General features: G+C 50.9%; 30 protein-coding genes and 1 pseudogene (2 of these 31 cut by a window edge). 28 read left to right on the top strand and 3 right to left on the bottom strand.

What is annotated here, in order from left to right; translation table 11 throughout:
* The 3 genes from HH215_RS16365 to HH215_RS16355 all read left to right on the top strand — a co-directional run.
* Positions 1-2,811, top strand: the 3' portion of a protein-coding gene (locus tag HH215_RS16365) for a DUF5011/hyalin repeat domain-containing protein (RefSeq protein WP_169280878.1). The gene continues 2,526 nt to the left of window position 1, outside the view; the window shows 2,811 of its 5,337 coding nt (coding positions 2,527-5,337); the start codon falls outside the window, past its left edge; the stop codon is at positions 2,809-2,811.
* Between the two features lie 88 nt (positions 2,812-2,899).
* Positions 2,900-10,417, top strand: coding sequence for an S-layer homology domain-containing protein (locus HH215_RS16360; protein ID WP_169280877.1), 7,518 nt, complete (start codon positions 2,900-2,902; stop codon positions 10,415-10,417).
* A gap of 33 nt (positions 10,418-10,450) precedes the next feature.
* Positions 10,451-19,591 carry an S-layer homology domain-containing protein gene (locus HH215_RS16355; RefSeq protein ID WP_169280876.1) on the top strand — a complete coding sequence of 3,047 codons (9,141 nt, stop codon included), beginning with the start codon at positions 10,451-10,453 and terminating at the stop codon, positions 19,589-19,591.
* 60 nt (positions 19,592-19,651) lie between these two features.
* Here HH215_RS16355 and HH215_RS16350 read toward each other — a convergent pair whose 3' ends face one another.
* Positions 19,652-20,512, bottom strand: a complete 861-nt coding sequence (locus HH215_RS16350; RefSeq protein ID WP_169280875.1) for a helix-turn-helix domain-containing protein — start codon at positions 20,510-20,512, stop codon at positions 19,652-19,654.
* Between the two features lie 174 nt (positions 20,513-20,686).
* On the opposite strand from HH215_RS16350, the gene HH215_RS16345 reads away from it, so the two are divergent.
* The 17 genes and pseudogenes from HH215_RS16345 to xylF all read left to right on the top strand — a co-directional run bounded on the left by HH215_RS16345 (position 20,687) and on the right by xylF (position 39,632).
* Positions 20,687-21,550, top strand: coding sequence for a phytanoyl-CoA dioxygenase family protein (locus HH215_RS16345; RefSeq protein ID WP_169280874.1), 864 nt, complete (start codon positions 20,687-20,689; stop codon positions 21,548-21,550).
* Positions 21,551-21,698: 148 nt separating this feature from the next.
* Entirely contained in the window at positions 21,699-22,265 is a 567-nt protein-coding gene (locus tag HH215_RS16340; RefSeq protein ID WP_169280873.1) for a bifunctional transcriptional activator/DNA repair enzyme AdaA, read from the top strand.
* A gap of 1 nt (position 22,266) precedes the next feature.
* Complete coding sequence (locus tag HH215_RS16335; RefSeq protein WP_169280872.1) at positions 22,267-22,809, top strand: methylated-DNA--[protein]-cysteine S-methyltransferase; 543 nt, start codon at positions 22,267-22,269, stop codon at positions 22,807-22,809.
* A gap of 105 nt (positions 22,810-22,914) precedes the next feature.
* A complete protein-coding gene (locus tag HH215_RS16330) occupies positions 22,915-23,499 on the top strand; it encodes a GNAT family N-acetyltransferase (protein ID WP_169280871.1) in 585 nt (194 codons plus the stop codon).
* An 89-nt stretch (positions 23,500-23,588) separates the two neighbouring features.
* Positions 23,589-24,226: pseudogene (locus HH215_RS16325) on the top strand (histidine kinase N-terminal 7TM domain-containing protein); the annotation flags it as partial.
* A gap of 18 nt (positions 24,227-24,244) precedes the next feature.
* The gene (locus HH215_RS16320; protein WP_375140525.1) at positions 24,245-25,387 is read left to right on the top strand and encodes a sensor histidine kinase; all 1,143 of its coding nucleotides are present in this window, start codon (positions 24,245-24,247) and stop codon (positions 25,385-25,387) included.
* A complete protein-coding gene (locus HH215_RS16315) occupies positions 25,387-26,523 on the top strand; it encodes a response regulator (protein WP_169280868.1) in 1,137 nt (378 codons plus the stop codon). The genes HH215_RS16320 and HH215_RS16315 overlap by 1 nt, the downstream gene beginning before the upstream one ends.
* 142 nt (positions 26,524-26,665) lie before the next feature.
* The gene (locus tag HH215_RS16310) at positions 26,666-29,086 is read left to right on the top strand and encodes a hemoblobin-interacting domain-containing protein (protein WP_169280867.1); all 2,421 of its coding nucleotides are present in this window, start codon (positions 26,666-26,668) and stop codon (positions 29,084-29,086) included.
* A 179-nt stretch (positions 29,087-29,265) separates the two neighbouring features.
* Positions 29,266-30,462 (top strand): S-layer homology domain-containing protein, encoded by a 1,197-nt coding sequence (locus tag HH215_RS16305; protein WP_169280866.1) that lies wholly within the window; start codon positions 29,266-29,268, stop codon positions 30,460-30,462.
* Between the two features lie 863 nt (positions 30,463-31,325).
* Positions 31,326-32,420, top strand: a complete 1,095-nt coding sequence (locus HH215_RS16300; RefSeq protein WP_169280865.1) for a glycosyltransferase family 2 protein — start codon at positions 31,326-31,328, stop codon at positions 32,418-32,420.
* A complete protein-coding gene (locus tag HH215_RS16295) occupies positions 32,417-33,046 on the top strand; it encodes a glycerol-3-phosphate acyltransferase (protein ID WP_169280864.1) in 630 nt (209 codons plus the stop codon). The genes HH215_RS16300 and HH215_RS16295 overlap by 4 nt, the downstream gene beginning before the upstream one ends.
* Positions 33,047-33,198: 152 nt before the next feature.
* Positions 33,199-33,594: an iron chaperone gene (locus HH215_RS16290; RefSeq protein WP_169280863.1), complete on the top strand. Its 396-nt coding sequence runs from the start codon at positions 33,199-33,201 to the stop codon at positions 33,592-33,594.
* A 32-nt stretch (positions 33,595-33,626) separates the two neighbouring features.
* Complete coding sequence (locus tag HH215_RS16285) at positions 33,627-34,484, top strand: aminoglycoside phosphotransferase family protein (RefSeq protein ID WP_254450508.1); 858 nt, start codon at positions 33,627-33,629, stop codon at positions 34,482-34,484.
* Positions 34,485-34,533: 49 nt separating this feature from the next.
* Positions 34,534-35,508 (top strand): sugar ABC transporter substrate-binding protein, encoded by a 975-nt coding sequence (locus HH215_RS16280; protein WP_169280862.1) that lies wholly within the window; start codon positions 34,534-34,536, stop codon positions 35,506-35,508.
* Positions 35,505-36,971 carry a sensor histidine kinase gene (locus tag HH215_RS16275; protein ID WP_169280861.1) on the top strand — a complete coding sequence of 489 codons (1,467 nt, stop codon included), beginning with the start codon at positions 35,505-35,507 and terminating at the stop codon, positions 36,969-36,971. Before HH215_RS16280 ends, HH215_RS16275 begins: the two co-directional genes overlap by 4 nt.
* On the top strand, positions 36,946-38,487 hold the full coding sequence (locus HH215_RS16270; RefSeq protein WP_169280860.1) for a response regulator: 1,542 nt from the start codon (positions 36,946-36,948) through the stop codon (positions 38,485-38,487). The genes HH215_RS16275 and HH215_RS16270 overlap by 26 nt, the downstream gene beginning before the upstream one ends.
* A 38-nt stretch (positions 38,488-38,525) precedes the next feature.
* Complete coding sequence (xylF, locus tag HH215_RS16265; RefSeq protein WP_174887623.1) at positions 38,526-39,632, top strand: D-xylose ABC transporter substrate-binding protein; 1,107 nt, start codon at positions 38,526-38,528, stop codon at positions 39,630-39,632.
* Positions 39,633-39,892: 260 nt separating this feature from the next.
* Here xylF and HH215_RS16260 read toward each other — a convergent pair whose 3' ends face one another.
* Positions 39,893-40,429, bottom strand: coding sequence for a hypothetical protein (locus HH215_RS16260; protein WP_169280859.1), 537 nt, complete (start codon positions 40,427-40,429; stop codon positions 39,893-39,895).
* Positions 40,430-40,570: 141 nt separating this feature from the next.
* On the opposite strand from HH215_RS16260, the gene HH215_RS16255 reads away from it, so the two are divergent.
* The 4 genes from HH215_RS16255 (at position 40,571) to HH215_RS16240 (ending at position 46,366) form a co-directional block, all read left to right on the top strand.
* On the top strand, positions 40,571-41,671 hold the full coding sequence (locus HH215_RS16255) for a sugar ABC transporter substrate-binding protein (protein WP_169280858.1): 1,101 nt from the start codon (positions 40,571-40,573) through the stop codon (positions 41,669-41,671).
* Between the two features lie 101 nt (positions 41,672-41,772).
* Positions 41,773-43,293 (top strand): ATP-binding cassette domain-containing protein, encoded by a 1,521-nt coding sequence (locus tag HH215_RS16250; RefSeq protein WP_169280857.1) that lies wholly within the window; start codon positions 41,773-41,775, stop codon positions 43,291-43,293.
* Between the two features lie 11 nt (positions 43,294-43,304).
* A complete protein-coding gene (locus HH215_RS16245) occupies positions 43,305-44,480 on the top strand; it encodes a sugar ABC transporter permease (protein WP_169280856.1) in 1,176 nt (391 codons plus the stop codon).
* 155 nt (positions 44,481-44,635) lie between these two features.
* Positions 44,636-46,366 carry a GGDEF domain-containing protein gene (locus tag HH215_RS16240; protein ID WP_169280855.1) on the top strand — a complete coding sequence of 577 codons (1,731 nt, stop codon included), beginning with the start codon at positions 44,636-44,638 and terminating at the stop codon, positions 46,364-46,366.
* 75 nt (positions 46,367-46,441) lie between these two features.
* Here the strand turns inward: HH215_RS16240 and HH215_RS16235 are convergent, their stop codons facing one another.
* Positions 46,442-46,837, bottom strand: coding sequence for a VOC family protein (locus HH215_RS16235; RefSeq protein WP_169280854.1), 396 nt, complete (start codon positions 46,835-46,837; stop codon positions 46,442-46,444).
* 337 nt (positions 46,838-47,174) lie between these two features.
* Here HH215_RS16235 and HH215_RS37050 point away from each other — a divergent pair, with 337 nt between their 5' ends.
* From HH215_RS37050 to HH215_RS16215, 4 genes are all read left to right on the top strand, one after another.
* Positions 47,175-51,101 carry a PA14 domain-containing protein gene (locus HH215_RS37050; RefSeq protein WP_169280853.1) on the top strand — a complete coding sequence of 1,309 codons (3,927 nt, stop codon included), beginning with the start codon at positions 47,175-47,177 and terminating at the stop codon, positions 51,099-51,101.
* A gap of 250 nt (positions 51,102-51,351) precedes the next feature.
* Entirely contained in the window at positions 51,352-53,601 is a 2,250-nt protein-coding gene (locus HH215_RS16225) for a helix-turn-helix domain-containing protein (protein WP_169280852.1), read from the top strand.
* A 163-nt stretch (positions 53,602-53,764) separates the two neighbouring features.
* A complete protein-coding gene (locus tag HH215_RS16220) occupies positions 53,765-56,329 on the top strand; it encodes a glycosyl hydrolase family 28-related protein (RefSeq protein ID WP_169280851.1) in 2,565 nt (854 codons plus the stop codon).
* Positions 56,330-56,917: 588 nt separating this feature from the next.
* Positions 56,918-57,671, top strand: the 5' portion of a protein-coding gene (locus tag HH215_RS16215; protein ID WP_169280850.1) for an ABC transporter permease. It continues 179 nt past the right edge of the window; 754 of the gene's 933 nt are visible here — the first part of the coding sequence; its start codon is at positions 56,918-56,920; its stop codon lies beyond the right edge, outside the window.

Raw genomic sequence — 57,671 nt, 5'->3', positions numbered from 1 at the left:
AGCGGGTTGAATGCGAACAAGCTGTTGTTCCAGTGGGTGAAAGCCGGCGGGAAAGTATCGAATATCGGTTGGAAGGTCATTCCCGAAAATGCCGACGGCAGCCGTACGGTCACGACTCTTAATCATGTCGATGACGACGGCGATTATGAGCTGTACGTCAAGGTCGAGGATATGGCAGGCAATACAACGTCGGCGAAGATGGAAGGTAAAGTTAATGTCAAATCATCTAATATCGTGAAGTACGTTTTCGAACCCGAAGCGAGTTCAAGCTACGTACAAAGCCATGATGTTGCGTTCGGAATTAAAGGCATACAGATCGACAAGGCGGAGTACGCATTCGGTGCATCGTCGACTACGAGACCTGCCGCAAGCTTGTACAAGGATATTACGTCCAGCGAAGAATTGCGGAACGGACATCATTATTACGGCATTCCTGCCAACAAGGCGATTAACGGAGAACGGTACTTGCATATTAGAGTGAAAGAGAAAGATCAGAATCGTTATTTGTACTACGTGAAATCCTATCGCTTTGATAACAAAGCGCCTGATGTTAGCTTTAGCCCAACAAGCTCCAACTACGCTAAGGAGAAGCATTCCGTTGTCGTATCGGTTAATGAATCGCTCAGCGTACAGGGTACATCGGCGAAGTATCAATGGATTAAATCGTCGGACAGCGCACCTACGGCAACGTCGACCGGATGGCTAGCATTGCCGGAAAACGGTCAAGTGGTCATTGATGATCGGAATCTAGAGATCGGGGAAACGGCTAACTATAAACTGTACGTTCATGCGGTAGATGGCGCCGGCAATGACGCTATCAAACCTACGGGCGACTTTAAGGTCATTAAGAAGACCGACGCTGAAATCGTCGTTAATAAGGCGGACGTCATTTACGCTTACGGAGACGCAACCGACGGCTATTACGCCATCTTGAACCTCGAGCTGGATAATACGTCCAAGGAAGGCTTCGAGCATTCGGTTTCGACCGATGACGGCGTGACATGGAGCTCGTGGGCACCTTACAGCAACTTTGTGAAAGTCGAAGTCGGCGGAACGGGCTTGGAGCGACTAAACAAGCTGAAAGCGAGATTCAGAACGCCGACGGGCAAGGAGAGTGAACCGGTTAGCTTGAGCGCAAGCGGTAATTGGCAGGAGAAGCCGGTTTACGGAATTGCTGTTCATAACACGCTAGGCAAAACCAACGAAGTCATGCTCGACATCGAAGCTGCGAACGGGATTTCGATTGCGCCTTCCGCTGACGTGAATCCGAGCGTGCCGGAACGGATGGATGCGGATACGTTCAAGGTTACGCAGAACGGCCTATACTCCTTCGAGCTTCAAGATACGGTGAACGAGGCGAGGAAAGCGACATTGATCGTAGTCGTGAGCAACGTCGATAATGCTGCGCCGACAGGCGAAATTGTCTATAGCGTTACGAAGCCGACATCCTCGAACGTACTCGCAGAGCTGAAGACTTCCGAGCCCGTGCGAATTACGAACAACGAAGGACGGAGCAGTTTCTTATTTACCGAGAATGGGAGCTTCTCCTTCGAGTTCGAAGATGAGGGGGGCAGCAAGGGCACGGCAACGGCGACGGTTGCGAACATCGATAGAACGCCGCCTAATGCAGTAATCAACAAGTCGTATTCGTATCAATTCGACAACGAATTGAGAGACTTCAAGACAATCGAAGATGCGAACGGTAATGTCGTGCTTGCGCAAGGCGTAACGCTGGAACTGGACAAGGCGGATGAGAACGGCAAAGACTTCAACTCGGTGAGCGGAGGAAAGAGCAAAACGCTCTACGGCAACGATAAAGCGAAATTCATCATCCGGGATGATCTGGGCAATGTTGCCGTATTAAGCGAGGAAGTCGATTACATTGTGTCCAGTTTGCCTGATCCGGAGGTTGAATATCAGTTTGTAGACGATCAAGGAATGGCGATTCCTCTTGAGAACATTAAGCTCATTGATGGCGTTCCGCACGCGAAAGGTAAAGTCAAAGTCACGATTAAGGGCCAAGTAGCCGCGCCGAATGAAATCTTCGTCAGAGGCGGGCCTAACCAGCGTATTAGCGATGGAAACGGAAGCTATCAATTTACGAAATTATTTGACGATAACGGCGAGATGACGATAGTGCTTACCGATCTGGTCGGAAACTTGAACAGAGTGAGGATCAAGACGGCAGGACTCGACAATACGGCACCGACGATTGAACTGAAGTCGGGTGTTGTCGCCGTGCAACAGAACAAGCCGAACCTCGATCCGGCCAAAGACCTGGGAGGGTACACGGTTTCCGATAATGTGTCGGATTCCGAAGCTTTGCAGCATAAGGTATCGATTAGCGGACTTGATCTGTCCAAGATCGGACCGCAAACGGTGACCTACACCGTGCAAGACGAAGTCGGCAATACGGCTACTGCTACGCAGAAGGTCGTCGTCATGAAAGATGCCGGACTGCTTATCGTCGGTAATGGACAGCTGATATCGTCGATGGTGTCGGAGAGTATTTTGTACGGCACGAACGAAATTACGTTCAGAATTACCGGATTCGACGAAATGCCGGTTAACGGTCAGAAGTCGAATAATGCGCTAGCGCAATACGATTTGTATTCCTACAGCGGACTGTATCGCGAAGGACAAATGAAGGTTATCGCGGACAAGCTCACGATGAAGCAACTGTCCGAGCAGCAATTCAAGGTAACGTTCCCGGATACGGGCTGGTATACGATTGTCGTTCGTACGCAGGAGAGAGAGCGGGAATACGCGATGTTTTTTATCGGTAAAATGAAGAAGCAGGTTGGAAAATAAATCAAGAAGTACACCGAAGCGCGCAATGCCTAAGAGCGGCGCGCTTTGGCGTTCGGTAATTCCATTATACATAGAGGAGTAGTGGCAGATGAAAGGATTTAAGCAATGTGTGGCGCTGTTTCTGCTGATCGCGTTGGTGCTTCAATTCCCGGCAGCCGTGTTCGCCGATATTGTAAGCGCGCCGAATGTTACGGTGCTAGGCAATGATTTTATTAAAGTAACGGTCAATAACGATACAGGGCGATTCGGCATTCGTACAGTAGAAGGGCAGCCTATTCGCAAGAAGGATCAAAATGTAAATATGATCTTTGCGGGCGATAATCCCGAGACTTCTTTCACGACGTTTCGCATCGACGGAACAGATTATATTTTCGGAAATCCCTATAAATTCGCGCCCAGCTTATTTTCGGAGATTAGTAGACCCGTCATCGTAGATAACAAGAACGGAACAAAGCAGATCGAGACGGTATGGAAAATCAAAGGCGTCGAAATTAAGCAAATTTTGATGTTATATGCGGACGTTAGCGATAAGAAAAATGCAGGGAACGTCAACATTCGATATGAAGTGAACAATCGTTCCGGCGCGGAAGTGCAGGTCGGCACCCGATTGCTTCTCGACACGATGGTCGGGGGCAACGACGGTCCGGCCTTCCAGATCGGGAATATTAGCAGAAATCCGCTGCAAGTGGAAAGAAAACTCGTGCATGATCCGGATAGCAGCATCCCGGAAGGAGAACGCCTTTACCACAAATTGCCTGCCTACTGGGTAATGAAAGACAAGCTCGATCCTTCGAATCCGCTTGCAACGAACGTACTCGCTTACGGCTTCAACAATTTCAGCGAGGGCGGCATCAACATTGTCGACGAGATGATCGTCGGACATTGGAACAGCATGGCGAATACGAAGTGGGAGTATAACGTAAACCCGAATCTCGACTTTACGACGGATACGAACGATTACGGTTCGGCGGATTCGGCCGTCGCTTTCTACTGGAATCCGGACAGAGTCACTTCCGGTAATGTGAAAACGTTCGAAACGGTTTACGGACTTGGCGAGATCGTCGCTCCGGACAGAGTGTTCTCGATCCGTAACATAGACCCTGTTCATCAGATGGGGACACTGGAGGACGGCAGCGCTTACGAGAATGAAGGCATTTTCGATATTACGGCCGAAATCGAGAACATCGCGTCTTACAATATGCTGCATTCTCGTATTGTAGCCGCGCTTGAGCTGGAGAGCGGTTTAAGCTTTGTTAAGCTTGACGAGCGTGGCAAAATCGTAAGGGACAGTAATGGCAAGGCAGTGACCGAAGCGGGCCGAAGTAAAGCTCTGACTTTGTACAAGACGGCAACACCGGAAGAAGCCGCACAAGGCATAACGCCTAAATATAAGCCGGGGGAAACGGTTGCGGTCTCTTTCAAAGTGAAAGCCCAAGGCAAATCGTGGCCAGCGACGAAGCAGTATCTATTGACGGCTTCAAGTCCGGAAACGGAACAAAAGCTGGAAACGATAAAGGACGAGGACGTTAAAGCGGCTTACCAATCGAGTAAAGCGGATTTTATTCTGCTGCCCCCAATCGGGGATGCAAAGCAAACTCTCGTCTATGCGTTGTCGCCGGAAGAAGCGTTCAGCACGGATGTTAAATACGTTACGGTGAATATGTCGAATATTGAAGCCTACAGCGCGGGCGACGCGAATGCGCCGGCAAACTTCGACTTGTTCTTCCGTGAAGTCGCATCCGGTAAACGATATAAGGTGCCTGTCAATTCATCGGTAATCTTGCAACCAACCAACTCGGGTGAGATAGGCGATATGCGCATTACGTATCGCACGGGGGATCTGGTAGACGACAGCGGTCAGGTCGTGGAAGACGAGAACGGCAAGCCGATGAAGGATTTGGGGCCGGAGTTGCCGCTTGGCGAGTATAACGTCGAAGTGGATTATAAAGGCGATGCGGGCGGAGATTCCGAGGTTGCGGCGCTGCTTGACGTTAAGACGCGGCAGACGTTCGCGGTCACCGAGAATGAAGAGGCTCGCGTCCGTAAGGCGAATATTTTGACGGTTGTGAAACGGGTTGTAACTTTGGAAAACGAATCGGGCGCACCTCTCGATGCAGAGGCTATTGAAGCTATCGAGGCTGCTTTCCCAGGGTATAAAGCAACCAACCTTGCCCGCGATATAGGTAATTTTAAAGCAGTTAAATCAGCATTGGAAATCGCGAGCAGCGCGGTTGAACCCGGATACGATATGGACTCGGCAATGTCGCTTGAGGAAGTGCCGGCGTACCAGCTCATGCCATTCGAAAGCGAAGACGAGCTTGAAGCGTATAAGGAAGAAAACGAAGAAGATGAAATTCTTGTCGAAATTACGGGAATGATTTCACAGATCGGGTCGGGAGAAGAGGCGAAATATGTCGTCGATACGACGACCGAGCCGGCGATTATTAACAAAGCCGTTGCCTATAAGGGCAAAGACATGGTATTCGTCAACGGCGAGATTAATATATTCGGAGGAAGAGTGGACTTCTCTGGCGTACCATTTCTAGACAGCCTGATCGTCAAAGGAGACGGAACTCTAAGCGTAGCCAGCAGCGGGTTCGTGTTCCACAAAGGAGAATGGACGCTTGATTTCTTCAACGGCTTCGACAAGTCGCTTAGAGGTCCGGAGGACGAAGAAGGGGAAGAAGAGGAAGAAGAAAACGAACCGAACGGCGAAGAAGACGATTCGTTGAACGGGTCCTTGAATTGGGCGGTCGGTGGGTTGGGAGACCGGCTGAACCCGATGCGCCAGTTGATGCTGGAAGACGTTTATTTCAACAGACATAGCTTGTTTGCGGCACCGAGCTTCTCGATCGAGGGCTTCGGATTGAAATTCAATGACTTCATCCTTCGGGAAGGCGGCATTTCGTTCGGCGGAGCGTTGTCGCTTAAGATTCTAGAATCGGAAATCAAAAATGTCGTGTTTAACGACAAAGGGTTTGTCGGCATCGATGCCGGATTGAAATTCGAGCTAGAACAGGACGTCGGTTTAATCGGTGCCGGCGATGCCGGAGAGCAAGAGAAAAGCGGCGTTTCGGGCGAAATCAACATCGTTCACTATGTTCAGGACGTTGAAGGCATCGACAACACGTACGGCTTGAAATTCGATGCCGATCTGAAAGGCGTTACGACGATTGGCGTCGAGATCGAGTTTAAACAAGTTGACGATGGGCGGATTTTGCCGAATGTGATCGGATTTTCTGCGGATCTCCCCGAGCCGGGCGTACTCATCACGGCAGGCACGTATTTGACGAGCGTTCGCGGAGCGATTCGCGAATTGGCGGATACGATTGCCGGCGGAACAAGCGATGTTCCGCTCACGATCGAAGCCGGCGCCGACATCAGTTTCGGCGTGCAGCCGGCAACATTCTACGGAAAGATTGATCTGATATTGAAACGGTCCGGCTTCAAATTAACGGGCAAGCTCGATTACGCCCCTGACGCTAATTCGGAGAAGCTGGAAATGTTGAAGGAAGCCTCGGTAGGGGCGCAATGGATGACACCGTGGTTCGTCTTCGCCAAAGCCGAGGTTGACGTACTCGGTTGGGATGTGATCATCGGTAAAGCTTCGATCTTCATCGGCCAGAACCTGGAGAAGAACCGCATCGATTTCGAAGGCTTCGTCGGTGCGAAGGTACAAGTTCCGGGCAGTGTTCCAGTTGTCGGGGGCTTGGCTCTCGGCGGCATCTCGCTAGGGGTGAACAACGATAAAATGTGGGGCGGATTGACCATTCTCTTCATTTCGCTCGGCATTACGTACTATTTTGACGGGGATATTGAAATCGGTACTTCGGGAGAAGGACTGCCGGAAGGTTACATTTATTTGAAGGTGGACGACCCGGAAACCGGACCCAAGCTCGTCGTCATCGGCGAGGGCATCGAGACGTTGGCCACATCGTGGGAGTCTGAAGAAAACGAGCAGCAGGAAGTCGTGTATCGCAATGTGGCGGACGGTGTCGAGATGATCGACACGGGTACGATGAACTTGGGTATCGGAGGAATCGAAGCTTCGAACGGCGGCAAGAAGCATGTGATCCCAATGGCTCAGCCGACGGGAGACGCGCTCGTTGAAGTTCAGTATTCCGGTGAAACCGAGCCGAATCTGGAATTGAAGGACAGCAGAGGTAACGTATACAAGCTGGAATTCGATCAGACGAAGCCTACTGCTAACGCGTTCGTTCAGCGCGTATCGGATAAAGGCGTAGCTGCGAACAAAGTTTATATTGCGATTCCGAAAAACGTAATCGAAGCGAATCGCGGCAATTGGACGCTTGTTTCCAATCAAGCGGTGAAGACGAAGCTGCTGAACATTCCGCAGTTGGCGAAGCTGGACGAGATCAAGCTGGAGCGAAACGCTGCGGATGCCAACCAGTTTACCGCTTCCTGGAAAGTTCCGAATGCGAAGCCGGGGGATAAAATCAATCTGTATTTGACGAAGGATGCCGTAACGAACGCAACAACAATGGTCGACGGGGCGGAAGTGATCAATCCCGGCGATGTGGGACTGTTGATTGCCAAGGATATCGACGTTGCGAACAACGGATCAACCGTGGCGGGAACGACAACAGGTAACGTCCAGATCGACGTGACCAACGTGTCTTTGTTAGGAGATACCGAAGACATTCGGGGCTTGCTCGCGCAAGGCGAGTATTATTTGCGAGCCGAGTTGAAGTCGGCGACGAATTTCCAGACGAAGACGGCAACGGATAAATTCGAGATCATCGATCCGCTGGCACCTGCGGAGGTTACCGATGTTCAGATTACGCCTGCAGGCAACGGATTTTTCGAGCTTTCCTTTAAGCCGGCGGTTAAGAAGCCAGGCCAAACGAGTTTTGAGCATAGCTATGCGATCGAAGCGTTGCAGCAGTCGGGCGATCAGCTTGTTCCGTATCCGAATTTCGGTTCCCTTCTGTTTACGGAGACGGAGCTAGCGTCCCACTGGAACGCGACCGATGGGAAATATGAGCATATCCGACTAGGCGGATGGACGGCAATGTCCAATTCGAATGAAGTGAATCCTTCCAGCTTGACGGGTAAAGCTTCGAAAACGCCGGATAAACATACAGGACTCGAGGTTGGACAGCATTATGTTGTTGGCGTGTCTTCGGCAGTGAAGCCGTCCAAGGCAGTCGACAAAAATGAAAATCTACATTATTCAAACTCGACATATTCAGTTAATACCTTACTGCCTGTTCCGAGCAAGCCGAAGCTGACTCTCGCGAGCGCGGCTCCAAGCAAGGTGACCGTCAGCGATAACGGCGCGTACTTCAACCTGATCACGAATTCAACAAAACAGATCATCGGCGTTACGGCAAGTCAGAGCAACGTGACAGTCGAAGCGTTGTACGACGAGAAGTCGATTGGAAGCGTCGATCTGAGTGGAAGCAATTCCGGCAAATTGGAGCTCAGCAACTTCAAGACAGATGGAACTTATGCGGTTGAGTTGAAGGCTCGGAATAAGCTGACGGGTGATTTCTCCATTACGATGCTCTACTTAACCGTTGATACGATGGCTCCTGTGCTTTATATCGACGAGCCGATTACCGGGGGTAGAACGGAAAATGGCAAAGTCGTCGTTAAAGGTACGACAACCAAAGGTGCGACGCTTACGGTGAACGGAAGTCCGATCACAGTGGCAGACGACGGCAAGTTTGACGATTCCGTTCCGATTACGTTCAGCGATCCGAAAATGAAGCTGGAGTTTGTGACGATCGACGATGCGGGCAATCGTAATGAGGCTGCGGTCGAAGTGCTGAATGACGCGGTTACGCCGCCAGTTGCGCTAATCCTTAACACCGTCGCGCCGATCCAGCCGAATCAATCGAAGAAAATAGAAGTTAAGCTGCGCGTTCCTAATGGTAAAGACAAAGGAAAACAGTTGTACAAAGAAATCGCCGTACCTGCGGACGAACTAGACAAGCTAACGTTCGAATCTTACGCAGGGGAAGCGGCGATAGTCGCTGCGGACGGCACAGTAACGGGGCTGCAAGACGGAGCTATCGTCGTGCGGGCGTTATATCAAGCTTCCGAGGATGCGCAACTTGAAGCGATGGCAGTCGTTAAGGTAGATTCCGGACTTGAATCTATCGAAGCGCATGCTAGCTCCGTGACGGGGAATGCCAAAGTCACGAAAGTAACGGTGCAATCCGCGGGTGATCTGAAAGGTCATGAGCTTGTGTACCGCGTGTATCCGAACAGGGGTAGCGTTGTCGTTCCGAATAAGCAAGACAATCTGGGCAGTTGGAGCGTTCTGCCGGCTAACGGAGAAATTGGCACAGTAACTGGGAATTGGATTATCGTCGCTAAGCGGAACTCGACGACGAAGCTGGTGGCAGCGGCGTCTCAACCGATTGAAGCTGTGCTGTGGACACCCGCCCCTGGTGGCGGAGGCGGAGGCGGCGCTCCGAGCGGACCAGCCGAAACGACGGTGAACGGACACAAGCTCGATAGCAAAGAAGTGAACGGAACGATTGTGACAGAAGTTCCGGAAAATGTAGTGAAGGATGGACAACCGCTTGTCATTATCACGAAAGGCGGCACTGTCGAGCGCTACGAATATAACTTAAGCAAAGGCTTATGGCAGCGTATGGCGAGCAACGGTCAACCGATTGGATTAGAACTCCCATTTGCAGAGTTGAATTTCAGAGCGGCGGAAACTTCGAAGTCTAGCGATGCGGTGAAAGTAACGATAGCTAGAAACGACAGTGCAACTCGCGATCGTCTTGCGGATATTGCTAAGCAATTGCAAGCAAGCCTGTTAGGCGCGGGTCAAGGCGCGACGTTCGTCGTACAAGCATCGGAAATTTACGACAAGCAGTCGGTGTTCGGGAAAATCGCAGTGCCGGACGGCGTGAAGCCCGAAGAAATTACGGCGGTCGTTCTCTTGGATGAGCAAGGCAAATGGACAACAATCCCTTGGAAACTGGATTCTAAGGGCAACATTCCTTATGTCTCCGTTCGATTGACAGGAAACGGCAGCATTGCTTTCTTGAGCAACGCTAAGTCATTTAAAGACGTGGGCGATCAGAGCTGGGCGAAGAAAATCGTATCCGATGCCGTAGGCAAATTGTTCATGCTCGGCCGATCAGGCAACTTGTTCGATCCGGATAAGGCGATTACGAGAGCGGAGTACCCGACAGTACTACTGCGCGTGCTTGGACTGATGAACGAACAAGCGACTGCAAGCTTTGCGGACGTTGCAGCGAAGGATTGGTTCAGCAATAGCGTAGCGATTGCGGTGAAGAACGGAATTGTAACAGGTTTTAAAGATGGCTCATACAAGCCGAACGAGAAGCTTTCGAGAATCGAAGCGATGGTCATGGTCGGAAGAAGCATGAAGGCGATCGGGCTGGATGCAGAGATTACGTTGAGCGAAGCGGATCGTATTCTTGCAGGCTTTAAGGACGGAGCTTCCATTCCGGATTGGGCGAAAGTTCCCGTTGCGTTATGTATCCAACGAGGTGTCATTTCGGGCCAGAACGGCTACATCAGCCCGGACGATGCGTTGACGAGAGCCCAGGCGGCAGCGATTGCGGTTCGATTGAGCGAATTGATCCCAACGAAATAATAGATTGATAAATGACCGACGGGAAGGTGCAAAATGGGATTTTCGAAAAAAACGATCAGCTTGTTGTTAGTCCTATCTCTCTTCATCTCTCTGCTTGCGACACCGCAGCAGTCAAGTGCTGCTAGCTGGGACAGCAATGCGGATATATCTTGGTATAATCCAAGCTATCAGACGTTTACGATTAATTCGGCGGCTAATCTTGCGGGTCTTGCCAAGCTGGTCAATAACGGTACGGACGATTTCCAAGGCAACATTATTGCGATAGACATTGCGTCGCCCGGTACGGAGTTGGATTTATCCAGCTTCGATTGGGTGCCGATCGGAACGAAAGCTCATCCGTTCAGAGGGACTCTCATCGGGAATCAGGGGGGAGCAAAGCTCTCCGGTCTTAGAGTTAACGGAAATTATCCTCATGCGGGACTCTTCGGATATATGGAGAACGCAATCGTAGGGAACCTCCAGTTAACATCGGGAACGATTCAGATTGATTCGACGGATGGCATCGCTGTAGGCGCAGTGGTCGGCCATATGGATGGCAACAGCACCGTATATGACGTATCTAGCGCGGTAGCGATCACTTCCAAATCAACGAAGGAAGGGTATGTCGGAGGAATCGCCGGACTTGCTTCCGGCAAGCTGTATAACGCAACGAACAACGGAAGCGTTACGGTGAACGGTGCGGTATACGGATCGAGCGGCGGGATCGTCGCCGCTCCTTTCGGCGCACTCATTCTCCAGAACGTATCTAATACGGCTTCGGTTGCCGCGCATAACACGTTAACGGATTTTAGCGCGGCGGGCATCGTCGGTTCTATCGATCATGAGTTAACGATGGAAGACGGTATTGAGAACAGCGGTGACATATCCGGAACGAACAACTTCAACGCATACTTCGGCGGAATTGTTGGAAGTTCAACGGCAAACGCGAATGTGACGTTCTCCAACAAAACTTCCAACACGGGGAACATTAGCTCCGAATCAACAGGAAACTCCTATGCCGGAGGACTGATCGGACTTTACGGAAATGCTGCGAAGTCTATCGTTAACGATATGAACTTTGATGTTACGAAGAGCGCCGACTTGACCAACAAGTCGGGCGGCTCCGCTTACACAGGCGGTATAGCAGGATATATGGCTGCACCTCTGACATGGAATACAGACTTCACCAGCAGCGGCGCTATTCAAGCAAGCGGTAAAGCCGGCGTCTATACGGGGGGATTATTCGGTTATGCCGCGAGTACGGTTTCGTTCGGCGGCGCTGCCTCTAATACAGGCAATATTGAAGTATTAGGAGCGGCAGATCGGGTATACACCGGAGGACTTGTCGGTCATGCCGATGGCACTTTGAGCTTAGCTGGAGAGAATGCCGAATACGTCAATACTGGCTCCATTACGGTAGTCGGCAATTCCGAAGTTTATACGGGCGGCATCGTGTCGAACAAAGCGTATGTCAAAGCGTTGCCGGATTTGGACGTTCGCAGCGAAGGCGACATTACGGTCAGCGGGGCGAACAAGATGTATACGGGCGGTTTCGTTGGCCAAGTCGCGACTAGCGGCGTAGATCAAACCTTCCCTAATCTTACGTTCTCCAACAAGATCACCGTTACGGCTTCCGATCTATCCGATCAGAGCCAAGTGTATACGGGGGGGATTGTAGGGTCCTATGAAGCAGGGGCTGGCAGTCTGATCGAAAACTCAACCTTCTTCGGAACGATTGAGGTTACGGGCGGTGACGGAGCTTATACCGGCGGAGTTGCAGGATTAATTAATAGCGCGACGGTATCGGCTCCTACGATTGGATACCTCGATGACGCAATGGTTGATACCGCGATTTCTTCGAGCGGGCATGTCGGTGGCGTCGCCGGTTATATCGAAGGCAGTGTCCTGTCGCCAATCGTGAAATTTACGACGGTTCAATCCAATGCCGGACAAGTCGGGTTTGCGGGCGGAGTTGCAGGACAAGTAAAGGGTGAAATATCATCTGCGAAAGTCGGGGGCGCCGTTCCGGAAGAGGAAAATGGAGGAGTAGCAACCCGCACTTTTAATCTGAAAATCCTTTCCAGTAACACGTCGGCAGGCGGTATTGTCGGAGCGGATGATGGCAATTTGACGGTTACAGCAGGTACGGTGAGCCATGCAACGATCACCTCTGACGGAGCACAATCCAATATTGGCGGTGCCATTGGGAAAGCTCCATCTAGCGTGACATTAGGTTCCGCAGGTGAAGTCATTAACGTAAGCGAAGTTACTTTCGTTGCGAAAGGCGAAGGCAGCAACGTCGGAGGCATAGTCGGCGACAACAGCTTAGCGTTAGGGGAAGCGCAGCTTAAACTTCCCGTTACTTCCATATCGATTACGGCCGAAGGCAAAGATTCGAAAATCGGCGGTATCGTGGGTAATAATAACGCTGCTCTAACGAATCTGACGGTCGATAAGATCAACCTTACGGCCAAAGGATCCGACAGCCACATCGGAGGAATTGCAGGCGCATCCAACAATCATGCGGTGAAAGGGAATGGGACAACCGTTAATGTGAAAGGTCTGAAAATCACTTCCGAAGCATCCGGTGCTAAAGTCGGAGGAATAGTCGGAGGCAGCAATTCCTCGACTATTGATCGTATGAAGGTGAACAGTCCAACGTTGACGGTTAGCGGAGTAGGCTCTGTCGTTGGCGGAATCGCCGGAGCGGTTAAGGAAGCTGACATTGATCAAGTTAAGTTATTAGGAACAGCGAATAACTATGTTCAAATTACAGTTAGCGGAGCGGACTCCATCGCAGGCGGATTAGTTGGCGAAGCGGATCAATCGACGATAACGGGCAATGGCTCCGTCCAAAACATCGAATATGTGAAGTTGACCGCGAGTGCAACGGCTGACGGCTCACAGGTCGGCGGTATCGTGGGAGTAGCGAAAGCAACCCACATCGACAAAGTATTCGGTCAGCAGCTTACGCTGGTGCAGGGCGGAGCGAATTCCTTGATCGGCGGTATCGCCGGTTACAATAAAGGAACGCCAACTGCGGTGATGTCGGGCAATTACATTAAAACGCTAAAAATTGCCGCGCAGTCTACCGCGGCGAACTCCACCGTCGGCGGTATGATCGGTCTCAATGACGCCCGGGATGGAAGTGCGGATACCGGAGCCATCGGGACTTCCGCCAGCACGGTGCAAAATAGCCGCGCAACGGCGGATATCGAAGTGAATGCGCCAAACGCGATCGTCGGCGGTTTGATCGGAGCGAACAAATCCATCGTTGCGGACATCAGCATCGCAGATAACATTCCACTGAAATCGGTCGGCAACCAAAGCGTTGTGGGCGGGTTCGCAGGCAAAAACACAGGCACGATCAATTATACCTATTCCAACGCGATAATGACGATCGGCGGTCAGTCTACGATAGCCGGCGGTCTTGTCGGGGACAACAGCGGTAAAATCATTGCTTCTCATATCGATCGCAATTTGACGAGCGGAGCCGTTGGAACTAACTCTAACAAAGCGCTGTTAGGCGGCATCGCCGGCAATAACACCGGTTCGATTGAGAAAAGTTACGTCAATGCGGTTGTGAAAGCAAATGGAGCCTACACTTACGTCGGCGGATTGGTCGGCAAGCATTCCGGGCAAGTTAAAACCTCTTATGCGGCGAAAGAGGTTGTCGCGAATGACAGCCAATCGTTCGTCGGAGGGTTGATTGGCCAGGTCACGACCGGAGTGGTGCATGAAAGCTACTCCGCAGGTCAAGTCACTGCGAGTAACGGCGCACGGGCAGGTGGGTTTGCCGGACGATACGATAATGCCAGCAAAACGCTTATATCCGAAACGTATTACTTGAAAGACGAGGCAAAGCATATTAACAGCGGCCTACTTGATTTCGGCGGCGGCAACTATTACGAGTTGAACGAATATGACAGATTAAGCCCGATCCTGTCAGCCAAATTGGCGGATCGAAATTATTTCCCTAGCTTGTCAGGATGGACGTTTAATGCGACGAACTGGAGATACGGAGCGGTTATCGCCGAATACAAATATCCGGAGCTTAATTTGAGCGCCAACACCGGTGGTGGAGGCAACGGCGGAGGCGGAACCGTAAATGCCAATATTTCTTGGTACACGAACAACCCGTCGAGCGACACTTACAGGATTAGTTCGGAATCGGAGCTTGCCGGGTTAGCAGGTTTGGTAAACGGAACGGTAACAGGTGCGCCTAAATTCAATTTCAGCAACAAGAAAATCCTGATCACGGGACCGATTTATATCCAGTCCAACGATTGGACACCCATTGGCTTGAGTGAGGATGACGCGTTCGAAGGGTTATTCGACGGTCAGAATCATCTGATCAGCGGATTGAAAGTAGAACACGACAGTTATTCCGGATTGTTCGGAGTGATAGGTGAAAACGGGACTGTAAGAGACTTGAGACTCGCACCTGCTTCGATCGGCGGCGACCAACTGAGCGGCTCGCTAGTTGCCTTGAATAAGGGGCATGTAATTGCTGTAAACGTAATTCTATCTGACGCTCAAGTATCGAGCGGCAATGTTGACGGTGCCATCGTCGGTGGAGTCGTCGGTAAAAGTACGGAAAAGAGTAAAGTTGAAAACGTTAAAGTTATTTTGAACAATGGCGGCGCAATTAGATCCACCGCTAAGGAAGCAATCGTTGGCGGGATCGTCGGTTTCTTTGCCTCGGGAACGGCGGAAGGTTTGGCGGTTACGTTCGAGGATGGCAAGATCGAAGCGACCGATAACCAATCTATCGTTGGCGGAGCGATCGGTAAATCCGGCACGAATCAAGCGATCCGGGATGTCGTCGTTGAGGCGAACAACGCGGTAGAAACAACAATCAATGTGATCGGCCACGGCATCGTTGGCGGCGTCGTCGGCGAGAAGTCGGGAACGGGCGGCAATACGTTCGGTATGGACAACGTTGCCGTTGCGAATGTCGTTATCTCGGCAAGCGGCGAGAACGGCATCTTGGGCGGTATTGCGGGACAATTGACGAATACGGCAGTTAGGGAAGCTTCGTTCGAAGGCGTTTTGACTGCAAAGGCAGATCATATCCAAGTCGGCGGGATCGTCGGCAATAGCAACAACTCGGTTTTATTCAAAGTGAGAGCGGCTCCGAACATTGCCATTGCAACCGAAGCCGGCACGAGTACCGTGGGCGGTGTCGCGGGAACCGCGGAGGCAACGTCTCCGAATGCGGCACTAGACTTCGGATATTCCGTACCGTTTCACTACGGAATTTACGAAGCGAACGTAACCGGAGGAAACATCGCGATTGTCGGTACCGGCAATCGTGCCGACGTAACCGCAGGCACCATCGTCGGTCGGTTGAATTCTGCTTCGGTATACAATTCGTTCACCGAGGCGGGTCTTGAGATTGAGGGAGTTAAGACCGCTACAGCTGGCGGCGTTGCAGGATGGAGCAACGGGTATATCGTTAATGCGAACGCTCGCTCCAACATTAATGCTGATTCCAACAGTGTATACCACATCGGCGGTATCGCCGGTCAAACGACAGGCGGTCAAATCGCATATTCGCATGCGAAGTCTTCCGACGGAGAACGAATCGTTGTGGGCAACGCCGTTACGAATGCAGGAGTGCAGGCGGTTACTCACGTAGGAGGTTTCGTAGGATTGGCGGATGCGACGGACATTCGGCATTCCTCTTCCAATCTACCGGTTTCCGTGACAAGCAGCCATGCGCACAACACCGTTTATGCAGGGGGCTTCGTCGGACTATTGGGCGGCCATGCGTCAGGCACGGTTAGTCAGTCTTATGCCGAAGGATCGGTAACGACTAGCGGCGCGGCGGGAACTTATGCCGGCGGGTTTGCCGGAACCGTGAACGAATACGTCGTTCAACAAGCTTATGCAGCGGGAGATGTTGACAATACGGCGTTCGATGCTAGAAGCGGTGGTTTCGTAGCGGTCGTCAATAAAGACGGCGTGATTGAGGATGCTTACGCGGCACAGCAGACCGTCGTGGCCAACGGGGATCGTAATGCAACCCGTTCCTACGCCGGCGGCTTTGCGGGATACAACGACGGTCGATTAACGCGCGTATACGAAAGCGTAAATGCCGTTTCGGCGCGTGCCGATGGAGCCAACTCTTACATGGGAGCGCTTGTCGGATACAATTTTTACGAGGGAACGTTAACGAATTCTTATTATTCGAACGCATTGAACCCGATTAACCAAGACATTAACGAAACGAAACAGACGGCCGTCAAAGTCGACTTTGCAGCTCGTCCGACGTTCAATAATTGGGATTTCTCGGGCAATGGCATTTGGGGTTACATGGATGGAGTCAATCAAAATGAACCGGTTCTGCTTTCCTTCCAGAAGTGGTCGTTCATGCCGGATTTCACTCCGATATCGAGCCATGTCAAAGGGAACTTCCCGTTCGTAGCGAAAACAGGGGAGCAGTTGGCGGCATTGGCGTTGCTGAGCAACGATTCGACGGTCTACCGTTTGTTGGATCGCTCAGGGTCGCAATCTCCGGCCATAGTAAAGATTGAATTGGCTGACCGCATTGATCTGTCAGGAAAATGGTGGGTACCGTTTAACCAATTCCTAGGCGAGTTCGATGGGAAAGGTCATCCGATTTCCGCCCTTACCTACAAAGCGAGCGATTATGTAAGCTACGGCTTTATCTCTGTCAATAAAGGCAAAGTAGCGAATGTTCAATTCGTAGAGACGAATGTGAGCGGCGGAACGAATGCCGGTATCGTAGCAGGAACGAACGAAGCGGCGGGCGTGATCGAGAACGTTGGGGTTAGCGGCTCGTTAACAGGCGGGAACCATACGGGCGGTATTGCCGGAAAAAACTCGGGGCGTATCGTCAAGTCCGTTTCCACTGCGAATATCTACGCTGCGAATGAATCTGCATCGGTTGCGGCGGGAGGAATTGCCGGTGTGAACGATGCCGGAGCTTTCATTGATCAAAGCATTGCCTATCCAAGCTTAAAGGTTGTTGGCAATGAAGCGAATGCCGGCGGTCTGGCAGGCGTTAACAAAGGGACGATCGTAAATAGCTACCATTCCGGCGAAGTTAAGGCAGAGGGGCTAGTTACAGCTCGCGCCGGAGGCTTGGCGGGGTATGCGGCAGAAGGCAGCATCAACCACTCCATTAATGCCGGACAAGCATCCGCGAGCGTTCAAGGAAAGCTGGTCAAAGGCCAAACGTTTATCGGCGGGATTGCAGGTCAAGTAACGAATGAGGCCGCTTTGCTGAACAATGTTTACGATAGTCAAATGCTTCAGCAGAATACGGCTTATTACACCGCCGAAGGCAAACGGGTGAAGGGCGTGACAGCCCAAGCAATTGGCTTGAAAACAAAGGTGCTTGTGAACGGGGAACTGCCGACAGCATTCAATAAGTCGATTTGGCAAGCTTCGCAAAAGAGTTATCCGTTGTTAAAGCATTTTAACGGAACGAATGACGGCATCGTGTCTACGGCGGCAGTTGTGCTTAGCGACAACGATACGGCGTATCGCGTGAAAGGCAGCTATACGAAGTCCGGCGACGCATCCGTCGTTTGGACGACTGGGAACGATAGCGCCGGAATTCGCTTGACCGCAACGTTGAACGACAAGAGCCGCACGATTGTGATAGGCCGACAGCCTGAGCAATATACGGATACGGCTGCCAAACCTACGAGTTCGACTGCACCGCAATTCGCGGGGACAGCACAGGTGGTGCTCACTACCACGGAAGCTGGCGGAACGATCTATTATACTTTGGACGGCGAAGAGCCGACCGAAGACTCGTTGCTCTACAGCCAGCCTTTCCAGATTAGCGAGAAAACGACGGTGAAAGCCATTACGGTCGTGGAAGGCAAAAACGACAGCGCCCTGTTCGAGGCAACTTTCACTAAAAACGCCGGCGGAGGTGGCGGGGGAGGCGGCGGAGGCGGCTCCTCGGAAGGAGCCGAGGTTCTCGTGAACGGTAAGCCGCAATCCGTAGGAGAAGAAACGACGGTTGTCAGCGGAGGAAAAACGACGACGACGGTTACTTTGAACGAGAAAAAGCTGCAAAAGCTGCTTGAAGGTAACAATGCCGTTATTACCATCATTATCAAAGCTGCGGCGGACGTTGCAATCGGAGAATTGAACGGACAGATGGTCAAAGATATGGGCGACAGTCAAGACGTCGTCGTAGTGAAGACGGATGCGGCAAGCTACACGATTCCGTTAAATCAAATCGATATGGCTGCGATCTCTCGCCAGTTCGGCCAACAAGTCGACCTGAAAAATATCGTTTTCCGAATCGAGTTGCGGAAGCCGAATAAGGAGCAAACCAAAGCGCTTGAGGACGCGGCAAAACAAGGCGGGTTCTCGATCGTAGTACCGTCGATGGACTTTAACATTACGTATGCGTTCGGAGATAAGACGGGCGAAATAAGCCATTTCGGCGTATACGTTCAGAGGACGATCTCGATTCCTGACGGTGTCGATTCTTCAACGGTTACGACGGCCGTTGTGATCGAGAATGACGGCATGGTTAGACATGTTCCGACCAAAGTCACTCAAATCGAAGGCAAGCCTGTTGCGATCGTCAATAGTTTGACGAATAGCATGTATGCTTTGATCGCCAACAAAGTTAGTTTTACGGACGTGGAGAACCATTGGGCACAGAAAATAATCAACGATCTTGGCTCTCGTAAGGTGCTTAGCGGCGCAGGCAACGGAACGTTCGAACCGAATCGCGATATTACCCGTGCGGAGTTCTCGGCTATTATCGTCAAGGCGCTCGGCTTGAAGGTCGAAGCCCAAGCCGACAAAATACCGTTCTCCGACGTTAACTCCTCGAACTGGTATGCGGGATACGTGAACGCGGCCTATGCGCGAGGTATCGTTACCGGGCTTTCGAACGGCAGCTTCGGAGCTTCCGATAAGCTGACCCGCGAGCAAGCGATGACGATGGTCGCAAGAACAATGAAGATCGCTGGCACGGAGACGACTCTGACGGAGAAGGAGCAAGGGGACTTGCTGGCTAAGTACGCCGATGCCGCCGGCGTATCAGGTTACGCTAGAGCCTACATCGCCTCCTGCTTGAAAGCGGGAATCGTATCCGGCAAAGACGGTAATCGCCTTGCACCGAAAGAGAACATCACGCGCGGGGAAGTGGCGGCGATTATCCAGAAGCTGCTGCGACAATCGGGACTCATCTAGGCATATTACTATTAAAGGCAGCCCTCTCGCAGGGCTGCCTTTTAATGGCGATCATATTTGCTAGCGAGAATATCGGAATACGGAAGGAGGCACTCCGTAGAATGCCGTGAATTGTTTCGTGAAGTGATGAACGGATGAATATCCCAAGTCGTCAGCCAGTTCCGTGATAGAACGGTTGCTTTCTCTAAGGGCCGCAGCGGCTTGTTTCATGATCGCCCTCGTCCAGTAGGCTTTGGGAGATAGCCCCGTCGCTTTTTTGAATAAATCATGGAATTGCGTTTTTCTGAGTCCGCTTATCGAGAGCCACTTCTCGTAATCCCTGCTCGCGTTAGCCCCTTGGTTAATGAGATCGATGATTTGTTTGATCCGATAATCGGCAAGTAACGGAGCTTGCGAGAGTTGAATGAATTCCAATAAGAATGCTTTTAGCAAGCTATCCGCGATTTCGGAAGAAAGCGGATGGAGTCGTTGGCGATGATTGACGATGTGTTCAAACGAGATCAGCATCGGTTCATGGTGCTGAAGCGGGAAGTGAAAAGGAAGACGATCGATTGCCGGATGTGCTTGGATTCGCGTGAGATACAAGGGATTAAATTCGGAAGCTTCCCATACGAGATGGAGTTGGGTATCCATGGGGGCAGGCAGCCATAATTCGCAATATACGTTGTAGCTGGAGAGCGGCTGTTCCGGATCGGAGAAGAAGGAATGCCGAAGAGAAGGCGGGAAATAGATCAGGTCGCCTTTTCTTACCGGATACGTTCGGTCGGATACCGCGATCTTGCCTTTGCCGCTCTTAATGAGATGGAAGGCGTAACAATAACCGTATCTGGTCGATTCTGTTTCGTTCGATCCTTTGGGGAAATCATAGGAATGGGCAACCCGGATCGAAGGTCGAAGTTCTGCCGGAAGCTGCATGACCATCGCTAGCCTTTCTCGTCTTCTATTTTGCTAATCCCAGAATATCATATTTCATGTTTTGCCATACAACTTATCGGAAGAAATGATCAATAACCGAAAAACAATCCAAATACGTGAAGGAGCCCTGATGATAAACTTTGTTTAGCATAACAAAATAGGATTCAGGAGTTGATCACGTTGACGATTCAATCGCATTCCGGAAGTTTGACTAAAGATCAAGTCGAGTTTTATAACGAAGAGGGATATCTTGTTTTGCCTAAACTGCTAACCCATGATGAACTTGCGCCGGCGAGAGAAGCGATGAACCATAAAGTAAACGAGATCGCGGATGAACTGTTTGCCGCGGGATTAATAACGGACAAGCTCGAACATCGACCGTTCAAATATCGTTTGGCGGAATTGTTCCAAGATTTAACCGCCGAAGACTTCCTGAAACACGGAAGGAGTTGGAGGGACCGCATACCGGGGTATTTCCATTTAATGAGCTCGCCCAAAATTTTGGATGCCGTCGAATCGTTGATCGGGGGAGAGTTATTTTCGAATCCGGTATATAATGTTAGGCCTAAGATTCCGAAGGTTGCCGCCGGAGCGGTGCCTTGGCACCAGGACAAATCGTATTGGCCCGACGCGAATTCGAATCCCGTCATAACGGTGTGGATTCCTTTAGTCGATGCGAACGAGATCAACGGCTGCCTGCATATTAAACCGAAAACCCATCGCAAGCGTCTGTTGGAATGGCATTCGGAGCAATTAACGGGAACGGGGTATACGGCTCTGCGCGAAGACCAATTGGGCAAAACGAAAACGGTCGTGTTACCGGTTCCGGAAGGAAGCGCCATCCTCTTTAACGATCGCGCGTTGCACATGTCTACTCCGAATCTATCGGACGAAGTTCGTTGGAGCGTGGATTTGCGCTATCAGCCGACCGATCAGGACCCGATGCCGAATCACGGGGCCGGTTTCTTAGCGAGAAGTTATAAGTATCCCGAGAAGGTGGCCACTCTCGAGGACTGGTTAGCCGAACGGCCTGAGCGCGCCTAAAACGAATAAATATCGAAATAGACTGTTCCGGAGATGTTTCCGGGACAGTCTATTTGCTGTTCCCGCTTTCGATATATTGCTATCCTATCCCGGCATCATACTACTGGAATAAAGATTGGTTTATACTTGAATCAACGAGGTGAGAAGGTTGGATCAACAGTTGTTCGAACGAGTATACGAAGGCGTCGTTAACCGAGAAACGACATACGAAGGCATCTATTACACGGCGGTCAAGACCACGAAAATCGTATGTCGGCCGACTTGTCGCGCAAGGACGCCCCATGCGACGAATGTGACATTTTACCCCTCGCTTGAAGAAGCGCTTCATGCGGGATTTCGCCCATGCAAACGTTGTAAACCCGAAGAGAACGGAGCGCTTCGGCCGGATGCGGCTTTGGCTGCGCAGGTGGATGCGATTATCGAGGAGCAATACGCGACTAAACTGACTTTGGCCATGTTGGCGGCTTCGGTGGCGATAAGCCCTTATCACCTGCAGCGGATATACAAAGAAGTGACGGGGTATTCGCCCGCGGAGAAAACCGAGCGCGTTCGATTAGCCCATGCGCAGAGACGACTTGCAGAAACAAATGACGGCATCGCGGATATAGGAGCGACTGTCGGATATGGCAGCCCATCCTATTTCACTTCTTGGTTTTACCGGAGAACGGGTATCTCTCCCACGGAGTATAGGAATGGTCATAGAGGAGGAAATTAATATGACAACCCATAAAGTGTATCGTCAAACGGTTATCGGCTTTCAGCAACCTTGGACGATTATCGCCACCGAACGCGGAATTAGCCAATTGTTATATCCGCCTCCGATTTCCTCCCAAGCGGGGATGGATCAAGATTTCACGCAAATGACCGAGGATCGCGGCTTATTCGATGAATTCGGAATCGTGGAGCTATTGGAGAAGTATTTTGCCGGAACGCCGGTCAGTTTCGATAAGGTTCCTCTGGATGCAGGGGGCACTTCGTTCCAACAGCAAGTTTGGATGGCGCTAAACCGAATTCCTTATGGAGAGACATGGACTTATAAGCAATTCGCGAACGCGATCGATAAACCGTCGGCGATACGGGCGGTAAGCACGGCGATAGGGCGCAATCCTCTGCCGATCGTGTTGCCTTGTCATCGGGTCGTCGGTTCTAACGGGACGTTAACGGGGTTCAGGGGTGGACTTCAAATGAAGCGAGATATCCTTGTCTTGGAAGGCGTAACCCATATGGAGGCAGTGGGGCATGAACGCTTCCGTTTTTGAACCAAACTGCTAATATTGGACCAGCGGAATGAACGAAAAATGGATCTTCTAATGATCCATTTTTTGTTTTATAATGACGACAATCTCGTCTCGGAGGTAATGAACATGACTACGGAAACAATCGTGATGCAAGGGGCTCGGGCCAAGTTAGTTCGGATGGAAGAAGAGCATGCCGAGCCGTTGCTTAGGGCAGCGAAGGACACGCCGATCTGGGCCGGGGATATGAAAGAGATCTCTACGTTGGAAGACGCAGTAAAGTACATCGGAAAAGCCAAGAAAGATGAGGAGGAAGGGACCTGCATTCCATTCGTCGTCTGGGATTTGGATCAAGACCTCATCGTAGGAAGTACGCGCTTTTTCGATATTTCGGTTCCTCATCGGGGGCTGGAGATCGGTTCTACGTGGTTGAATCCGAGCGTATGGCGAACGAGGATAAATACCGAATGCAAGTACTTACTGCTGAGAGACGCGTTCGAGCATCGGGATATGGTCAGGGTGCAGCTCAAAGCCGATCTTCGCAATACCCGCTCGCAGACGGCGATCGAGCGAATCGGCGCAGTCAAAGAAGGGGTGCTTCGCAACCACCGCATCCTTCACGACGGTTACATTCGGGATACCGTCATGTACAGTATAACGAACCAGGAATGGCCGGCGGTCAAAGCCAATTTGGAGTCGTTTCTTCTAGAGTAGCTTTTATAGGTTGTCGAACTAGGAAGATAGTCTTATAGTAGGAGGAGAGCGACATTTATTGGCAGACAGAAGCGGGGCTAGCATGATCTATGAACTACAATTTATATCTATTCGCACTGCTGATCGCAGCCACCTGTTGCTCGTTGGTCATGTGCTATCTTTCTTGGCAAAGAAGAGAACTTCCGATTGCGATTAGCTATGGCTTGGCTCTGTTTACCGGCGTATTTTACTCATTCGGATATGCCTTTGAAGTTGTCAGCGAGACATTAGAGCAAATCCGCTTCTGGCTGCGAATTGAATATATCGGTATTCCTTTCGGACCTGTGCTTTGGATGATTATGCTGCTGCAGTATACGGGCCATCAATCGTTAGTTCGTAAATGGGTCGTCGCGCTTTTGATGGTCGTTCCTATACTTACTTTTACGGCTCATTATACGAATGAGCGACATCATTTGTTTTACAAGAGCATGACGTTGAATGAGTCGGAAGGTTTCCCGTTGGTTTCTTTGGTGAAAGGCCCTTATACCACCTTCATATCGCCTATTCTTATATCCTTATTGCAATAGGAATGGGCCTGCTCATACAAATGTACCGAAAAGCGAAGCCGCATATGAAGAAGCAAGTTGCCTTCATGTTGATCGGCTCTTGCGGTCCTTTTGGGTTTCCGCTCATTTATCTCAGCGGTGCATTCGATATGCCCATTGACCTCTCTCCATTCGGATTCGTTTTCTCGGGTATCTTCTATATGTTAGGTATTTTTCATTTCGATATGCTGAGATTAGCCCCGTTAGCTCTGCGAAAAGTATTCGAATCGATGCAGGATGCGGTTATCGTGTTCGATCTGGATCACAATTTAACCAGTTTTAACCACTCGGCGCATCGAGTGATTGAAGATTTGCATAAAAATAAGGTGGGGCAACCCTCCGTTGAAGTATTTTCCCAATACCCCGTACTGCTTGCAACCATTCTGCAACCACCTTCCTCCATTAGTAAAATCCAACTTTCAGGTCGAGCCGACGATCCGTTTTATAATGTCCATCTGTCGCTTATTCGTGACAAGAAAGAAATGCCCGTTGGCAAAATGCTGATCTTAAGCGATGTAACGGAAATGGTGCGGGTTGAGGATAGACTGCTCGATAATGCAAGACAGCTAAGCGAGCTCAATACGTTCAAAGATAAGATGTTTAACGTCGTTGCTCACGATATTCGCGATCCTCTTGCGGTACTCGTCAATCTCATGGAGCTGATGGAGGACGAGATGGAGGCTTGCGGCGAGAGCCATGACGAAATCGTACACGAAATGGGACAGCAAATTCAGAATACTTTTACGCTGGTAGAAAGCTTGCTGGATTGGTTTCGAACCCAAAGGGGCGGCATGGTTTTTAGTCCGGTCGAAAGGGATTTGGCACAGACGGTTCAGACCAATGTTCGTTTACTTCGCGTTCGCAGCGAGGGGAAGCAGATTCGATTGATATCCGAAATCCCGAAGGATACGTTTGTGTATGCCGACAAAGAAATGCTCGATCTCATTATCCGCAACTTGCTGTCCAATGCTATTAAATTTACAAACTCCGGAGGCGTCATCCGATTAAAGGCAGATCGTCGAGACGATAAAATGATTGTATCCGTGAGCGATACGGGAGAAGGAATATCTTCGGATCAAGCCGATTCGTTGCTGCAGGAAGCTTATCCGGTCTCTTCGACCGGAACAGCCGGAGAGCGCGGCGTCGGGCTGGGACTTACCTTATGCAGAGAGTTTGTCCGCTTAAACGGGGGAGAAATATGGTTTGACAGTATGCCCGCGCAAGGCAGTACCTTTTATTTCTCTATCCCCCTTCCTCTCGAAGTCCCATCGATAAGTTTCGGCAGCATGAAAGGGGCAGTGTGATGAAGGTCGTCATGATCGATGATGAGAAGGCGATGCATTTAATCATGAAACGGATGATTGCTAAAGTTGGGAATGTCGAGATTGTGGGGAGTTTTACGGAGACGGCAACGGCATTTTCTTATATCGCGAACCATGAGGTGGACCTCGTATTCGTAGACATTAATATGCCAAGGGAGAACGGCTTGGAGTTTGCCCAGCGATTACGGGAAAGCGGCAAACAAACGAAGCTTGTTTTCTTAACGTCCCACAAAGAATACGCGCTAAATGCCTTCGATGTTTATGCATTCGACTACATCGTGAAACCTGTTGAACAGGATAGGATTAGCAAAACGATTCAACGAGCACTTGCGGATTTACGCTCGGAACGATTAATGCAAGCGAAGCGGGAGCCAGCCTCCAATAAAGCTGCGTTCAACTGCTTAGGCGGAATCGATATTCAGAACTCGCAAGGCGAGAGGGTCAAGTGGAAATCAAGTAAAAGCGCGGAATTGTTCGGTTATTTACTCATTCACAAAGGTAGATTCGTATCTAGAATTCGTATCATTGAAGATATGTTTGGCGGCATGCCGCAGAAAAATGCCGAAAGCTATTTGAACACGTCGGTCTATCAGTTGCGCAAGGCTTTGGATACGGTTGGACTGAAGGAGTATTTGCATTCCGACAACAACCATTATGCACTAAGTCTTAACGATGTGCGCGTTGATCTCTTGAGCTTTGAAGAGGGCTGTAGACAGATGACCGAAGTGGATGAGACCCATATCGAACAGGCGTTAGAGCTTGAACAGCTGTATACGGGGAATTTGTTTGGAGATCGTGCCTTTGATTGGGCGTGGAACGAGGTTGAACGGCTATTGCTGCTGTATACTTCTTATACCCATCGATTATGCGTCAGTTTGTTGAAAAGAAACGAGTCGAGTACGGCCATCCGGTTATTGATGAAGCTCATTGCGCGCAACGAACTGGATGAACATTCCGTGATGCTGCTTATGAAGGCGTTGGCGTTGCAAAACAACAAGGAAGCTTTAACAAGGCAATATTTGCAATATGTCGACATTTTACATAAAGAAATCGGAACAAAACCTTCTCCTGAAGCTGCGGCTTTATACGAAAGATTGCTGTTGGAGTTGGATTCATAGATCAGGTATTGGACATACGGAATATCAGGAGCCCGGTCGTAAGGGCTCTTTTTGCTGTCGGAGTTTGTCATTTTGCCGTCATTGGCGTGAGATATACTTGGATTTGGTCGGAAATGAAAGAATTATAGGAGGAAGAATAATAATGCGAAAAATTCACCAAAAAGCAACAGCAATCTTCTTGGCCATGTTAATGGTACTGGGAGGAATGACGGGTCTATTAACGCCGGGAGGAAGCAAGGCGTATGCGACGGGGTTACAAACGATCAGTGATGCAAATATCACTAACGTTGTCACAAGCGCTGATCATAAAACGGTTACATTGACTACGAATATGTTTATGACTCCTAGATCAGATGTGTCTGTTACGGATACTGTATATGTGAAAAGAACCGAGCCAGGTGCATTTGTCAGCTTGACTGCCGATTCGGCTGCGAATACAGTGACTGTTACGCCGACATCTCCCGATGGAGACGATCAAACCGTGTTCGTCCTTACTTTTGATGTTCCTTTAATAGGATTGGTTAATCAGATTCAAATTCAAGGTCAAAATTTTGATGCCCACGATAATATGCAGTATGTCGGCAATGCGACAACAGGACCATTGGATCTTAAGGCTCCTGCGTATGTAGGGTCAACCTCCAGGAATGGTGAATGGGTGGAATTGTATTTTGATGAAAATCTGGTTTATAACACGGATGAGGATATAGAGACCTTTTTACGTAGCAAAATGAGTATTTCGACGGACGGAACGACTTTTGAGGTAATTCCAGAACATATGTATTTGAGCTTCCGAGATAATTGGATATATCTAGAAGGTAGATATAATATGAAAGTCATTTTAGGTGAGAATACGCGTATTAAAATCGCAAGCGGAACCTTCATGGATAGTATGGGTAATCTCAATGATGAGATGAATCTAGATGTAACGCCTCCAGTTATTCAAAGCGCAGTACTTAGCGATGCGGACAAAAAGGTGACGATTACGTTTAACGAGAGTATATTCGAGAATACGGATTGGATTGATGGCGACTTACAAGACTACATTTATTTAAAGAAAAATGGGACGCGGACAGACTGGGTCGTAGGCGATGGCAATGGCGATGGCATCAATGATGATAGCGATACTGTCTCCATTGTTGACGGGAAGCTTGTCGTAACATTCGCGCAAGCCCTCGTTGGTAGGAACAATCAAATTGTTATTGATGGCTATGTGCTGAAGGACTTTGACGGTAACATTGCTACAAATGAAACGATATCTCCTACGATTGAAGTAGGAGCAGTAACAGACATTACACCACCTAAATTGTTAAATTACTATTTTTCGAGTGACAAAACGAATTTAACGTTTGTGTTCGATGAGGATGTGTTGAGTAATACAGCGGACTTTAATTCGAGAATAGATAAAGGTGGTTCTACATGGAGTTGGGGAAACGGCATCGCAGTGGAATTCTTGGCAAATACGATAATTTTACACTTTAATGAACCAGCGACCGGATATCAGTATTATATCTCAATTTATTCCAATTCAATAAAAGATAAGGCTGGAAACGTCTTGAATGACGGCATTTACACAAACTGGATGTATCCGAATACGCCATTAGTCCTTAATTATGGAAGAATTTCTCAAAATGGTCGGTTGTTGAACTTAGACTTTAACCTTGATCTAGCTGACAATACGATAGTTGACGGGATATCGCATTTAAAAGAAATGATTAAAGTTTCAACGGATCAAGGTGTAAACTTTGAGCCATTAGCCGTAGAAGATGTTGTGACCATCAGAGGTAACCGGCTACTCGTTTTATTCCACAATGCAAAGAAGAGCGGAACCCTTCAAGTTATAGTTGAAGCAGATGCAGTAAGATATTCACATCTCATTAATGGTTTACGGAATTCAGAAATTAAAACAGTGATTGTTGACAACACTCCGCTCCTTAAAGGTTATTTCTTCAGTAATTCTGCAAGTGAATTTGAATTCGAGGACGATGCGTCTTGGAGAAGTAAAGTAAGAGATGTGATTGTATATGTATATGAAGGTGATGACGAAGTTGAAAGGAAATTGACCAGTTCGGAATACACTCTGACCGCAGGTAAGCTTACGATTAACAAGGGTGTATTTCAAAAAGGCTTCGATTATAGAGTTTATATCGATGCTGACGGTTATAGCAGGAATGAGATTAGAGGCGAAGCATTTAATTCTTCTGAACTCTTTTACATGACTGCACCGGTAATCAGCAAGCAAAGCGGAATTGTGGCTAAAGTCAATCTCCTTCGAGATAATGATATTGATGTTGACAATGGCTCGACACAAACGGTCGTTTTCGAGTTATTTAATGGAACGACACCTGTAAGCATTGTAGCTTCCGAGTTAGACGTGTATACAGGTACTTATACCGCGCAATTTAACGTTATAGACGCTGCTACGAATGATAAATATTCGGTTAAAGCGTTTGTATTAAATAAATTCAGCAACGATTACACTAATGTTGGTTTGAAAATGACAACGGAAGTGACGCAAACGGAATACGATTTGATGTTGAACGAACAGATACATAATAACCAATAACAACGGGTGAGGGGACGAAAGTTAAAATGAAATTTCAAAAATTTAGTTTCGTATTAACCCTGATGCTTATTATAGGGCTAATACCATTCACGGCATCCGCTGCGAGTGCTTCCGTTTCCTTGAATGCCGTACCATCGATTCATCCAGGGGAATCCGTTACCATCTCGGGGACATTCTCATTGTCGGAAGTCAATATAAAAGTCGTTCGTCCAAGTAATAGCGTCGTTTTCTTCGATATCGTGAAAGTGAACGCGGCGGACGGTAAGTTTTCAACTTCGTTTACTTTAGGCAGCGGTGAAGCGGCGGGAACATACAAGATTGTTGCCGGACAAGGGAATGATGTAGGCACTCAAGACCTTGTTGTTGTAGCGAAACCAGTCGTCGGAGGCGGCGGAGGCGGTGGAGGCGGTGGACCATCCATCGTAACTTCCACGAATGGTAAATTGACGCTTCCGGCAGGTGGAACAGGCGTAGTTAGCTTGGAAGATAAAGTTACGGTCTCTATTCCTGCGAATGCTACTAGCAAAGAATTGAAATTAACGATAGAAAAACTGTTAACAACTCAGAATCTTTTAACGAATAAAGAGGTTCTACTCAGCTCGATCTTTGAGATTCTGAAAAACTTCCCGGAAAACTTCAGCAAGCCAGTGACGTTGACCTTTGTATTCGACTCGGCAAGTCTGAAGGGTAATCAAAAGCCGTCCGTATTCTATTACGACGAAGTGAAGAAGGTATGGGTAGACATCGGCGGCAAAGTAGACGGCAATCATATTACCGTCGAAGTCGATCACTTTACTAAATTTGCGGTACTCGCCGTAGGCCAAACGGATACGGATACTAAATTTAGCGACATCTCCGGTCACTGGGCTGAGGCCAATATCAAGCAAGCAGTAAGTATGGGCATCGTTAAGGGTTACGCCGACGGAACATTTAAACCGGGTAAAACCGTAACTCGTGCGGAATTCGCGGTCATGTTGATGAATGCGTTGAAACCGCAAGAGGAAGGATCGGCGTTGATATTCTCCGACTCGGCGAAGATTGGTGCTTGGGCACGGAAAGCGGTCGCGCAAGCGGTACAAGCAGGCATTATTAAAGGCTATAAGGATGGTACGTTCCGTCCGGATGCGGAAATTACGCGCGCGGAGATGGCTGCTATGCTCGCCAATGCTGCGGGTCAGTCTAGCCAATCGAATGCCGCAACCGGCTTCGCGGATGACAAAGATATTCCTGCATGGGCGAAGGCAAGCGTTGCTTATGTGAAGCAAGCTGGCATTGTGCAAGGAAAAGGCGATAACCAATTCGCTCCTCAAGATCAAGCAACGAGGGCTGAAGCCGTAACCGTACTATTGAAATTACCAGCTCAGCAGAAAAAGTAAAAGCCTGTTTCGAACAAAATAATGCGATTCAAAGCAGAAACGGCTTCCGCCATCCCGGCGGGCCGTTTTTGTTTGATCTATTAGGAAGAATAAAATTCTTCTCCTCTACACCAACATCTAGGTGTGAAAATGATGCTGTCGATTTAATGTTTATAACTCATTTTGGATCAAGGATCTATCCTATATAGATGGCAAAAATGAATCCATTAAATTACTCTGAGTACGCTCTCAAGCACGGATGGGGCTATAGTGCCAAAAAGTAACGCTATAGCGCTGACTCCGAGCACGGATGGGGCTATAGTGCCAAAAAGTAACGCTATAGCACTGACTCCGAGCACGGATGGGGCTATAGTGCCAAAAAGTAACGCTATAGCACTGACTCCGAGCACGAATGGGGCTATAGTGCCAAAAAGTAACGCTATAGCGCTGACTCCGGGCACGGATGGGGCTATAGTGCCAGAAATTCAGCGACTTACAGCTCACTCCCCCTCGGTATCCGACCAATTTGACCCCTCAGAGCACTCTATCCTGTGCACCAACTCTCCCATACCCGCCATCCGATGAAGATAAGGTACTTAACAATGATGGACAAGCACTGATTTCGATTTTGAGCCTGTCTTGCTATAGAAGGTGACGGATTCTATATTGCTGTCTATATAAAAGTGGCTGCAGATCAATTGATAGCGATTTTCTTATTAAGAGACGGCTGACCTCAAACAAAAATCGATTTGACGCGGAGTGTGAATCAGGTTATCCCCAGTTAATAGACAGCTTCAAAATGGCACTTAGAAACCGTTTCGAATCTTGAAAAATAAAATCAGCTTATCCCTCATAGATATATAGATAGGAGGGGAGGTTAGCCGATGTTGATCATTGTCTTCATGTTAGTCGGATGTCTTTCCGGCTTTTTTCTTTTCAGAAAAAACACGTTGCCGAGCTCCCGGGAGCACGATCAGATTCAAAGGAAACTGTCCGTGATCATTCCCGCCAGGAATGAAGAATACAACTTGTCCCATTTGCTGCAATCGCTCAAGTCGCAAAGCGTCGCCCCTTTCGAAATCATCGTCGTGGACGATTTCTCGGAGGACGGAACCCGGGAAGTCGCCGAGAGCTACGGGGTCAAGGTCGTAACGAATAGCAGTCTCCCCGAAGGATGGACAGGAAAAAGCTGGGCCGTGTGGAATGGGGTTTCGCACGCTTCCGGCGATGTGTTCGCCTTCTTGGACGCCGATATTCGGCTGGCGCCGAACGCTATCGCGTCGTTATTGCAAGCAAGGGAACGGACGATGGGAGTGCTATCGGTCGTTCCGTTTCATCATACGGAGAAGCTGTACGAGAAGCTGGCCATGATCTTGAATTTGCTAGGTCTGTTCGCGTTCACTTCGGTGTTCGAGAGGAAGAATCCGAGGAAGGGGTTATACGGCTCCTGCATCATAGCACTAAAGGAAGATTATGAACGGATCAACGGCCACGAAAGCGTTAAGTCCGAAGTGCTGGACGATCTGTTCCTAGGATCGAAGTTCATGGATGCCGGCATCCCGGTCACGAATTATATCGGATATGGCATGGTCTCTTTCCGTATGTACCCGCAAGGCATCCACAGCGTAATCGAAGGTTTCAGCAAAGGAGCGGTCCTAAGCACTTCGACGCTAAGCCCTCGGACGATCATCCTCGTCGCGATCTGGGTGATCGGACTGCTAGCCTCGGAAACCGCTCTGATCTTCGTTAACACGTCATGGGCGTTGCCATTGTTGGCCGGGTATCTTCTGTATATGGCGCAGATCTTCTATTTGAATAAATACGTCGGCGTTTTCGGACTCCTCATCCCCGTCCTGCATTTCATCTCCTCGTTATTTTTCATCTTCATCATGCTCTATTCGTTCTATCAGGTATTCGTCATCGGACATGTCAAATGGAAAGGGAGGCACGTCCGAGTAGGGGGCATGCGGAATCGATGATCCTTCTATTAATCGCGGCCGCTTTTCTATCGGGCTCTCTCATGTTCTCTTATTGGTTAGGTCAACTAACGAAGAAAAACCTTAGAACCGTCGGAGACGGGAATCCGGGTGGCTTGAATTTGTGGAAGGCAGCCGGGTTTCCGTTAGGTTTTGCCGGTATCGCGCTGGACTTTATGAAAGGGTACCTTCCGCTGCTGTGGTTACTTGGAACCGAATATGCCCATGGTTATCGCATTGTTCCTCTAGCCATCGCTCCTCTTGCGGGCCATGCCTTTTCTCCGTTTCTTCGAGGAAAAGGGGGTAAAGCGATAGCTGTCACCTTCGGCGTATGGAGCGCGTTAACGATGTTCGAGGCTTCATTGGCTTATGCCGTAATTTTGGCGGTGATTTCAGTCTTTACCCGCTTGCTCCGAGGACGCGGCCATAACTCCGCCGAGGCGGACGGCTTGCAGGTGGTCGTCGGGTTTTTACTTTTATCCGTTTATTTGTATATAAGCATATACTCCGTTGCTCTTCTCTGGATTTGGTTTGGAAATTTCGCCATACTCGCTTATACGCACAGGGCGGAAATCGTTTCATGGGCGAGAAGGACGTACGGCCGTAATAAGAGAAAATCGCAATCTTAAACCGATCGAGGAAGAACCCGGCCATCCGCAGGCAATTCTTGCTATTCGCGGGTTAGGATACAAATTGTCGAAAGAGATACAAAGAAATGAAGGTAAGATGACGACCGACGGCGAACTTCAAAGAGAGAGCGATACCGAGGAGGACGGTCGTTATGGACAATAAATCCGCGTATGAATCCATTGATCATTACATTTCCCATTTTCCGCCCGAGGTCCGGGAAATTCTTCGAACGTTAAGGAAAGTCATTCGGGACGCCGCGCCGGACGCGAAGGAAAAGATCAGTTACCAGATGCCGACCTTCGAGCAGCAGGGGAATTTGGTGCATTTTGCCGCATACAAAAATCATATCGGATTTTACCCGGGAGCAAACGGAATCCATGAATTCCAGCCAGAGCTGGCGGGATACAAAGGGGCTAAAGGGTCGGTACAATTTCCGATAGACAAGCCGTTGCCCTATGAGCTAATCCGTCGGATCGTTCAGTTCAGGATTGTCGATAATCGTAGACGGGCGGAAGCCAAGACAGCCAAACAGAAATCTAAGAAATAATATAAACTTAATTGCAGGAAGGAAGAGTTCAATTGAATAACCCGATGGTCGGCATAGATTGGATTGAAAAGAGCGAGGATGAGCTATTCCATTCGGATAGCGTTATAACCGTAGATACGATGGTTCAAGGTTTCGAGGCCGAAGTCGTGAAGATCGGGACGGGCAGAAGGAGCTACGTGCTTAAAGTATGGAATAAGAGCTCCAAGCCGGATATTCGTTTCCAGTACTCCTTGCTGAACGTTCTTCATGAACGGGAATTGGCCGTCTCCAAACCGGTAGGCTGGGGCTTTAACACTGCAAAGGATCAGGCGTTATTAACGACCTTCGACGGAATGCCGTTTCGACCGCAGAACGTTAAGAGAATAGCCGAGCTTGCGGACATTCTTTCCCGAATCCACCGCATGCGAGCAGAGGATATCAGCAATTTGCCTCTGCACGATTTTACAGATTATTTTTTCCCGGGCGTAAGCGACTTTCCTAACTTGCAAGAATCTCTGATTCCTCTCGTGCGGGATGCAGAGTTAAAACAAGACCGACTCATTCATGGAGATTTCCATCTCAACAATATCGTGGAAGACGATGGGCGGCTTACCGTGATCGATTGGACGAACGGGCAGCTCGGAGATACCAGATATGATTTCGCATGGTCGCTGCTGCTTAAACGGTTATACGTTTCCGAGCTTTACGCGACAGCTTTTCGATCCGCCTACTTGTCCGCGATTGAGATTTCGCAGGTTGAACTTGAACGATTCGAAGCGCTCGCGTGCCTTAGGTGGATACTGCTAAATAAATACGGAGCCACCCCCGGAGGGCCGGATACGATGAAGAAGCTGAAAGGCATCGTTCAAGCCAATCCCTATTTGAAGGCGAATCTTGTTGATCGAGCTTAAGAACGCGCTAGGATAGATTTAGTTCATATGGGAAACGGAGATCATCCTCTTGCGAAAAACGGTCCTCTTTATACTCGGCCTCGTATGCGTATTTCTTTTCTATTTTACATTCGTATCGGCGTACAAAGTATTTCGCTCGAATTGGCAATTGCCGCAACTATCGGAACGGGAGCAAGCCCAATACCGATTGGTTCTGATTACTCAGGAGCTGGAGACGCCATTCTGGGTTAAGGTCGGCAACGGCGCGATCGAGGAAGCACGGCAGCTTGGGGCAAGCATCGAGGTATGGGGAAGTTACAACAAGAACCAAGAGGATTTTTTGAAAAAAATCGAAATCGCCATCGACTCCAAAGTAGACGGCATTATCGTTCAAGGGCTGGATACGGACGGATTCAACGAGCTAACGAAAATAAAAGCCTCTTTCTACGGCATTCCTATCATTACCGTAGCGAACGACGTGCCGATGGTTGAAAGCATTAGAAGAACGTATGTCGGTTCCGATCAATTCTTGGCAGGTCAAATGATTGCTAGACAACTGTTGTCGGATATGGGAACGGAAGGCAGCGTAATCCTTATAGGCGACAGCCGCCAGGAATATTATCAGCAGCAACGGTTGAACGGCATTCATGACGTGTTGGAGAATTACCCGTACGTTCGCACGGAATATGCCGAAACGCCAGAAACGAGAGAACGGGTAATTGCCGCTACGCAAGATCTGATGAACAGGGTACCCGACGTGGATGCCTTCGTCGCCGTTAACGCGAATATCGCGGGAGCGATGGTTCAAGAGATCGGCAGACGTTCCCAGGTAGATCCCTATTATATTTACTCCTTCGATGATAGCCCCGAATCGATGTCATTGCTTATGCAAGGCAAGATTGACGGGATGATCGAACAATCCCCCGAAGAGATGGGTAAGATCAGCGTAAATCTCATGATCCAATGGCTGAGCGGTCAGACGGTTCCACTCAATACGGACGGATATCTTACCGATATCCGGATGTTGAAGGCGGGGGCGCAATGAACAGCATCCAGAAGAAAATATGGACGTTGGCCGCGGTTGTCTTGTTTATCATGGTGGCGATTTGGATCACGCTGACTTACTACAACCAGAAAACCCAGAATCAATACAACGATATTTTGCAACGGTATTTGCGCATGAACGAAGTGACGAGCACGAGTCAACAGACGATTACGAATCTGAACAACTATTTGCTTGCATCCTCTCGGGATAATTTGACGCAGCTTAATTTGAGCAAGGAGAAGATGCGCAAAGCACGGGTCGATGTGCTCGAATTACGCAACGAGGAGAACGAATTCGCTCTGACCAACTACATGAACTTGATCGACAGTCTCGTGGAGACGACCGATCGGTCGCTGATGTTCCAGTCGGAGAAGGAAACCGAAGAATCCGCCAAAGCGTTCTCGGAAGCGACGCGCATTAGCAAGTACATCTCCGAGATGACGCTTACCCTGCTCGATACGGAACTAAAGACGTATGACCGTTTCTATCGCGGCATTATCGAACAATCGTCAGAATTGAAGAAGCTTGGCGTCTGGCTGTTGCTATTGATCACGTTCCTGCTCATGCTCTTCACTTACGGGTTCTCTATGAGCATCACCCGCCCGGTGCTGAAGCTGACGCAAGCGGCGAAGGAACTGTCGCGGGGCCGATTCGATCTGCAGATCGAAGTGGAGTCCAACGACGAAATCTCCTTCCTCGCGAAGATGTTCGATCGAATGCGCATTAACATCAATAACCTGATCTCGGAAATTCAACAGAAGGCGCAGCTCGAGAACGAGCTTCAGCAGAGCAAGCTGTTGCTCCAGGAAAGCCAGCTTCGCAGCCTGCAGAGCCAGATTAATCCGCATTTTCTGTTTAATACGCTGAATACGCTTTCCAAGAAGGCTTACCTCGAGGGCTCGGAAGAAACGAGCGATCTGTTGGCGAGCGTTGCCGGGTTACTGCGTTATAACCTCAAACGGTTGGATAGATCCGTAACCCTCTACGATGAGGTTAATGTATTACGGCAGTATATCGAAATTCAGAAAGCGCGCTTTACGGAGCGTATGCGGTTTGTTACGGACATCGACGAGTCCTGCCTCTTCATCCAGCTTCCCGGTCTCACTCTTCAACCGATCGTCGAGAACGCCGTTATTCACGCGGTCGAACCGAACGAAGACGGCGGTACGATCCGGTTCCGCGTATCGGATGACGACGAGCGGGTGACGATCGAGATCGAAGACGACGGTCCCGGTATGTCGGAGCTTAAGATTAAGCAAATTCTGGAGGAGCATCCGATGGAGACGGAAGGGCATTCGACCGGCATCGGGTTCAGTAACGTGGTCAGGCGGTTGCGCCTTTTCTACGGTCATGACGATGTCATCGCGATCGAGAGCGGCGCCGATCAAGGCACGAAGGTCATTCTGACCATTCCGAAGATAAGGGGAAACGAGAGTTATGATAAAGCTCCTGATCGTGGATGACGAACAGATCGAGCGGGAAGGTTTGCAAGCGATACTGCTGAAAGGCTTTCCCGAGCTCGTCATCGAACAAGCGAAGAACGGGAACGTCGCCGTTCAGATGACCGAGCAGTTCCAGCCGGATCTGATCTTAATGGATATCAAGATGCCGGGGATAAACGGGATTGAAGCGGTCGAACGGATCGGGTCGAAGTATCCCGACATTAAATTCGTCATGGTTACGGCATACGATACGTTCGAATACGCGCGCAAGGCGATTAGGCTTGGCGTGAAAGATTATTTGCTCAAGCCGAGCAAAGCCAGCGAAATTCTGGCGACCGTAGGGAAAGTGCTGAAGCAGATCGAGGAAGAACGGCTATCCCTGGAAGCGAACCGCCTTCAACAGGACGCGCTTCAGAAGGCGATGCCGCTCGTCGAGACGGACGTCGTTACGCAGTTGTTGTTCGATCACGTGCATGAGGTGCATCTGGACGAGTTGGTCGGTTTGCTGGGCATTCGAACGACGGCCGAGAAATTCGCGATGCTCATTCTCCTGCCTCCGGGCTCGGAAGGGTTCTATTCCGCGATTAAAGAAAAGATCCGGCAGTCGGCGAGCGGTTGGGTTGGCGCGTTGTACGGTCGGCAAATCCCGATCATCGTGTTCCGGGAGCCGGACAGATCGTTCCGGTCGCAAGCGCTTTCCCTCGCAACCGAGCTACTCTCCGTAGCGAAGCCAGGAGTCGGTACGGGCTGGTTCATCGGGATCGGTAACGTGTGCGGGTCGCTCGATCAGATCCGGCAATCTTATCAGGAGGCTCTAATCGCTTCCATGGATCCTTCACTCCCCGTCAAATACAGGTTTTATTCGGACATGCCCGTTCTCGGCGTCGTTCGGGACGGACAGTTGGTTAAGCAGCGGGAAAAACAGTTTTTCGATCAAATCCGGCTAGGCCAGTGGGAACAAGTGCATGCGGACTTCATGGATTTCATCCGAAGCTACGAGCACGAGGGGGCAGATCTGCTGCAGACGCAGCAGAGGGTACTGGAGCTTCACTGGATCGCCTCGCGGGTGATGAACGAGATGGGCATCGAAACGGATACGCCGCTCTACTCCTTCCAGGCGCAGGATTATCGACAACTGCGCGCCGAATCGGGTAACCTGCTCGATCGGATGCGGCAATCGTACATGGAACATTATGAAAGACTGGAGCCGGACACGATTCAGCAGATCAAGCAATATATCGTAGAGCATTCCCACGAGGACATCACGCTGGAAGCGATCGGGAAGAGGGTAGATTTGAGCCCGTTCTATATTAGTAAGATGTTCAAGGAGCAGCTTGGCGTCAATTACATCGATTTCTTAACCGAATGCCGCATCGACAAAGCGAAGAAGCTCATGGGCGATCCGGAGAAAAGCTTGAAGGAAATCACGTTCGAGGTCGGGTATCACGATCCGAACTATTTCAGCAAGGTGTTCAAAAAAATGTGCGAGGTCTCTCCTACGGAGTACCGGAAAACGCTTCTCGGCAAAAAAAGTTGAAAACCGTGGCGATCGTGAATGGAAAGGGGGAGAAGCGAATGGGGAAGCAAAGGTATCTGATCGTGCTTGCGCTGGCATTGATCTGTCTTGTCTCGGCCTGCGAAGAGAACGGCAACAAGCGCGGAACGCCTAAGCCGACAATGGCCGCTAAGCCTACGCCCACGGTAGATTCCGGTGCGAATCCCGGCGTTGAGGGAAAGAAAATCAAAATCGGGTTTTCTATGGACACGCTGCAGGAAGAGCGTTGGCAGAAGGACAGGGATTTATTCAAGGAAGCCGTGTTGGCGTTAGGCGCGGAGGTGGAGATTATGGAGGCTAACGGCGACGATGCAAGACAAATTTCCCAAGCCGAAACATTGATCGGTCAAGGCGTCGACATTCTTGTCGTCGTTCCGCATAATGCCGAGGCAACGGCGACAATCGTTAAGAAGGCTCATTCGGCAGGCATCAAGGTTCTCTCTTACGATCGCCTGATCAAGAACGCGGACATCGATCTCTACGTATCGTTCGATAACGAGAAGGTGGGCGAGCTCCAAGCGAAGGCGATCACGAAATTGGTGCCTAAGGGCAAATATGTTTATATCGGCGGGGCGGAAACGGATAACAACGCCCATCTTGTCAAACGAGGCGTATTTAACGTTTTACAGCCGTTAATCGACAACGGGAGCATAACGGTCGTCTACGACCAATGGACGAAGGACTGGAAGCCGGTTAATTCGCTAGCCCATATGAGAGACGCGCTCAACGCCAACGACAATGAGATCGACGCAGTTATTGCCGGGAACGATGCGACGGCGGGCAGCGCCGTTCAGGCGCTTGCTGAGCATGAACTCGCCGGTAAAATTCCGGTTGCCGGTCAAGATGCGGAGCTTGCAGGCGCTCAGCGGATCGTCCAGGGGATGCAAACGATGACCGTGTATAAGCCGATCAAAGCGTTAGCCTACAAAGCCGCCGAGCTTGCGGTTAAGATGGCGAAAGGCGAGAACGTCGGCGCGGACCGGAAAGTGAACAACGGGAAAATCGAAGTGCCGTCCGTTCTCCTTCCGCCGATTGCCGTAAATAAGCTGAATATCGACGAGACGATCATCGCCGACGGTTTCCATGCGAAGGAAGACGTTTATCGCAACGTGGGAACCGGGAAGTAAATGGATGGATCGAGGACTAAGGGAGCTTAAGGAAAACCGTCAGGGGGCTGACGGTTTTTTTGCGGCATGAGGATGGGAATCGTCCTCGCAAGGTAGCTGTTTGCTCGATTTAAAGCGGCGTAGCCGTTACTACTCAGGTCAACTTCTTTTAGGGAGTATTACTAGGCACTTTTTAGTCTGCTTCACCGTAGTCGTCATCCAGCCTCACACTAAGTAACATCCTCCGTCGTCAGCCGACCTTTGGCGGAGATAACGTACTCTCAGTTCGTATCGTGGTTCGTTAGCCGAAAGTTGGGAGGTAAAGAAAGAATCTCTCCGTATTTGGGGAGACCTGAGTAGTAACGGCGCAGCCGCTCTAATTCCTCGCAAGGTAGCTGTTTGCTCGATTTAAAGCGGCGCAGCCGCTCTAATTCCTCGCAAGGTAGCTGTTTGCTCGATTTAAAGCGGCATAGCCGCTCTAATTCCTCGCAAGGTAGCTGTTTGCTCGATTTAAAGCGGCGCAGCCGCTCTAACTCCTCGCAAGGTAGCTGTTTGCTCGATTTAAAGCGGCGCAGCCGCTCTAATTCCTCGCAAGGTAGCTGTTTGCTCGATTTAAAGCGGCGCAGCCGCTCTAACTTCAGCTCAAGGTGGTTGTTTGATCTATACCTCTTCAGTAGAAAACTTCGTTGGAGTAAATTAGACTGCGTAGATGCCGGATGAGACATATAGTCGTGAATAGCCCGGCTGAGTCGGGTTACATCGGCCAGAGCAGGCAAATTGGCGGGAATCGCCAAGTTTGTGCTAAGAGGTACCTTCAATCCGCCTCCCCCGTTCCAAAAACCATAAAAAAGTATAGACGGTTGTAAAAGAATGCTAGTAGTTAGCGCTTTCATCCCTGAATTTGGGTGCTATAGTTGTTCTTGTTAGCCGCTAAGTCCAATTTCGAGAGGGGTATGAAAATGAAAAAAACCATCAAGTCGATTTCTTTAGCGCTCGTTATTATGATGTTAGCCATTATCGTTGCAGCTTGTAACAAGGGCGGCGACAAATTGAGCGTCGGTATCGTATTGCCGACCAAAGACGAGGAAAGATGGCTTCAGGATGAACAAAGGTTCAAAGAAGCTCTCGACGGCACGAAATATACGACGGAAATTTTGTTCAGCCAAGGCTCATCCGCCAAGGAAAAAGAAAACGTAGAAACGCTGATCAACAAAGGCATCAAAGTTCTGATCATTTGTCCTTTCGACGGAGCAGCCGCCGGGGGCGCGGTCAAAGCAGCCAAAGATGAAGGTATCACAGTCATCGCCTATGACCGTCTGATTACGGGAACGGACGCAGTCGACTACTACGTCACTTTCGATAGCCTCTCGGTAGGCGCGGCGCAGGCGCAATACTTGGTAGACAACGCCAAAGGAAACGGCCAGCCGCTGTACTTGTACGCAGGCGCCGCTTCCGATAATAATGCGTTCATCTTCTTCGAAGGCGCTTGGAAGGTGCTGCAACCGAAAATCGCTGACGGTACGTTCAAAATCGCGAACTCCAGCGAAGCGGAAGCTCTCAAAGACAAAGTCGATTTGTCCCGCGAAGAGATGGGTAAAGTGATTGGTCAAGTTACAACGAACTGGGAGCCTAACGAAGCTAAGAACAAAGCTCAAACGCATTTGACCGCAGCTGCTGCCGACATGAAAGGCGATGTAGCTATTCTTGCTCCGAATGACGGGACGTCCCGTGCGATCGCGGACGTTTTCGCTTCCGATTCGGCGATCACAAGCTACACGATTACGGGGCAAGACGCAGACAAAGGTTCCGGTCAATACATTATCGACGGCAAACAATCGATGACGGTGTTTAAAGACGTTCGTACCCTCGTTAAAGATGCAATGGGCATGGCAGTCTCCATCTTAGAAGACAAAACGCCTCAGACGACCGGTACTTATGACAATGGAAAAATCCAAGTCAAAGCAAAGCAAACGGACGTTATCGTCGTCACTAAAGATAATATTAGAAAAGAGCTTGTCGATTCCGGCTATTACAAAGCAAGCGACTTCACCGGACTGTAATCCCTACAATGCAATCGCACATAGCATGAGCGGAATAGTGATAGATTCGTCTATCACTATTCCTTAATTGTAAGAGTTGTTTGGTTAAGGAGTGCATAACGATGAGCGATTACATTTTAGAGATGATTGATATCTCCAAAGAATTTACGGGCGTTAAAGCGCTCACGGATGTCAATTTCAAAGTCGAGAGAGGCGAGATTCACTGCCTGATCGGCGAGAACGGGGCAGGGAAGTCCACCTTGATGAAAGTGTTGAGCGGCGTTTATCCTCACGGTACCTATAAGGGCGACATCGTGTTCGAGGGCAGCGTGCAATGGTTCAACAAGATCAGCGACAGCGTGAAAACGGGCATCGGAATCATTTATCAGGAGTTGGCTTTGTTTCCGGATCTTACGGTGTACGAAAATATATTCGCCGGTAACGAAGTGAAGCGCGGTTCGCTCGTCGATTGGAACCGGACAATCGTCGAGGCCAAGCGGATGCTGCAAAAAGTGAAGCTGAACGTGAACCCCGAAACGTTGATCAAAGATTTGGGAGTAGGCAAGCAACAGCTTGTCGAGATCGCCAAAGCGTTAAGCAAGAACGTCAAGCTGCTCATTCTGGACGAGCCGACGGCGGCATTAAACGAGAACGACAGCGCAAACCTATTGAATCTTCTACGCGAACTCAAAAATCAAGGCATCACCTCTATTATGATTTCTCACAAGTTAAAGGAAGTTATATCCATTGCGGATAAAGCAACCGTGCTCCGCGATGGCAGAACGATCTGTACGCTGGATGCTTCCAAAGGTGAAGTGTCCGAGAACATCATCATTAAGAACATGGTCGGTCGCGAGATCGAAGACATCTATCCTAAGAGGACGAACAAATCAATCGGAGATAAAATTTTTGAAATTAGGGAATGGAACGCTTATGATCCTAAGCTAGGCAGGGAAGTCGTGAAAGAAGTCAATCTACATGTTAATAAAGGTGAAATCGTCGGAATAGCCGGCTTGATGGGCTCAGGACGGACGGAGCTTGCGCTAAGCATCTTCGGTAATCCGAAGTCGTATAAACTGAAGGGCGAATTGCTGCTGGATGGCTCTCCCAAGTCGTTTAATCATCCGAGCGAAGCGATTCAGGTGGGGATCGCCTATGTCACCGAAGACCGAAAGGGCGACGGGCTGTTCTTGATTCAAGATATCAAAAGCAACCTATCGGCCGCGAATCTCGGAGGGATTTCCTCTAAAGGGATTATTAATGACAACGAAGAAGTCGTCATTGCTAACCGATACAAAGACTCTATGTTCATAAAGGCGCCTTCCGTAGAGCAAATCGTTGGCAACTTAAGCGGAGGCAACCAGCAGAAAGTGTCTCTGGGGAAGTGGTTGTACGTCGGGCCGAAGCTGCTGATCTTGGATGAACCGACTCGTGGCATCGATGTAGGCGCTAAGTTCGAAATATACACGATCATGAACGAGCTGATCAAAGAGGGCATGAGCATTATCATGATCTCATCCGAGCTTGGAGAAGTACTCGGGATGAGCGATCGCGTGTATGTCATGGCCGAAGGCCAAATCAAAGGCGAGCTAAACAAGGATGAGGCCGATCAGGAAAAAATCATGCAGCTTGCTACGCAATAGGAGGAGCACCTATGAATTTTTTCAATGAAACGAAGTCGCTTGTCAAAGTGAATATCCGCGAATACGGCATGTACATTGCCTTATTCGTCATCATGCTCACCTTCTCGATCATGACGGACGGGCTGTTCATGTCTTCTCGTAATATTAGCAACCTTCTGGATGCCACCGGATATATTGCCGTATTAGCCGTCGGTATGACGCTTGTTATCGTCATTCGGCACATTGACTTGTCCGTCGGATTCGCGGCGGGATTCATGGGTGCGATCGCGGCTATCCTCCTGACGCAGGCAGGCTTACCTTTCTACTTCACGATTCCGATCATCCTCGTACTTGGTATCGTCATCGGTATGTTTAACGGAGTACTCGTCGCCTCGTTCGGAATTCCTGCCTTCGTCGCTTCACTCGCGGGAATGCTTATTTTCAGGGGCGGACTGTTGATGGTTACGGAAAAGAGCGGAACGATTATCGTAGATGACGAAAACTTTAACGCGATCGGCACCGGGTTCATTCCTTCGATCGCCAAGATCAACGGCCTGAACCTGCTCTCCTTAATCCTAGGGGGAGTAATGATACTTCTATACATCTACAGTGAAATATCGAATCGCAGAAGCAAGCTCAAGTATCAATTCGATGTTGTCTCTATGCGTATTTTTACAGTGAAGGTCATTTTCGTATCCGCAATCATCGCTTATATCACTTGGATTCTCGCGGGTTATAAAGGATTTTCCTGGACGGTTATCATCATGCTGATCATCGTCGTGGTCTATCACTTCTTGACTAGGAAAACCGTGTTGGGAAGACATATTTATGCCGTGGGAAGCAATCCGGAAGCCGCGCATCTTAGCGGGATTAACGTCAAGAAGATTACGTATATCGTATTCGGTTCCATGGGCATGCTCGCGGCGCTGTCCGGAATTATGTACACGGCTCGTCTCCATTCGGCGACGACGACCGCGGGTACGTTATTTGAATTGGATGCCATTGCGGCAGCGTACGTCGGCGGAGTATCCGCTGCTGGCGGCGTCGGTAAAGTAACGGGCTCTATTATCGGAGCCATAGTAATGGCTTCGTTGACCAACGGGATGAACTTGCTGGGCGTCGGTATCTCCTACCAGTACATGATCCGAGGAGCCGTACTGGCGGCGGCGGTCATCTTTGACGTCATGACCCGCAAGAAGAGAAGCTAGTAGCCGAATCGATACTGAATTTACAGATGAGCCCAAAGATGGAGTTCTCTCCATCTTGGGGCCTTTTCTCTAAAAAAAGCAAGTAACGAAGGAAAGGATATGGTCGAAATCTAGCGAATAATACAGACATCCTATCTATTGAAAGAAGAGCCATAATGAACAGGTCGTTTTTCTCGGTTACGGGTTTCATGAACAGACTTAGGTATCCCTACAAATTTACGTTAATCGGAACGCTTTTGATCGTACCTATGTGCATTTCCGGTTATTTGCTCGTTTCCGATGCGAACGAGAAATTACAGTTTGCGGTGAAAGAGCGTCAAGGCTTAGAATACCACCGGACACTATTGCAATTTAACGATTTGTTGAGTCAGAGGCGTCTAATGTGGTTAGCCGAAGATCAGTCCGAATTTGCGGCGATCATATCGAACACGGACAAAGAGTTGAAAGAGAAGGGGTCTAAGCTTGCGATCATGCAGACGCAGATGCGTGACTACCTGCGCATGCCGAATGAATGGTCAAAGATTTACGAACAGTTTAATGGCGTACTGAAGATGAATACCGATATCCACACCGGACTTCTTTACGTCGCTTATTCCGAAGTCATGGCGAATAACGGATATTTCATGTACGGCATTGGGAACGCCAGCGGATTAAAAAACGATTCGAATCGCGGACCGAACGAGCTAGGCCCGGTTGTTCTGGAACAGATTCCGCTTGTTCTTTCGCAGCTGGATTCCTTGGTCGGACTGGCGATTTACGGTACCGAAGCTAAGGAAATCAATGCGGAACAGCAGGTTCGCGTACACATATTGAGCGGATTGAATAACGATATTTTAGCTGAAATCGGGAGGAGCGTCGAACTAGGCGCGACTTATTTCGCCGACGAAGCGGGAACCTCGAATATGAGAATGACGGCAAAGCGTTGGGCTAGCGACGCTAGAACGTTTTCCGAAAAAATGAAATACGCATTCAACGACGATGAAGAGTTCGTGGAAGTGCCGGAAGGATTGATCTTAGAAGGCAGCCAAGCGATGATGACCGGCTATCAATTATATTATCAAGCGATGGGGTTAATAGAAGATTCGATTAAACAACGGGAGATTTCCCTGGAGAGGGGAAGAAATCTAACTATAGCGCTTCTATTCGTGCTAGTCGGAATTGCCGTTACGTTGTTTCTAGCGGTAAGCCTTTCCGTTATGCGTTCGGTTAAGATGTTGCAACGCACTTCGCTGGAGATCGCGGCCGGAAATCTGAACGCAAGAGTTAAGCTGGATACGAAAGACGAGTTGAAGAGCGTCGAGATCGCATTCAATGAATCGATACGTTACTTCGGAGAACTGCTCGAGCAGAAGAACGAGATGGAAAGCAAAATTACGCGTCAAGCGCATTACGATATGTTGACGGATCTCCCGAACCGCTTTCTGTTTTACGAGAAGTTTCGATCGGCCATCGCGAGACTCGAAGCAGCGGAACCGGAGAGCCGTTCGACGGGAATCGGGTTGCTATACGTCGATCTCAACGGATTTAAACCGGTGAACGATCGATACGGCCATCACGTAGGCGACGGTTTGTTAAGAGAAGTCGCTTCCCGCTTAAGGCAATGCGAGCCTGAAGAGGATGCCGCGGCACGGATCGGGGGAGACGAGTTCACGATCATCGTTCCGAACGGCGCATCTGAAGGGGAGGCCGAGCGGCTTGCCGATCGGATAGCGCAAGAGCTGCAACGGACGTTCGTGGTCGACGGCAACGCGATTACGATCTCCGGAAGTATCGGAATCGCGATATACCCCCGCGACGGAAACAATGTCGACGCTTTGATCCAGCATGCGGACAAAGCCATGTACCGGGACAAACGAAACCGCGCGGTAGGGGTACTCAACGACTAAAGGCTGTTCCGAGTTGATTTAACTTATTGATCGCCTTGCTTAACGCCTTGCTTAACGCCTTGCTTAACGCCTTGCTTAATTCGTCTTGGCTAGATTCAATTGCCAGGATACTCCGTAACGATCGTCCACCCAACCGAATTTCTCGCTGAACGGAGAGTCGCTTAACGGCATGCGAACCTGGCCTCCGTCGGACAGCTTTTCGAATACTCTCTCGATTTCTTCGCCGGAATCGCAGTTAACGAATAGCGACACGCCGGGAGTAAACGTCCATTCGTGCTTTATGGGACTGTCGATGCACATAAACAAATGATTTTTGACGGTGAATGTCGCATGCAGCACTTTGCCGTTCGCTTGCCGTATAAGACTGACGACCCGGGATTCGTCGAATACGTCCGCATAGAAATTCATTGCTTCTTCCGCTTCGCCCGAGAACGTAAGGAAGGTCGTTACCTTTTGCGTATTCAATTCCATTGTCGACAACTCCTTTTTTAGACCGTGGATGTGGTTGAGTATAAATGATGTTGTGAACGAAATTCAACCGGCCGGTTGAATTTTTTGGCGTTTCGGACTTCCTTTGAAGGAGAAATATCGTTCAAGTTGTGCCAGATAGTCGTTGATATCGGGATAGGTCAGTAGGCTGCGGGATCGGACGGGCGTATGATCAAGAGGCAGGGGGGAGAAACTCGTTGTTTCCCGCTTGCGAGGAACATGCGATAAAAATCCGGAGGGAGGCGATCGGACGTAAGGCATCGAGATCTAGAAAGCGATAACGATGTGGAATGTCCAAATCGGAATGGGAGGAATTCTAATGAGTTGGCACAAGACGAGCAAGCTAAGCGGGTACGGGTTGTCATGCTTATTGTCTGTTCTGTTGTTGCTGTCGTCCTTGCCTTTATCCGCCGCATGGCCCGGAAGCCGGATCGCTTACGCGAACCCGAACGACGTGGCTTTGCCGCCTCCGAGCGAATGGGTCGCTCCAAGCGGGGCACCGAGCGCGCCGGGAGACGCCTACGGAGTTACGTTTACGAATCCGCCGATTGCGGTAGCGCCGGGGGCGCCCGCGATCGCGGAATGGACAAGGACGGTGAAGCCGAATGAAAGCTTTACGATGACGGGCGTCCGGTTCACCGCTTCTTCGGGGGGAACGGCAGGAAGCGATACGACCGTCTGGTTATGGGCGAATACGGCCGGAGGAGGCGTGCTCGCGAAAGCCCAGATCGTCAGCGTGACGGATCAAGTGCTTCAAGCGATCGTCCCCGCCGGGGTGCCCTTCGGCATGTATTTGGTATGGGTCGAGAACGCCGCCGGAGCGAGCAGTCCTGTAGCATTGAATCGGCCGGAGCCTACATGGATGGGACCGTTCGGCAATGCCGCCGCACCGGGAAGCTCCAAGCGCCTGTTCGGCAAAAACCTGTCGCAGAGCCACGGAACGGCCAATTCCTACGTTTATTTGCAGCCGGCTGGAGGCGGAGCTTTCCAGGCGGCAACGGTAACGTCCGTCGAGCCATACGCGGTCGAGTTTACGGTTCCCGCGAATCTGACGTCCGGGAGTTACAAAGTTTACTTGCACTCGGGACACGGAGGTTCCTACGGTTGGAGCTCCCCGCTGACGTTAAACGTAGCGCCTGCATGGACGCGCGGGGCAACGGAGACGGTCGTCGCGCCGGTCGGGAGCGGCGGGGACGACGCGGTCAACATTCAGAACGCGATCGACGCCCAGCACGCCAATCCTAGCGGAGGCACCGTTAGGCTGCAATCCGGAACGTACACGCTGAAGAGACAGATCAGCCTGACGGATAACGTTCGGCTAATCGGGGCGGGCAAGACCGCGACCGAGCTGAACATCGATCCCGTCAACCAATTCCCGACGGGCATTCTGATCATCGGCGAGCACACGATGCTGGAAGCATTCACGCTACGGCAGAAGACGGGACCGAATCAGCCCCAATACGGGCCGATCAAGACGAACTTCCCGGGACCTTACGCGGACATAAGGCTCAAGGATCTCGTCATCACGGCGGATGCCGGAACGAAAGGAGGCACCGTGGACATTCGCACGTCGGGGGGAGAAGTGACCGGGTCGGATTTCTACAGGGGACTGACTTTGTCCGGGACGGATTTCTGGATTCATAACAATAACTTCTACGGCGGTCCTTACGGCGGCGCCCAAGTATCGGAAACCGAAGCCGCGACTTACACGGACGGCAATAACCTGCTTATGGAGCGCAATCATTTCGAAACGTTAAACTGGCCGACAGATGCGAACGGAAGCAAAAACTATTTGAATTTCGTGCCGGCGAACGAGCTCCAATATAAAGTATGGGCGAAGCGCGTTTTCTACTCTGCGCCGCAATTCGGCTCGGTAGAGAACTCGTACATCGCTTGGAATACGGGGACGAACGTGGCGGTGGACGATAACCGCGGCGAACTGATTTTGTTCCATGGCATCCCGAGCAAAGTGTACGCGCAAGTGGCATCCAATTCCGGAACGACGCTTACGATCCGAACCGACGGACTTATTGACGGTCAGGCGCGCAACGTCGATAATATGCCGGCGATCAGTTCGGTTCCGGGCAACATCGTGCACGGGCAGTTGGACGGACAAGCCTACGTCGTCATCATGAACGGGACGGGCATCGGTCAAGCGAGGAAAATCGTCAGCCATACTTCGTCTACGATAACGGTCGACAAGGCGTGGAGAATACCTCCGGCTGCGGATAGCAAGATCACGTTGACGTACTTGTCCAAGGACCATGTCGTCTACAAGAACAATATCGACGCGTTCCCGGAAGGGTACAACCTGTTCTATTCGGCCAGTACTGGACCCGATGCCGATGGGAATGCTTTCGGTTTCGCGGCCGAAGGCAACATTACTAACCGTACCTACGGGGGCCGAGTGCTCGGCGGATATAGCACGGGACCGGGGTATTGGAACGAGCAACGGGACGAAATCGCCAATAACGCGGTTCATAGCGGCATGAACATCGTCGCGTGGGCGTTCGACGGTTACGATTTCCTCGGTCCTTCCGTTCTCGGCTCCTATTTCCGAGGAGGGTCGGCTGCGGTGACTACGGCACAGAACAACGTGGCGTCAGGGCCTCCAGCGCTGTTTAACGCGCAGATTTCGCCGTACGAAGGCCAAGAGATCGTGGCATCGCGTAACGCCATCGCGGCGAGCGGTTTCGAAGGAGTGACGGGGAGCGGCTCGACGCTCGGCGCGCGCGCCGACCAGTGGACGCAAGTTCTCTACCGGAACAACTCGTTGACCGTACGGAATAATCCGAACGTTTCGTACGCGGCTAGGCCGGTCGAAATTCGCAAGTACAGCGAACCGTATTTCATGTCCAACTCTTACTCCGGAGCCTCTACGATATACGTGAAGACGAATAGCAGCACGCTCGCCGAGCGGCCGACGCCGCTGCTGCGTTCCCTCGAGTTCAAGGGCGGGGTCGGCGCATCGATCGGGGCTCAATCGGTTCCGCTCGCCAATACGGGCATCGCGAGCATGACGTGGACGGCGTCCGCCTCGCAGCCTTGGATCACCGCATCCGTCGGATCCGGTACCGGAACCGTCGCGGCGGAGCAAACGAACGGGTTGCTCAACGTAGCCGTTAATACTGCCGGACTTGCCGAAGGGACCTATGCAGGTACGGTTACGATCTCGACGAACGGAGGATTGTCCTCTACCGTCGGGGTGAAGCTCGTAATCGGTAACGGAGGAGGCGTCGTTGACACGCAAGCGCCGACGGTACCGACGAACCTGGCCGCTCCGAGCAAGACGGCGAACTCGGTCACGTTGACGTGGACTGCGTCCACCGATAACGTAGGCGTGGACGGTTACGAGATCTATCGCGGTGCGACGCTGGCGGGTACGGTAGCCGGTTCGGCGACGACGTTCACGGATACGGGACTGACGGCGAACACGAGCTACACCTACACGGTGAAGGCGCGCGATGCCGCGTTTAACGTATCCGCGGCAAGCGGCGCGGTCACGGTCACGACGAACCCGGGACCGGATACGCAAGCTCCGACGGTGCCGACGAACCTAGCCGCTCCGAGCAAGACGGCAAACTCGGTCACGCTGACGTGGACGGCGTCCACCGATAACGTAGGCGTGGACGGTTACGAGATTTATCGCGGCACGATGCTGGCGGGTACGGTAGCCGGTTCGGCGACGACGTTCACGGATACGGTACTGACGGCGAACACGAGCTATACCTATACCGTGAAGGCGCGAGATGCCGCGAACAACGTATCCGCGGCAAGCGGCGCGGTCACGGTCACGACCGATGCCTCGAGCGTAGGGACGGGGACCGGGCTGACGGGCGAGTACTTCAACAACATCGATTTCGTCGGGCTTCGGAACACGCGCATAGATTCCCAGATCAATTTCGATTGGGGAACGTCGATTCCGACGGGAATCAACTTCGATGCGAGCGACACGTTCTCGATTCGTTGGACGGGCAAAGTCGAGGCGCCGGTCACGGGAACTTATACGTTTACGACGACGAGCGACGACGGGGTGAAGGTGTGGGTGAACGGAACGATGGTCATCGATCACTATAGCGACCATTCGCCTACGGATCGATCGGGGACGATTAGTTTGTCCTCCGGCACGAAGTACGACATTAAGATCGAATACTACAACAATCAACCGAACGCCGTCATCAAGCTTTACTGGGCTTACCCGGGACAAGCGCAACAGATTGTTCCCCAAAGCCGGCTGTATCCTTAATCGTTGATATAGAGAAGGGACGGCGGCCGCTGGGGTCGCCGTTTCTTCATGAATATTCGGATCCGGGAGGTACATACGCGTACAGTAAACGAGTGAACTTCGAACATAAAGCGATCAATAAGCGACGCTCCGACGCAATCGATTTATTTTATCAGAATTAGTCCCTTATTTAACGATAAGTCAGTCATGGACGGCTTGCGAACCTGTTACAATGTAAGCGTATACGGGACAGATACGAGGGGGCATCGCCATGCTGCTGCGGAGAAACATCGGCAAGGGGTACACGAAGTTGCTCGCGATTTTGCTAAGCATTGCGATTATTCCATGTTTGCTTATTAGCTCGTTGGCTTACTTCGTTTCCATTAACAACGCGAAGAAGCAGGCGGTGACCTACAGCACGGAATATCTCAATCTGGTCATCGACTCGAATACGATCATGCTGCAGCAAGCCAAAAGCATCATCTACGAGATGATGCTGAACTTCGACCATTACAGCGACGTCCTTCGGAACCGGGCAACGACGTCGGATGCTTTTAACCTCCTCACCGCCCTGGATAGAAAGAAAACCGCGAGCCAAGCCTACGTGAAAAGCTTCTACTTCATCGACAATCGCTCCCGCACGTTGATCGATTCGCACCGCTCTTCCATTTATTCTTTCAACGATTTTCCCGACCGCGAGCTGGTCGACCTCGTTTCCAAGCCGGACGGACTGCTGTTGAACGACTTGTTCTCCCGGCGAACGACCGGTGGGGAAACCGTCGCAAGCTACGTCGTCCGTTATCCGCTAACCGGAAAGACGCTCGGATTTCTCGTCGTGGACTTGGATATGCACAGATTCGTGCTCCCTCCTCGCAACCCTGCAGGAAGCGGAGGTCATATTTTGATCACGAACGGTCACGGTCAACTTGTAAATTCCGATCAACAGCCGTGGATGGATCGCATGGCGGATAACCCTCAAGATTACGTCGTCATTCGCAGCCATTCTCTCGAGAACGGCTTGGGCTACGCTTACGCGATTCCGAACGGGCAGATTACGGCCAACAACCGCATATTGCTGCTTAGCATCGTCTCGATCTGCGCGGTGCTCATCTTGCTCGAAGCGGTCGCGGCATGGTTCAGTTCGAGACGGCTCTATACTCCGTTGCGCAATCTGATGCGTTATATTCGCCAATTGATCGGCGATCACGACCAGACAGGGACAGAGAACGGACTCGGCGACGGCGACGAATATTACTATTTGAAACGGGTCATCACGCAGATGAACATGAAAAACCAAGATTACGATAACGCGTTCCAAGCGAACGGCAATCTGTTCAAGCAGCGCCAGCTTTCCCGGCTTCTTCTCGGCGAGACGACCGCTTACCGGGCAATGGTCGTACCCGATAAGTTCAGGCTCCGATTGCCCTACGAACATTTCGAAGTGATGGTCATGGAGATTGGCGACCGGCTTGCCTACAGGGACAAGTACACGGGACTCGAACAAGAACTCATGTTATTTTCCGTAACGAATATCGCGGAGGAAGTGCTTAATGAGTACGGGGAAGCGGTATCCGCCCCGCTGGATTCTTTCCGGGTCGCGGTGTTGCTGAATCTTGCTCAAGCACCGGATAACGGACAGCTCGAGGAGATGGGACGCAAAGTACAGGAGAAAGTACAGCACTATTTGAAAATGTCGCTCAGCATCGGCATCGGTACGGGAAGCGATCGGCGGGAACTTATCCGGGAATCGTACAGGCAAGCACTCCGGGCTCTATCGCACAAAGTTTACTACGGCAAGGGCAGTATTCTGAGCGCGGTGAAATTGCCTGATGTGCCCGCCGCGCCCCGAAAGCTCGTTTCCTGGAACGAGACGAAGGAGCGTCTCAAAATTTCGCTTCAGAACGGGGCATGGGACTCGGTTAAGGAGCAGCTGTACGAATTAAGCCGAACGATGGCTTACGAAGGCATGACCGAAGTCGACTTGCAAGTGTTCTATTTGCAGTATACGGCCAGCTTGTCCGAGCTGTGCGGAGAATTGTCCGTGCCGTTCGAAGAACTGTCGGGCGGCGAATCCCCGTTGAACCTAAGCGCCGGGTACATCGTTTCCGTCGACGAGCTGAACCACGCCATGATCGCCCTCACCCGCAAGCTCCACGACAAAATCAAAGACACCAAAGACCACATCCACCAAGAACTTATCCATAACATTCTTCAATACATTCGCGAGCATTTGGATCACGACCTGACTTTAGAGACGATCGCGGAAAAAGTGTATATGCATCCCGCTTATTTGAGCCGCATTTGCAAATCCCTTACCGGCAAAGGCTTAGGAGAGCAGATCGTGCACGCCAGGGTAGAGAGAGCGAAGCAATTGCTGATCATGTCCGGCAAAAGCGTCAACGAAATATCCCTAGATATCGGTTATACGAACCCGCGCGCGTTCTATCGGCTGTTCAAGGAATATACGGGCCAGACGCCCGGAGAATTCCGCAAATACGAAAGCTTAAAGAAGGTCAAGTAGGTCCTTTTGTTCTCTAATCTGCGAAATGGTCCGTAGTCAAAATAACGATTATCCCCCTAGGATGAAGGCGACGGGAGCGTGGTTCGCAACTTCGAAGACCGATGCCGACAAGATGGCCGAATCCGTTCCCGATTGCGACGACCCATTGGGAGGGACTTGTTTCATGAGAGGCAATGATAGGAAACCGCGCTTTTTATCGAGAATGATCGCGTTGGGGCTAGCCGCATGTTTGATGCTGCCCGCCGGGTTGGCGGGTGCGGCTTCGCAAGATTCCGGTCCTCCGGCGATCTCTTACGCGACCGAAGGGGTCGACGAGGGCGGGACGTTCGTCTTGACCGGAGATCGGTTCACCGAAAGCACGGAAATTTGGCTGTTTCGCCCCGCGAAAGACGACGCAGCCCAATTAAAGGCCGCTTACGGAAATCCGGCATCGCCGCTGCCCGCGATACCGCCGGAAGGGGCGGTCAAGACGACGGTGGTCGGCACTCCCGAAGAGCATCTGATCGCCGCAGGCCAGATCGGCTATCCGAACTTGTCGCTTAGCAACGCGGTCGTCCCGACGATCGTCTGGGCGAAAAACTCCGCGGGATGGTCCTCGCCTTATTTGCTCAACCGGCCGGAGCTCTATTTCGCCAGCGCATCCGCCGCATTGCCGGGTGAGCGCATCCGCGTCTTCGGACGCAACCTGGAGACGAAATTCGAAGTCGCCGGCCCCGATTACGATTACCCGGTTGCCTTGAAGAACCGCGTTACCGGCAAGGTCGAATGGGCTCAAGCGCTCATGGAAGAAACGCAAGAGCAAGCGAACGTGAAGCCATACGTGCTGAACGTGCTGCTCCCCGCCAAGCTTCCGGCGGGCACTTACGATCTGGCCGTGCACGTGCTGTACGGCGGCGCGCAAGGTTGGAGCGAGCCGATCGCGCTTGATGTCGCGGCATCCCGCGGCCTGACTGCGAAGCTCGCGCAAGAGAGCAACATTAAGCTCGGAACTCCGCAGAGCGGAGGCCCGGTGAACGTTCGTATCGATTCCGTCGGCGGTTTGAAGGCGGACGGGTTCTCCGACGATACGGACAAAATTCAGAAAGCGATCGACCAGACGGCGGCCAAGGGCGGCGGAATCGTATTGCTCCCTCCCGGCAATCTGGCCATCTCCAAGACGATCCGGGTGAAACCGAACGTCGTGCTCGCCGGATCGGGCAAAGCCGCGACGCAGCTCGTCGTCAATCCGGACCGGCCGCTTCAGGGCTCGTTTCCGATCGCGAACATGTTTGCCTCCCCGACCTGGGTGCGAGGTTTCGCGGGAGATTACGGACCGTACTTGAAAGACCGGACGCCGATGGTATGGCTCGATGACAAGACGGGCCTGCAGGATTTATCCGTCCTCGCCGGAGCCGGCGCTGACATAGGCGTGTTGGTCGGTAACGAGAACCCAAAAACGACGGTTCGCGACACGTTCCTGAGAAGGACGGAGATCGTAAACCGCCATATGCTCGCGTTCCCTCCCCAAGAATGGTGGGGCGCCTACATGGGCGGGGTACTCGTCGTCTCCTCGACGGACGGCTTCACGCTCGCGGACAGCAGGGTCGTCGGCGATCAATCGTTGTTCATGCTTTCCGGCGATAAACCCCATAAGCACGCCCGCATCGCGAACAACGAATTCGAGACGGCGGTGAACAACAGCTCGGACAACATTTTCGTCAATTCGATCGCCGAGTCGATTATCGAGAACAACAGGATCGAGAACGGCGGACGCGCGATTACTTCGCAGATGGGCATGTGGCGCAACTGGATATCAGGCAACGTCATTTCCCATACCGGCGGCAGGGCGAACGGCTCGGAGATGCTGATGTCCGAGGACGGATACGTGAAGCCCCTGTTCGCTGGCAAGATCAAATCGGCAACGACGAATTCGGTTACCGTCGGATCCGCCCTCGGCTTGAAAGACGGGGAGATTACGACGACCGCGGTAGAATACTACGCTTTCGTCACGTCCGGCACGGGCATGGGCCAGTACCGCAAAGTCGTCGGCAACACGGCGGACGGAAAGCTGGATCTGGATCGGAAATGGACGGTCGTGCCTGACTCGGGAAGCCGCGTCGACGTTATCCGCGCGGCGGTCAAAAATTTGTTCGTCAACAACTGGATCAGCGATTCCCGGGGGAATCTGCAATTTTCCTACGGGGCAGGGCTAGACAACGTCGTCGCCGGCAATCAGATCAACGGATCGGGAAGCATCACGGTATTCGGGGGCATCGAGGATTGGACGGATTCGGAGCATCCGTTCTTGGCGATCACCGCCTACAACCAGATTTACGCCAACTATTTGGCGAATTCGGGCGGCATTTTCCTGAAAGGGAACGTGGGCAAAGGTCATTCGTACGGGGACGAAGTTCTTGCGGATACGGGGGGGTTCTTCGCGAATACGGTACGCCGCAACCAAATCTGGGCGAAGACGAAATCCGGCGACATTAACCAATATTACAATACCTGGTTCGGCGTGAAGGAAAAAGGAATTCCGTACGAGGGCGCGATCGACGTGAAAGACGCCGCGTTCACCGTCGTCGACGGAAACTACGCGTTCGATGCTTCGATCGGAGTCCGGGTGTCCGGAGGCAAAGGCACGATTATCGTGAACAACCGGATGGACGAAGTGAAAGACCGCATCGTGGAGCAGAACGGGGCGGCGGGGACTGTCAAACAAGCGCCATCCTGGGAAAACCCTTATTGAGAGGGAACTCAAAAAGTCCGCTTTTGATCACGAAGAGGTTTCAAGAAGAGGATTCGACGTCGAATCTTGAATTCAGCCGGGCCTTCCGGTACTCACGTAGGTTTTTCCTACGCTCCGTTCCTCAGTCCCTAAGCTTCATCCAACCTTCTCGGTGCTGAAAACCGGATTTTTGAGTCTTGATTGGAAGGGGAACTCAAAAAGTCCGCTTTTGATCACGAAGAGGTTTCAAAGAGGATTCGACGTCGAATCTTGAATTCAGCCGGGCCTTCCGGTACTCACGTAGGTTTTTCCTACGCTCCGTTCCTCAGTCCCTAAGCTTCATCCAACCTTCTCGGTGCTGAAAACCGGATTTTTGAGTCTTGATTGGAAGGGGAACTCAAAAAGTCCGTTTTTGATCACGAAGAGGTTTCAAGAAGAGGATTCGACGTCGAATCTTGAATTCAGCCGGGCCTTCCGGTACTCACGTAGGTTTTTCCTACGCTCCGTTCCTCAGTCCCTAAGCTTCATCCAACCTTCTCGGTGCTGAAAACCGGATTTTTGAGTCTTGATTGGAAGGAGTAACTCAAAAAGCAATAGGAGGAACATCCAGTGTCGACCCGTACGCAACGATGGTATGCGCCGCTTTATCAACTTGGCAAGCAATGGCAATTGACGCTCATGCTGGTGCCCTTGGTCGTGCTCGTCCTGTTGTTCCTGTACGTGCCGATGGGGTTTCTCGTCATCGCGTTCAAGGATTACAACATCGGCAAGGGCGTATGGGATAGTCCGTGGGTCGGGTGGGGGCAATTCGAGAAAATCTTCACGTATTCGGATATCACGCGCCTCATCCGCAACTCTCTGGTTATCAGCTTCCTGACGCTGATTTCCGGATTTGCAGGGCCGATCGTGCTGGCGCTTTTGTTTAACGAGATGAGGGGCGGCAAGTTCCGCAAGCTCGTCCAGACGGTCAGCTACTTGCCGCACTTCTTCCCGTGGACGATCATTGCCGGCATGATCCTGATGTTTTTCTCGATCGACGGCGTCGTCAACGGTTTATTGGAATCTTGGGGAAGCAGCCGACCGGTTCAGTTTCTGACCGACCACGTCCACTTTATCCAACTATTAGTCGCATCGAATCTATGGAAAGAAATCGGATGGGGGACGATCATCTACATCGCCGCGATCGCGGGGATCAACCCGAGCTTGTACGAAGCCGCCGTCGTCGACGGAGCAGGCAGGTACCAGCGGATGCGCTACGTGACGATTCCCGGGATGCGTCCGGCGATCGGCATCTCGTTGATTTTCGCCGCGGGCAGCCTGATGAGCGTTAACTTCGATCAGATCTACAACTTGTATAATCCGC

The sequence above is a fragment of the Cohnella herbarum genome (assembly GCF_012849095.1).
Lineage (GTDB): Bacteria > Bacillota > Bacilli > Paenibacillales > Paenibacillaceae > Cohnella > Cohnella herbarum.
The sequence above is the reverse complement of the archived record's forward strand: the minus strand, read 5'-3'. Positions and strand labels throughout refer to the sequence as shown.

What these genes read in the sequence shown, in the direction of transcription:
- HH215_RS16225 (WP_169280852.1), top strand. Translation starts at nt 51,352, where the DNA reads ATGCTGCTGCGGAGAAACATCGGCAAGGGGTACACGAAGTTGCTCGCG.
- HH215_RS16355 (WP_169280876.1), top strand. Translation starts at nt 10,451, where the DNA reads ATGGGATTTTCGAAAAAAACGATCAGCTTGTTGTTAGTCCTATCTCTC.
- HH215_RS16255 (WP_169280858.1), top strand. Translation starts at nt 40,571, where the DNA reads ATGAAAAAAACCATCAAGTCGATTTCTTTAGCGCTCGTTATTATGATG.
- HH215_RS16250 (WP_169280857.1), top strand. Translation starts at nt 41,773, where the DNA reads ATGAGCGATTACATTTTAGAGATGATTGATATCTCCAAAGAATTTACG.
- HH215_RS16320 (WP_375140525.1), top strand. Translation starts at nt 24,245, where the DNA reads ATGTTAGGTATTTTTCATTTCGATATGCTGAGATTAGCCCCGTTAGCT.
- HH215_RS16245 (WP_169280856.1), top strand. Translation starts at nt 43,305, where the DNA reads ATGAATTTTTTCAATGAAACGAAGTCGCTTGTCAAAGTGAATATCCGC.
- HH215_RS16295 (WP_169280864.1), top strand. Translation starts at nt 32,417, where the DNA reads ATGATCCTTCTATTAATCGCGGCCGCTTTTCTATCGGGCTCTCTCATG.
- HH215_RS16315 (WP_169280868.1), top strand. Translation starts at nt 25,387, where the DNA reads ATGAAGGTCGTCATGATCGATGATGAGAAGGCGATGCATTTAATCATG.
- HH215_RS16220 (WP_169280851.1), top strand. Translation starts at nt 53,765, where the DNA reads ATGAGAGGCAATGATAGGAAACCGCGCTTTTTATCGAGAATGATCGCG.
- HH215_RS16290 (WP_169280863.1), top strand. Translation starts at nt 33,199, where the DNA reads ATGGACAATAAATCCGCGTATGAATCCATTGATCATTACATTTCCCAT.
- HH215_RS16310 (WP_169280867.1), top strand. Translation starts at nt 26,666, where the DNA reads ATGCGAAAAATTCACCAAAAAGCAACAGCAATCTTCTTGGCCATGTTA.
- HH215_RS16300 (WP_169280865.1), top strand. Translation starts at nt 31,326, where the DNA reads ATGTTGATCATTGTCTTCATGTTAGTCGGATGTCTTTCCGGCTTTTTT.
- HH215_RS37050 (WP_169280853.1), top strand. Translation starts at nt 47,175, where the DNA reads ATGAGTTGGCACAAGACGAGCAAGCTAAGCGGGTACGGGTTGTCATGC.
- HH215_RS16235 (WP_169280854.1), bottom strand. Translation starts at nt 46,837, where the DNA reads ATGGAATTGAATACGCAAAAGGTAACGACCTTCCTTACGTTCTCGGGC.
- HH215_RS16275 (WP_169280861.1), top strand. Translation starts at nt 35,505, where the DNA reads ATGAACAGCATCCAGAAGAAAATATGGACGTTGGCCGCGGTTGTCTTG.
- HH215_RS16270 (WP_169280860.1), top strand. Translation starts at nt 36,946, where the DNA reads ATGATAAAGCTCCTGATCGTGGATGACGAACAGATCGAGCGGGAAGGT.
- xylF (WP_174887623.1), top strand. Translation starts at nt 38,526, where the DNA reads ATGGGGAAGCAAAGGTATCTGATCGTGCTTGCGCTGGCATTGATCTGT.
- HH215_RS16350 (WP_169280875.1), bottom strand. Translation starts at nt 20,512, where the DNA reads ATGGTCATGCAGCTTCCGGCAGAACTTCGACCTTCGATCCGGGTTGCC.
- HH215_RS16360 (WP_169280877.1), top strand. Translation starts at nt 2,900, where the DNA reads ATGAAAGGATTTAAGCAATGTGTGGCGCTGTTTCTGCTGATCGCGTTG.
- HH215_RS16240 (WP_169280855.1), top strand. Translation starts at nt 44,636, where the DNA reads ATGAACAGGTCGTTTTTCTCGGTTACGGGTTTCATGAACAGACTTAGG.
- HH215_RS16330 (WP_169280871.1), top strand. Translation starts at nt 22,915, where the DNA reads ATGACTACGGAAACAATCGTGATGCAAGGGGCTCGGGCCAAGTTAGTT.
- HH215_RS16335 (WP_169280872.1), top strand. Translation starts at nt 22,267, where the DNA reads ATGACAACCCATAAAGTGTATCGTCAAACGGTTATCGGCTTTCAGCAA.